The organism is Virgibacillus subterraneus (assembly GCF_900110695.1).
GTDB lineage: Bacteria > Bacillota > Bacilli > Bacillales > Amphibacillaceae > Lentibacillus > Lentibacillus subterraneus.
Genome location: NZ_FOEH01000001.1, coordinates 1,094,088 through 1,151,758, shown reverse-complemented (window position 1 = coordinate 1,151,758; position 57,671 = coordinate 1,094,088). Strand labels below are relative to the sequence as shown.

64 protein-coding genes and 1 riboswitch (2 of these 65 cut by a window edge) are annotated in these 57,671 nt (G+C 38.1%); of the genes, 7 read left to right on the top strand and 57 right to left on the bottom strand.

Annotation, left to right across the window (positions count from 1 at the left end; genetic code table 11):
• The 26 genes from BMY13_RS05360 to BMY13_RS05240 all read right to left on the bottom strand — a co-directional run.
• Nucleotides 1–131 carry the beginning of a S41 family peptidase gene (locus tag BMY13_RS05360; RefSeq protein ID WP_092503087.1) on the bottom strand. Its footprint begins 1,330 nt before the window's first position, so the window shows 131 of its 1,461 coding nt (coding positions 1–131); it begins with the start codon at nt 129–131; its stop codon lies beyond the left edge, outside the window.
• Nucleotides 132–335: 204 nt separating this feature from the next.
• Complete coding sequence (locus tag BMY13_RS05355; protein ID WP_092503085.1) at nt 336–1,646, bottom strand: murein hydrolase activator EnvC family protein; 1,311 nt, start codon at nt 1,644–1,646, stop codon at nt 336–338.
• A 46-nt stretch (nt 1,647–1,692) separates the two neighbouring features.
• Nucleotides 1,693–2,586 carry a permease-like cell division protein FtsX gene (gene ftsX / locus BMY13_RS05350; RefSeq protein WP_092491979.1) on the bottom strand — a complete coding sequence of 298 codons (894 nt, stop codon included), beginning with the start codon at nt 2,584–2,586 and terminating at the stop codon, nt 1,693–1,695.
• Nucleotides 2,576–3,262, bottom strand: a complete 687-nt coding sequence (gene ftsE, locus BMY13_RS05345; RefSeq protein ID WP_092491978.1) for a cell division ATP-binding protein FtsE — start codon at nt 3,260–3,262, stop codon at nt 2,576–2,578. The genes ftsX and ftsE overlap by 11 nt, the downstream gene beginning before the upstream one ends.
• Nucleotides 3,263–3,557: 295 nt before the next feature.
• On the bottom strand, nt 3,558–3,941 hold the full coding sequence (locus tag BMY13_RS05340) for a c-type cytochrome (protein ID WP_092503083.1): 384 nt from the start codon (nt 3,939–3,941) through the stop codon (nt 3,558–3,560).
• Between the two features lie 184 nt (nt 3,942–4,125).
• Nucleotides 4,126–5,227 (bottom strand): peptide chain release factor 2 gene (gene prfB / locus BMY13_RS05335; RefSeq protein ID WP_139184802.1). Its coding sequence is split into 2 segments (ribosomal slippage): nt 4,126–5,154 and nt 5,156–5,227, totalling 1,101 coding nucleotides; the frame shifts between segments, so codons are not numbered across the junction.
• A gap of 70 nt (nt 5,228–5,297) precedes the next feature.
• The gene (gene secA / locus BMY13_RS05330; protein WP_092503079.1) at nt 5,298–7,811 is read right to left on the bottom strand and encodes a preprotein translocase subunit SecA; all 2,514 of its coding nucleotides are present in this window, start codon (nt 7,809–7,811) and stop codon (nt 5,298–5,300) included.
• Between the two features lie 290 nt (nt 7,812–8,101).
• Complete coding sequence (locus tag BMY13_RS19425) at nt 8,102–8,257, bottom strand: hypothetical protein (RefSeq protein ID WP_175476714.1); 156 nt, start codon at nt 8,255–8,257, stop codon at nt 8,102–8,104.
• A 462-nt stretch (nt 8,258–8,719) separates the two neighbouring features.
• A complete protein-coding gene (hpf, locus tag BMY13_RS05325) occupies nt 8,720–9,271 on the bottom strand; it encodes a ribosome hibernation-promoting factor, HPF/YfiA family (RefSeq protein ID WP_092503077.1) in 552 nt (183 codons plus the stop codon).
• Between the two features lie 201 nt (nt 9,272–9,472).
• Entirely contained in the window at nt 9,473–9,826 is a 354-nt protein-coding gene (locus tag BMY13_RS05320; protein WP_092503075.1) for a flagellar protein FliT, read from the bottom strand.
• On the bottom strand, nt 9,826–10,227 hold the full coding sequence (fliS, locus tag BMY13_RS05315) for a flagellar export chaperone FliS (RefSeq protein ID WP_092491972.1): 402 nt from the start codon (nt 10,225–10,227) through the stop codon (nt 9,826–9,828). Before fliS ends, BMY13_RS05320 begins: the two co-directional genes overlap by 1 nt.
• 21 nt (nt 10,228–10,248) lie before the next feature.
• Nucleotides 10,249–11,718, bottom strand: coding sequence for a flagellar hook-associated protein 2 (locus BMY13_RS05310; protein ID WP_092503073.1), 1,470 nt, complete (start codon nt 11,716–11,718; stop codon nt 10,249–10,251).
• A gap of 14 nt (nt 11,719–11,732) precedes the next feature.
• Entirely contained in the window at nt 11,733–12,083 is a 351-nt protein-coding gene (gene flaG, locus BMY13_RS05305) for a flagellar protein FlaG (protein ID WP_092491970.1), read from the bottom strand.
• 94 nt (nt 12,084–12,177) lie between these two features.
• A complete protein-coding gene (gene csrA, locus BMY13_RS05300) occupies nt 12,178–12,408 on the bottom strand; it encodes a carbon storage regulator CsrA (RefSeq protein ID WP_092491969.1) in 231 nt (76 codons plus the stop codon).
• A gap of 2 nt (nt 12,409–12,410) precedes the next feature.
• On the bottom strand, nt 12,411–12,860 hold the full coding sequence (gene fliW / locus BMY13_RS05295) for a flagellar assembly protein FliW (protein ID WP_092503071.1): 450 nt from the start codon (nt 12,858–12,860) through the stop codon (nt 12,411–12,413).
• 21 nt (nt 12,861–12,881) lie between these two features.
• Complete coding sequence (locus BMY13_RS05290; RefSeq protein WP_092503068.1) at nt 12,882–13,454, bottom strand: DUF6470 family protein; 573 nt, start codon at nt 13,452–13,454, stop codon at nt 12,882–12,884.
• Between the two features lie 85 nt (nt 13,455–13,539).
• Nucleotides 13,540–14,445, bottom strand: coding sequence for a flagellar hook-associated protein FlgL (flgL, locus tag BMY13_RS05285; protein ID WP_092491966.1), 906 nt, complete (start codon nt 14,443–14,445; stop codon nt 13,540–13,542).
• Between the two features lie 10 nt (nt 14,446–14,455).
• On the bottom strand, nt 14,456–15,994 hold the full coding sequence (gene flgK / locus BMY13_RS05280) for a flagellar hook-associated protein FlgK (protein WP_092491965.1): 1,539 nt from the start codon (nt 15,992–15,994) through the stop codon (nt 14,456–14,458).
• Between the two features lie 33 nt (nt 15,995–16,027).
• Entirely contained in the window at nt 16,028–16,516 is a 489-nt protein-coding gene (locus BMY13_RS05275) for a flagellar protein FlgN (RefSeq protein WP_092491964.1), read from the bottom strand.
• A gap of 17 nt (nt 16,517–16,533) precedes the next feature.
• Complete coding sequence (gene flgM, locus BMY13_RS05270; RefSeq protein WP_092491963.1) at nt 16,534–16,797, bottom strand: flagellar biosynthesis anti-sigma factor FlgM; 264 nt, start codon at nt 16,795–16,797, stop codon at nt 16,534–16,536.
• Nucleotides 16,798–16,905: 108 nt separating this feature from the next.
• Entirely contained in the window at nt 16,906–17,319 is a 414-nt protein-coding gene (locus BMY13_RS05265; protein WP_092503065.1) for a TIGR03826 family flagellar region protein, read from the bottom strand.
• A 36-nt stretch (nt 17,320–17,355) separates the two neighbouring features.
• Nucleotides 17,356–18,039: a ComF family protein gene (locus BMY13_RS05260; protein ID WP_092503063.1), complete on the bottom strand. Its 684-nt coding sequence runs from the start codon at nt 18,037–18,039 to the stop codon at nt 17,356–17,358.
• Nucleotide 18,040: 1 nt separating this feature from the next.
• On the bottom strand, nt 18,041–19,153 hold the full coding sequence (locus BMY13_RS05255) for an ATP-dependent helicase ComFA (RefSeq protein ID WP_245736025.1): 1,113 nt from the start codon (nt 19,151–19,153) through the stop codon (nt 18,041–18,043).
• 347 nt (nt 19,154–19,500) lie between these two features.
• Nucleotides 19,501–20,343 (bottom strand): DegV family protein, encoded by an 843-nt coding sequence (locus BMY13_RS05250; RefSeq protein ID WP_092503059.1) that lies wholly within the window; start codon nt 20,341–20,343, stop codon nt 19,501–19,503.
• Nucleotides 20,344–20,583: 240 nt separating this feature from the next.
• Complete coding sequence (locus BMY13_RS05245; protein ID WP_092503057.1) at nt 20,584–21,276, bottom strand: response regulator; 693 nt, start codon at nt 21,274–21,276, stop codon at nt 20,584–20,586.
• Between the two features lie 138 nt (nt 21,277–21,414).
• Nucleotides 21,415–22,554: a sensor histidine kinase gene (locus tag BMY13_RS05240; RefSeq protein WP_092491957.1), complete on the bottom strand. Its 1,140-nt coding sequence runs from the start codon at nt 22,552–22,554 to the stop codon at nt 21,415–21,417.
• Between the two features lie 151 nt (nt 22,555–22,705).
• Here BMY13_RS05240 and BMY13_RS05235 point away from each other — a divergent pair, with 151 nt between their 5' ends.
• Entirely contained in the window at nt 22,706–23,338 is a 633-nt protein-coding gene (locus BMY13_RS05235; RefSeq protein WP_092503055.1) for a YigZ family protein, read from the top strand.
• Nucleotides 23,339–23,382: 44 nt separating this feature from the next.
• Here BMY13_RS05235 and nagB read toward each other — a convergent pair whose 3' ends face one another.
• The 8 genes from nagB to BMY13_RS05200 form a co-directional block, all read right to left on the bottom strand.
• Nucleotides 23,383–24,108 (bottom strand): glucosamine-6-phosphate deaminase, encoded by a 726-nt coding sequence (nagB, locus tag BMY13_RS05230; protein ID WP_092503053.1) that lies wholly within the window; start codon nt 24,106–24,108, stop codon nt 23,383–23,385.
• Nucleotides 24,109–24,113: 5 nt separating this feature from the next.
• On the bottom strand, nt 24,114–25,280 hold the full coding sequence (gene nagA, locus BMY13_RS05225) for an N-acetylglucosamine-6-phosphate deacetylase (protein ID WP_092503050.1): 1,167 nt from the start codon (nt 25,278–25,280) through the stop codon (nt 24,114–24,116).
• Between the two features lie 628 nt (nt 25,281–25,908).
• Nucleotides 25,909–26,058: a hypothetical protein gene (locus BMY13_RS19420; protein WP_175476713.1), complete on the bottom strand. Its 150-nt coding sequence runs from the start codon at nt 26,056–26,058 to the stop codon at nt 25,909–25,911.
• 111 nt (nt 26,059–26,169) lie between these two features.
• Nucleotides 26,170–26,655: a VanZ family protein gene (locus BMY13_RS05220; RefSeq protein WP_092503048.1), complete on the bottom strand. Its 486-nt coding sequence runs from the start codon at nt 26,653–26,655 to the stop codon at nt 26,170–26,172.
• A 12-nt stretch (nt 26,656–26,667) separates the two neighbouring features.
• On the bottom strand, nt 26,668–27,702 hold the full coding sequence (locus tag BMY13_RS05215; protein ID WP_092503046.1) for an anti sigma factor C-terminal domain-containing protein: 1,035 nt from the start codon (nt 27,700–27,702) through the stop codon (nt 26,668–26,670).
• Complete coding sequence (locus BMY13_RS05210) at nt 27,692–28,216, bottom strand: RNA polymerase sigma factor (protein ID WP_092503044.1); 525 nt, start codon at nt 28,214–28,216, stop codon at nt 27,692–27,694. Before BMY13_RS05210 ends, BMY13_RS05215 begins: the two co-directional genes overlap by 11 nt.
• 198 nt (nt 28,217–28,414) lie before the next feature.
• Nucleotides 28,415–28,747 carry a helix-turn-helix domain-containing protein gene (locus BMY13_RS05205; RefSeq protein ID WP_092491950.1) on the bottom strand — a complete coding sequence of 111 codons (333 nt, stop codon included), beginning with the start codon at nt 28,745–28,747 and terminating at the stop codon, nt 28,415–28,417.
• Between the two features lie 80 nt (nt 28,748–28,827).
• Nucleotides 28,828–28,956, bottom strand: coding sequence for an anti-repressor SinI family protein (locus BMY13_RS05200; RefSeq protein ID WP_092491949.1), 129 nt, complete (start codon nt 28,954–28,956; stop codon nt 28,828–28,830).
• 25 nt (nt 28,957–28,981) lie between these two features.
• Nucleotides 28,982–29,066: riboswitch (cyclic di-GMP riboswitch) on the bottom strand.
• Between the two features lie 195 nt (nt 29,067–29,261).
• On the opposite strand from BMY13_RS05200, the gene BMY13_RS05195 reads away from it, so the two are divergent.
• The 3 genes from BMY13_RS05195 to BMY13_RS05185 all read left to right on the top strand — a co-directional run bounded on the left by BMY13_RS05195 (nt 29,262) and on the right by BMY13_RS05185 (nt 33,002).
• Entirely contained in the window at nt 29,262–29,858 is a 597-nt protein-coding gene (locus BMY13_RS05195; RefSeq protein ID WP_092503042.1) for a class D sortase, read from the top strand.
• Between the two features lie 80 nt (nt 29,859–29,938).
• Nucleotides 29,939–30,883 (top strand): LCP family glycopolymer transferase, encoded by a 945-nt coding sequence (locus BMY13_RS05190; RefSeq protein WP_092503040.1) that lies wholly within the window; start codon nt 29,939–29,941, stop codon nt 30,881–30,883.
• Nucleotides 30,884–30,980: 97 nt separating this feature from the next.
• Entirely contained in the window at nt 30,981–33,002 is a 2,022-nt protein-coding gene (locus BMY13_RS05185) for a penicillin-binding transpeptidase domain-containing protein (RefSeq protein WP_092503038.1), read from the top strand.
• A gap of 36 nt (nt 33,003–33,038) precedes the next feature.
• Here BMY13_RS05185 and BMY13_RS05180 read toward each other — a convergent pair whose 3' ends face one another.
• The 15 genes from BMY13_RS05180 to BMY13_RS05115 form a co-directional block, all read right to left on the bottom strand.
• Nucleotides 33,039–33,425 (bottom strand): zinc ribbon domain-containing protein, encoded by a 387-nt coding sequence (locus tag BMY13_RS05180; protein ID WP_092491945.1) that lies wholly within the window; start codon nt 33,423–33,425, stop codon nt 33,039–33,041.
• Nucleotides 33,426–33,436: 11 nt separating this feature from the next.
• Nucleotides 33,437–34,861: a zinc ribbon domain-containing protein gene (locus tag BMY13_RS05175; RefSeq protein WP_092503036.1), complete on the bottom strand. Its 1,425-nt coding sequence runs from the start codon at nt 34,859–34,861 to the stop codon at nt 33,437–33,439.
• Nucleotides 34,862–35,233: 372 nt separating this feature from the next.
• The gene (locus BMY13_RS05170; RefSeq protein WP_139184797.1) at nt 35,234–35,575 is read right to left on the bottom strand and encodes a hypothetical protein; all 342 of its coding nucleotides are present in this window, start codon (nt 35,573–35,575) and stop codon (nt 35,234–35,236) included.
• A gap of 5 nt (nt 35,576–35,580) precedes the next feature.
• Complete coding sequence (locus BMY13_RS19895) at nt 35,581–35,706, bottom strand: hypothetical protein (protein ID WP_281243651.1); 126 nt, start codon at nt 35,704–35,706, stop codon at nt 35,581–35,583.
• Nucleotides 35,707–35,811: 105 nt separating this feature from the next.
• A complete protein-coding gene (locus BMY13_RS05165; RefSeq protein ID WP_092503032.1) occupies nt 35,812–36,339 on the bottom strand; it encodes a chromate transporter in 528 nt (175 codons plus the stop codon).
• The gene (locus tag BMY13_RS05160) at nt 36,336–36,899 is read right to left on the bottom strand and encodes a chromate transporter (RefSeq protein WP_245736023.1); all 564 of its coding nucleotides are present in this window, start codon (nt 36,897–36,899) and stop codon (nt 36,336–36,338) included. Before BMY13_RS05160 ends, BMY13_RS05165 begins: the two co-directional genes overlap by 4 nt.
• 161 nt (nt 36,900–37,060) lie before the next feature.
• Nucleotides 37,061–38,935, bottom strand: a complete 1,875-nt coding sequence (locus tag BMY13_RS05155) for an OPT family oligopeptide transporter (protein ID WP_092503028.1) — start codon at nt 38,933–38,935, stop codon at nt 37,061–37,063.
• A gap of 374 nt (nt 38,936–39,309) precedes the next feature.
• The gene (locus BMY13_RS05150) at nt 39,310–39,747 is read right to left on the bottom strand and encodes an IDEAL domain-containing protein (RefSeq protein WP_092503026.1); all 438 of its coding nucleotides are present in this window, start codon (nt 39,745–39,747) and stop codon (nt 39,310–39,312) included.
• Nucleotides 39,748–39,903: 156 nt separating this feature from the next.
• Entirely contained in the window at nt 39,904–40,911 is a 1,008-nt protein-coding gene (locus BMY13_RS05145) for a hypothetical protein (protein WP_245736022.1), read from the bottom strand.
• Nucleotides 40,912–41,000: 89 nt separating this feature from the next.
• Nucleotides 41,001–41,783: a carbon-nitrogen family hydrolase gene (locus tag BMY13_RS05140; RefSeq protein WP_092503022.1), complete on the bottom strand. Its 783-nt coding sequence runs from the start codon at nt 41,781–41,783 to the stop codon at nt 41,001–41,003.
• Between the two features lie 65 nt (nt 41,784–41,848).
• Nucleotides 41,849–42,625: an ABC transporter permease gene (locus BMY13_RS05135; RefSeq protein ID WP_092491937.1), complete on the bottom strand. Its 777-nt coding sequence runs from the start codon at nt 42,623–42,625 to the stop codon at nt 41,849–41,851.
• Nucleotides 42,622–43,575, bottom strand: a complete 954-nt coding sequence (locus tag BMY13_RS05130) for an ABC transporter ATP-binding protein (protein ID WP_092503020.1) — start codon at nt 43,573–43,575, stop codon at nt 42,622–42,624. Before BMY13_RS05130 ends, BMY13_RS05135 begins: the two co-directional genes overlap by 4 nt.
• A 236-nt stretch (nt 43,576–43,811) precedes the next feature.
• Nucleotides 43,812–44,165, bottom strand: a complete 354-nt coding sequence (locus BMY13_RS05125) for a DUF779 domain-containing protein (RefSeq protein WP_092491935.1) — start codon at nt 44,163–44,165, stop codon at nt 43,812–43,814.
• 214 nt (nt 44,166–44,379) lie between these two features.
• Nucleotides 44,380–45,900: an aldehyde dehydrogenase gene (gene adh, locus BMY13_RS05120; protein ID WP_092503018.1), complete on the bottom strand. Its 1,521-nt coding sequence runs from the start codon at nt 45,898–45,900 to the stop codon at nt 44,380–44,382.
• Nucleotides 45,901–46,248: 348 nt separating this feature from the next.
• On the bottom strand, nt 46,249–46,431 hold the full coding sequence (locus tag BMY13_RS05115; RefSeq protein ID WP_092491933.1) for a cold-shock protein: 183 nt from the start codon (nt 46,429–46,431) through the stop codon (nt 46,249–46,251).
• A 185-nt stretch (nt 46,432–46,616) separates the two neighbouring features.
• On the opposite strand from BMY13_RS05115, the gene BMY13_RS05110 reads away from it, so the two are divergent.
• Nucleotides 46,617–47,618: a YeiH family protein gene (locus tag BMY13_RS05110; RefSeq protein WP_245736020.1), complete on the top strand. Its 1,002-nt coding sequence runs from the start codon at nt 46,617–46,619 to the stop codon at nt 47,616–47,618.
• Nucleotides 47,619–47,646: 28 nt separating this feature from the next.
• Here the strand turns inward: BMY13_RS05110 and BMY13_RS05105 are convergent, their stop codons facing one another.
• From BMY13_RS05105 to BMY13_RS05080, 6 genes are all read right to left on the bottom strand, one after another.
• Nucleotides 47,647–48,378, bottom strand: coding sequence for a Cof-type HAD-IIB family hydrolase (locus tag BMY13_RS05105; protein WP_092491932.1), 732 nt, complete (start codon nt 48,376–48,378; stop codon nt 47,647–47,649).
• A gap of 48 nt (nt 48,379–48,426) precedes the next feature.
• Nucleotides 48,427–48,921 carry a DUF1648 domain-containing protein gene (locus BMY13_RS05100; RefSeq protein ID WP_175476712.1) on the bottom strand — a complete coding sequence of 165 codons (495 nt, stop codon included), beginning with the start codon at nt 48,919–48,921 and terminating at the stop codon, nt 48,427–48,429.
• A 20-nt stretch (nt 48,922–48,941) separates the two neighbouring features.
• Nucleotides 48,942–49,880: a 5-oxoprolinase subunit C family protein gene (locus BMY13_RS05095; RefSeq protein WP_092503014.1), complete on the bottom strand. Its 939-nt coding sequence runs from the start codon at nt 49,878–49,880 to the stop codon at nt 48,942–48,944.
• Nucleotides 49,881–50,022: 142 nt separating this feature from the next.
• Nucleotides 50,023–50,787, bottom strand: a complete 765-nt coding sequence (locus BMY13_RS05090; RefSeq protein ID WP_092503012.1) for a LamB/YcsF family protein — start codon at nt 50,785–50,787, stop codon at nt 50,023–50,025.
• Nucleotides 50,771–51,493, bottom strand: a complete 723-nt coding sequence (gene pxpB, locus BMY13_RS05085; RefSeq protein ID WP_092503010.1) for a 5-oxoprolinase subunit PxpB — start codon at nt 51,491–51,493, stop codon at nt 50,771–50,773. Before pxpB ends, BMY13_RS05090 begins: the two co-directional genes overlap by 17 nt.
• 50 nt (nt 51,494–51,543) lie before the next feature.
• On the bottom strand, nt 51,544–52,743 hold the full coding sequence (locus tag BMY13_RS05080) for a CynX/NimT family MFS transporter (RefSeq protein WP_092503008.1): 1,200 nt from the start codon (nt 52,741–52,743) through the stop codon (nt 51,544–51,546).
• 249 nt (nt 52,744–52,992) lie between these two features.
• On the opposite strand from BMY13_RS05080, the gene BMY13_RS05075 reads away from it, so the two are divergent.
• Nucleotides 52,993–55,032 (top strand): methyl-accepting chemotaxis protein, encoded by a 2,040-nt coding sequence (locus BMY13_RS05075; RefSeq protein ID WP_092503006.1) that lies wholly within the window; start codon nt 52,993–52,995, stop codon nt 55,030–55,032.
• A gap of 289 nt (nt 55,033–55,321) precedes the next feature.
• On the opposite strand, the gene BMY13_RS19200 is transcribed toward BMY13_RS05075, so the two are convergent.
• Together BMY13_RS19200 and fabI are read right to left on the bottom strand one after the other, a co-directional pair.
• Nucleotides 55,322–55,417 (bottom strand): putative holin-like toxin, encoded by a 96-nt coding sequence (locus BMY13_RS19200; protein WP_175476711.1) that lies wholly within the window; start codon nt 55,415–55,417, stop codon nt 55,322–55,324.
• A 338-nt stretch (nt 55,418–55,755) separates the two neighbouring features.
• Nucleotides 55,756–56,535 (bottom strand): enoyl-ACP reductase FabI, encoded by a 780-nt coding sequence (gene fabI / locus BMY13_RS05070; protein ID WP_092503003.1) that lies wholly within the window; start codon nt 56,533–56,535, stop codon nt 55,756–55,758.
• Nucleotides 56,536–56,789: 254 nt separating this feature from the next.
• On the opposite strand from fabI, the gene BMY13_RS05065 reads away from it, so the two are divergent.
• On the top strand, nt 56,790–57,671 hold the beginning of the coding sequence (locus BMY13_RS05065; protein WP_092503001.1) for a YheC/YheD family protein. 1,635 nt of this gene lie beyond the right edge of the window; only the first 882 of its 2,517 coding nucleotides appear in the window; its start codon is at nt 56,790–56,792; its stop codon lies beyond the right edge, outside the window.

The following is a 57,671-nucleotide window of genomic DNA, read 5'->3' as shown; positions in this document are numbered from 1 at the left end:
TTATTAGTCTCTTGTATCTGTTCCGGCAAAGTATCAGGCTGTGCTAATTTAACACCGAAATATGCACCTGCAAAACCTAAGAGTAAGGCGGCAAATAAAATAATTATAATATGTTGCTTACGAAGATTCATTCCTTCACCCCAACTTGTATGTATTTGATGATGGGTCTTTCCAGTAGAAATATAAGACTGCCATAAATAAATCACATTAATAGTACAGTCAATTTTTTCAATGTCGGCTTGTCCTTTTGATATCTAAAAAGGCATCACACCGTAATGTGCGATGCCTTTAATATTATAGTTTATTCAATCAAATTGCAAATACATTCATAAAAATTACTTTAGAAATGGCATTGGATTTATACCACCGTGTTGGCTCCACTCTCCATTATGGACCTCAAAGTGAAGATGAGCTCCGTATGACCTCCCAGTATTACCTATTTCTCCCAACTTCTGTCCTGCTGATACATTTTGGCCATATCCAACAGATCGACTTGACATATGCGCATAAACAGTAGACTTATTATATTGTGGATGGTAAACATACACAACATTTCCATAGCTAGTTGAATAAGCAGATCTTGTTACAACACCCGCAGCAGCAGTTTTTATGGTAGTTCCTGTCGATGCAGCAATATCCAATCCATAGTGATACCCCAGACTTCTTGAACCGTACGTGGAAGATAGTCTACCTTGTGATGGCCAACTGAAAATTCCACTTCCACCCGCGCTTAGACTTGCACCACTAGATGAAGAATTTTTATTCTTTTCTTTTGCAAGTTGTGCAAGAGCTGACTTTTTAGCTTTTTCTATAACAGCAGCTTGATCATTTAAAACTTGTTTTTGCTCAGCTAAACTCATTTTATATTCTTCCAAATGATTATGTTCTTCTTCAAGCTCAGCCATTAGTTTCTCTTTCTCTGCAGCCTGATCGTCTAATGTTGATTTTAACGACTCTAACTCACTCTTTTGGTTCACAAGTGAAGCTTTCTTCTCCTCGACTTCTGCTTTCTTTTGTTCTATTTCATCTTTCTTTTGTTCCACTTCTACTTTCTTTTCTTCCATCAATTTCTTTTCTGCCATGTGTTCTTCCATAATATTTTTGTCCTGGTCCATTATCGTGTTTACTGCTGAAGTTCTGCTGATAAAGTCACCAAAGTTTCGTGATCCTAGAATAACTTCCATATACTTCATGTTTCCACCATTTGACTGAATAGCACGAAGACGGTCTTTAAGCATCTTCTCACGTTCTTTAATCCGCTCTCTCATTGCTTTTATTTCCTCTTTTAGCTGATCAATCTTTTGGTTTATTTCTTTTATTTGTTTTTCTAGATCTTTTATTTCATTATTTGTTGCAGTTATTTCACTTTCCTTTGACTTAATTTTGTTTCTTGTTTCACTAAGCTGTTGATTGATGGCATCTATATCATTACCGACACTTTCCTGCTTATTAAGATTGTCTTCAATCTTTTCTTCTGTATTATTCTTCTTACTGTTAAGATTACTTTTCTTGTCATCCAATTCGTTTTGTTTTTCTTCTAATTCATCAATTTTTTGACTAGCTGATTCTGCAGACACTTTCTGCCAATCTACTAAACCTGAACCTATTATCAATACAGCAATAAACATGTAAACAGTTTTTTTCATTCTTTTCCTCTTCCCCCTCTGAAAATGTACACGTTGGTATAAATATTTAAACTCTAAGGAATTTACGAACACTCATGACGCTCCCCCAAATTCCGATGAAAACGCCAATAGCTAGTATAATGAGCGAAAGTTGCCATGCAAATGGATTAAACGGCAATAAATCTACAAAACTATAGGTAATCTTTTCACTAACATTATTTACAAGGTAGTAATAACCAGATAGAACTCCAGCTATTGGAATGACAGCTCCTAATGCTCCAAGCAACATTCCTTCAATGAAGAATGGCCAGCGAATAAATCCATTCGTAGCACCGACAAGCTTCATAATTCCAATTTCTTTACTGCGAGCCATTATCGTAAGTTTTATCGTATTGGAAATGAGAAATATGGCAGTAAATAGTAAACCAGCAATTAATGCTAAGCCTATATTTCGTGCATATTCATTGAACTGAAATAAACGATGGACAACGTCCCTCCCATAATTCACTTCCTGTATATTGTCCAAGGAATTAATTTTCTGTGCTAATGCCTCTGTATTGGTTGGATCTTCAGCTTTAACGATGTATGCGTGACTTAAAGGATTTTCCTGCTTATATAGTTCCCACGATTCTCCTTCTTCCCCCATACCTGATATTAATTGTTCAAGCTGTTCATCTTTTGAGGAAAACTCAACACTTTTAACTTCTTCCATTTCTTTAATGGATCCTCTGATTTCCTGGATTTGTTCTTCATTTGCAGTACGTTCAACTAATGCATCAATTTGAACTTCTTCTTCAAGACCTTCAGCCATAAAATTAAGATTAAGCATCAGCGCAAGAAAAGTTCCAACAAGTAGTAACGTTATAGTTACTGCACCAACAGAAGCTACTGTCATCCAGCCATTACGGAAAATATTCTTAATTCCTTCTCTTAAATGCCTTTTCATTGTTCTAAACTTCATAGCCGTATTCACCTCGTTGCTCGTCACGCACGATTAGCCCGTCTTCTACAGCAATAACGCGTTTTTTAATCGTGTTAACAATTTCTTTGCTATGGGTGGCCATGATAACCGTTGTACCCTTGGCATTAATTTCTTCAAAGATCCGCATAATTCCCCATGATGTCTCCGGATCCAGGTTTCCAGTGGGCTCGTCCGCAATAACAACCTTTGGATGATTAACAATAGCTCGTGCTATTGAAACACGTTGTTGTTCACCGCCTGATAATTCGTCAGGAATAAAACGTGCTTTATTCTTTAAGCCAACTAGTTCAAGAACATCCATGACACGTTTTCTAATATTTCGAGGTGATTCTTCAATAACCTCCAACGCAAATGCTATATTCTCATAGACTGATAGTTTTGGTAACAGCTTAAAGTCCTGGTAAATAACACCTATGTCCCTTCGTAAATACGGAACTTTCTTTTCCTTCATGTTATTTATATCAATTTCGTTTATAATCATGGTACCGTCCGAAGGTTTAACTTCGCGGTACATGAGTTTTACAAAAGTAGACTTGCCGGCACCACTTGGCCCGACAATATAAACAAATTCGCCTTGGTCGATATCTATATTAATGCCATTAAGTGCAGTTACACCATTCGCATATGTCTTGTATACATCTTTCATTTTAATCATTTATGTATCACCTTTAACCTTTATTTAGTCATTCTTGTTGTCGATTTTTGCTTTATTTTTTCTGTACTACACACCCTTTTTTCTATCTCTAGTATATAATTATATATATTATAACATTTTTCAGCAAAAAATTTAGAAAAAAATTATTACATTTTCATTTCAATTCATTAACTTATTAAATAACTTATCCATATAAGGTATCTTTTCTAAAGAGTTCTGTGAAATGAACGCAAAAAAAGCTTGTTCCTTAGAAACTAATCCAGAAGAACAAGCTAGCAGTAGCTAAGTAATCACATTATTTCTTTTCTGCCAACCATGAAGAAAGTGTTGTTATATCTCCTTCAGATAGCTGACCTTCAAATGCTGGCATACCGTTATTTTTACCATTCTTAAGGATACCAGCAATTTCATCAACAGAATATTTTGAACCAATTGCTGACAACTTAGGACCAGCTCCGCCAGAAAGATCGCCACCGTGGCAAGAAGCGCAATTATTTTGATATAGTTCTTCGGCAGCGGCAGTATCTACTGAGCCACCACCTTCATCCCCTGTTGATTCTTCGGTATCGGTTCCACCATTATCAGCTGGTTCCTCGTTACCGCCGTCATCTCCGCCACCGCCACAAGCACCGAGCACTAGCGCTGAACCAAATAGCATTGTGAATAACCATTTTTTCATGCATAAATCCCCCTAACATAATTTAGTATAAAGGTTATCAGCATTAGTATAACCTAATTACAAAGAATTAAAACCATTGGACATTACCACTTTTATACAAAAATTATACAAACTTCATGGCGGGCAATGACTTTGCCAAATTGTGTCAAATTCATGAAATTATAAAGACTTATCCTATTGGAAATTAGTCTAATTGAGCATGTAAGTAAGCATCTATGAATGGATCGAGATCACCATCAATCACACCTTGCGCATTACCAACTTCCTTGTTTGTTCGATGGTCTTTTACCATTGTATATGGATGAAAGACATAAGAGCGAATTTGACTTCCCCAGCCTATTTCTTTTTGTTCACCACGCAGTGCATCGACTTCCTGCTGCTGACGTTCTATTTCTTTCTGATATAACTTGGATTTTAACATTTTCATCGCTTGTTCTCGGTTTTTTATTTGTGAACGCTCAGATTGACATGTGACGACAATTTTTGTAGGTAAATGGGTTATTCGAACAGCTGAATCTGTCGTGTTAACATGCTGTCCACCAGCACCACTTGCACGATACGTATCAATTTTTATATCCTCAGTTTTAACCTCAATGTCAACATCATCTGACGTTTCTGGCAGTACGTCACAAGATGAAAAAGACGTATGTCTTCTTCCAGAAGAATCAAATGGTGAAATTCTTACTAATCGATGTACTCCTTTTTCAGCTTTCAGATACCCATAAGCATTGTAGCCTTTAATTAATAACGTAACACTCTTAACCCCTGCTTCATCACCAGGTAAATAATCGAGGGTTTCTACCGAGAAGTCCCGGCTATCAGCCCACCGTTGATACATCCGCAGCAACATACTGGCCCAATCCTGTGATTCTGTACCACCCGCACCAGGATGTAATTCCAAAATAGCATTATTTGCATCATATGGTTCGCTTAAAAGCATCTGCAACTCAAATTTATTTATATCTTCAAGTACTGTATGAATTTCCTGTTCAAGCTCAGCAAAAAGCTCGCTATCATTCTCTTCCTTCACCAGTTCAAAAGATACCTTCAGATTATCTAACTTCTCTTCTAATTCGTCAAAGCTATCGACATAGCTTTTCAAACCGTTTGTTTCAGCTATCACTTTTTGTGCAGCATTCTGGTCATCCCAAAAGTCTGGGAATGTCATCATTTGTTCCAACTCTTCAATACGTTCCCTTTTTTCATCTAAGTCAAAGAGACCCCCTGAAATCTGCAATCCTGTTTGTCATTAATTCAATTTTATTTCCAATTTCCGCTAGTTCCATATCATTCACCTCATTAATTTTATCGTGTAATGAAAACACTCCCATACTTAGGGAGTGCCTGCTTTCATTACTACTTTCCATGACAATTTTTGTACTTTTTGCCACTGCCACATGGACAAGGATCATTACGTCCAATATTTTCCGACTTTACATATGGTTTGCGACTCTTTTTCTTGTCATCCTGTCCGCCTGATACTGCTTGCGTGTTTTTGGCAACTTCCTGACGCTGCAGATTATCACGTATTTGTGCTTTCATCACGTATTTAGCAACTTCCTCTTCTATTGCAACAACCATTTGCTCAAACATATGGAAGCCTTCTGCCTGGTACTCCTGTAATGGGTCATTTTGTCCGTACGCACGCAGGTGAATCCCTTGGCGAAGCTGGTCCATTTGGTCAATATGGTCCATCCATTTCGTATCAACTGTACGGAGTAAAATAACTTTTTCAAACTCACGCATCTGCTCAGTAGTAAGCTCTTCTTCTTTTTCATCATAGCGTTTTCTCACTTTTTCCATAATGAACTCTGTTATTTCTTCAGGTTCTTTACCCTTGATGTCTTCTACGGATATATCGTCATAGTCCAATAAGTTTCCGTGGACATACTCCACAATGGAATTAAGTTCCCAATTTTCATCGAGCTCATCTTGTGTATTTGCACCAACCACGCGCTCTAGTGTTGATATGATCATTGCTTCAATAATATCGCGTAGATTTTCGTTAGCATCTATTACATCAAAACGCTGTTTGTAGATAATTTCACGTTGCTGACGTAAAACATCATCATAAGATAATACTGTCTTACGTGCATCAAAGTTGTTACCTTCAACACGTTTTTGGGCTGATTCTACAGCTCGTGAAACCATCTTACTTTCGATTGGCTGATCATCATCCATTCCAAGTCGCTCCATCATGGAACGAAGGTTATCAGAGCCGAAACGACGCATCAATTCATCTTCCATTGATAAATAAAATTGTGTCATACCAGGATCACCCTGACGCCCTGAACGTCCACGCAATTGATTATCAATACGGCGTGACTCATGACGTTCTGTACCAATAACAGCTAGACCGCCGACATCTACAACACCTTCACCAAGTTTAATATCGGTACCACGGCCTGCCATGTTTGTTGCTATTGTAACTGCACCTTTTTGACCTGCATTCTCTATGATTTCTGCCTCTCGGTAGTGATTCTTTGCATTCAGCACATTGTGTTTAACACCAGACTTCTGTAACATATTAGCGATTAGTTCTGACGTTTCAACTGCCACCGTACCAACTAAAACCGGCTGACCTTTTTCATATCTTTCTTTAATATCATTTACAACCGCGAGGAATTTACCTTCCATCGATTTATAAATCATATCTGCCTTATCATCTCTTATAATGGGCTGATTAGTAGGAATTGCAATAACATCCATATTATATATATTACGGAACTCTTCTTCTTCTGTCTTGGCTGTACCAGTCATACCAGAAAGTTTATTATACATGCGGAAGAAGTTCTGGAACGTAATAGAGGCAAGCGTCATACTCTCGTTCTGAATCTGTAATCCTTCTTTCGCCTCGATTGCCTGATGGAGTCCATCACTATAACGGCGCCCCTTCATCAAACGTCCAGTGAACTGGTCAACTATCACTACTTCGCCTTCCTGTACCACATAATCTGTATCAACATGCATCGATGCATGTGCTTTCAATGCCTGGTTAATGTGATGTGTAAGTGATACATGATCTAGGTCAAATAAGTTCTCTATATTATAATAACTCTCCGCCTTATTAATTCCTTCTTCTGTTAACTGCACACCTTTTGTTTTTTCATCATAGGTATAATCCGTTTCATGTTTAAGTGTTCGTACAAATGAATTTGCCTGTTGATACATCTGTGCAGATTTCTGTGCAGATCCTGAAATTATTAAAGGTGTTCTAGCTTCATCGATAAGAATAGAGTCAACTTCATCAATAATTGCGAAATTCAAAGGTCTCTGAACCATTTGCTCTTTGTAAAGAACCATATTATCTCGTAAATAGTCAAACCCAAATTCATTATTTGTACCATAGGTTATATCACAATAGTATGCTTCCCTTTTTTCTTCTTTGGTCAACCCGTTCCCATTCAATCCGACAGTCAAGCCAAGAAATCCATATAACTCTCCCATTTCTTCCGCATCACGATCAGCAAGATATTCATTTACTGTAATTATATGAACGCCTTTATCAGCTATCGCATTTAAATATGCAGGCATGGTTGAAGCAAGGGTTTTACCTTCACCTGTTTTCATCTCAGCTATATTACCTTCATGCAATGCAATCGCACCCATAAGCTGTACCGGGAACGGACGCATACCTAGCACCCTTTTTGATCCTTCACGTACAACGGCATATGCTTCAGCCATCATATCCTCTAATGTTTCACCATCAGCATAACGTTGTTTAAACTCATCTGTTTTGTACCTTAAATCTTCATCAGATAAAGCTTCCATTGCCGATTCCAATGCCTCTATCTGATCAACCTTCTTCTCTAATCGGGTTAGATGCTTTTTATTTCCATCACCAAAAATCTTTGTCAATAAACCAGCCATTTAAAACGCTCCTCGTATTATAAGAAAAACTTAGCCTTCAACCAACAGGATGACCATCGTTATTCTTAAACTGTACCAATAAAATTTATTTGAAATATAATTCTCTTTAATATGATAGTCCACCATTAATAATAACGTATCTAAAGTCTCATGACAACTGATTTAAAGAGCTTAATCGTTTAACAAATGATAGAGAAAAGAACAGTTCGGGGGTGAACTGTTCTTTAAAATGAGGTAAGTATGAGGCATATTAGTGGAAACTATAGTTCTCTTGCTGCTTAGAAGAAAAATTATGTAAGCGAATATGTATGCGACTGTTCATTTTGCTTCCTTTCCAATTCTGAAAGGCGTCGATTTGTAACAGCTATGATTTCCACTAGTTGCGTAATGGTTTCTTCATGCTGCTGCACTCTTCTTAGCAGTTCATCATACTTTACTCCACTCACATCAAAATCCCCTTCCTTTTCTGTGTAATTCAGTTATATCACGAAACAATGTAAAGATGCTAATTGCCATTTTTCAATTTTAGGAATCAATTCGACAATAAATTCCAAGAAAAATAAGTAGTACAGTAATTTTAACGCATAATTAGTTGAAAATGGCTTTAAATTAGGTCCCAAAATTTAATTTTGGCAAACTGTACGACAAATTTCGACAAATTGTTAGAAACCCCGGCATTCGCCAACCCTTTTTGCGTGCCTAAGTTGCATTTAGCCAGTAAGAAAGTATTTATACTTTCTTGCTGCTAAAAAAAATTTTTTTTACATGCTACTTTTTCATGTTGAGAAACGATTGTTGTTATAGAAGTACAGTTTTTTGCTTTTGCCGAAAATAGCACATCTTAACTGCTCATTTAAACTAGGAAGGACGATCTCAATATGAGACCGTCCTGTGAATATCTATTATTTTTAGCTGTTAGGTTCGATCAAACCATATCTCCCGTCCTTACGGCGGTAAACTACATTTGTGTCACCAGATAAAGCATTGGTAAACACATAAAATGCATGACCTAACATGTCCATTTGTAATACTGCTTCCTCAGAATCCATTGGTTTTAAATTAAAACGCTTTGTTCGAACAATATCAATTTCATCTGAATCAAGTTTTTCATCGTATGCTTCTTTTTCCAATTCAGCAAAAATGTGTTTCGGAGAACCTTCCTGTCTAAACTTACGATTAACTTTAGTCTTGTACTTACGAATTTGTCTTTCTAACTTATCTACTACCAGATCAATTGCTGCATACATATCAATATGCTCCTCCTCGGCACGCAGTAGCAGGTTAGTCATCGGAATCGTAACCTCAATCTTCTGTTCATCGTTATAGACACTTAAGTTTACATGTACATCGGATGTTGGGGGTGTATCAAAGTACCTCTCAAGTTTACTAATCTTTTTTTCTACGTATTCCCTTATTGCACCCGTCACCTCGATATTTTCACCACGAATGTTGTACTTCATTAAAAGTGTCCTCCTTTCATCCTTATGTATTTATTATACTACGTTACCCCGTACTTTTCCTGCTTAAACCACCAAAAAAATGTGTCATATTTTGTAACTTTTTGTCGAATGATTCCAGGATGCCCTATACACACTGAAGTACAGTCACTTTTTTCATTAAAAAAATAGTTAAAAACTCCTGGTTTTAGCAGGAGTTTTTAACTATTTTTTACTATCCATATACATACCATCCATTGTTTTCACATTTTCATATGGATTTACATATGTACGATTTGACTTCTTCTGTTTTTTCACTTGCTTCATTTCCACTTTCAAATCGTCAAACAGGTTATTCATCTTCTCTTGAATTTGTTCATTCAGTTTAACCAGTTCTTTTCCAAGTTGCTTTTCTTCTTCGGAATAAGGAGAAGTGATTTCACTTAGCAAGTCACCTCTCTGTTCAACCAAATGATTAACCTGCTCAATTACAGCATTACGGTCTTTACCATTTATATTCTCATTTAGCACTTCTTCAAGCTGCTTAGTAACTTTGTATGTTTTCTGAAGTCGATTCATTATACTTGTGCGCCCTGTGCATATTGCGTTTTTCTCGTTTGTATTATAACCTGCTTCCAAGTATCTCTAAACTCAATTACGTAATTTAAGGCTTCTTCTAAAAGATTAACATCATTCTTGACGTTGCCTTCCTTTAATTGAAACTTAATATACTCGTATAAAGGCATAATCTGTTGTGAGATTTCAACTTCTGGATCCAATGTTACCATTAATTCATGTATAATATTCTGTGCTTTTTGGATATTTGTGTTTTTTGCTTCAAAACTTTCATTTTGTAAATCTTTAATTGATTGTTTAATAAACTTGATACAACCATTATATAACATTAAAGTCAGTTCTCCACCAGACGCCGTGTTCACTGAATTATTTTGATATGCCTGGTAATGCTTGTTTGCTGCCATAAAGTAACACTCCTTAAAAGTTTAAGCGCCTCCACCAAACTGGGACATTAATTGTGCTGATTGCTGATTCATTCGTTGTATTGCTTTCTCCATTTGTGTAAATTGGCTCCAATATCGGTTTTCCACCCGTACTAAGCGATCCTCGAAATCTGAAATACGCGTATTAATTTCTTTCATTCGTTTTCCTAATGAGTAATTTTCTAATGTATCCATACCACTTCCAGCTCGTGCTTCGATTTTTCCTCTAGTCGAATCAAGTGCATCATCTAACCGATTAATAAGTCCACGGCTGCCATCTTCACTACTGTTTGAAAATAACTTTTTAACTTCCTCAGGATTGTCACTCAACGCAGCTTTCAGTTCAATTGGATCTACAATTAACTTACCACCATCTTTGTAATTACTGGAGGTGGTAATACCCACTTGCGTTAGTGAGGTTATCTCACCACCTGTATCAACATTGGAATACCAGCTGCTTCGCATGGAAAATAACCCATCAGAAATTGCTGATTCACCACTGAGAATACCGCTTTTCGCTTTTTCTTCCCAAAGCTCGATTTCATCTTCTGACATGGACTCTTTTTGTTTGTCTGTCAGTGGTTTATAATCACGGAATTTTTCTTCACGTTGCGATCCGTTCAATTTTTCAACAACTTCATTATACTTATCAACGAATTTCATGATGGAATCAAATGTAGCCTCATCATTATTTGTCACTGAAAGATTGGCAGTCCCTACACCTTTAAACTGGAAGTTGATTCCTCCAAGATCGTAAGAATTATTATGTGAAGTCATACCGACACCATTATAATTAAATTGAGCATCTTCTCCACCTGTTTCTTGTGATGCATAACCTGCCCCTAGTTTCAATGTATCATTTAAAAAGGAATCTGTAGAAAAATCAATTTCCTTATTACCATTAATATTGTATTTTCCGGTTCTTGTAGTCTCCATAATTACTTTTTCTGTATTTGAATCATAAAATGCTCGCACATTATTGTCATCGTCAGTTATTTTTTTCAGTACATCTTGTAATGTGTCATTAGAATCAACCGATATAGTATGAGTCTCGGTGTTCCCGTCTTCTGTATAAGTATTAAAGGATATTTCTCCAGGTACTATTCCTTGTTCCTCTAATGTTTTAGTTGTATCAATATCGATTTGTTCACCAATAACTGTCTCACTACTGGCTAATTTTTTCACTTCAATACTGTAGCTACCATCAGGTACTCCGGTAGATGCTGTTGCAGTAACTGAGCTTTCATCAGAGGAACTGACGGATTTCGAGTTATACGTTCTGTCCAGTTTCATATTCAGCATCATATCATCTAACTCAAGTAACTTTTTGTTAATATCCCGAAAAGCATCTCGTTTCCAGGTTAGTGTAGTGCTCTCCTGTTGCATTCGGTCCAATGGCATCCGTTCCGCTTTCATTAACTTATTAACAAGTGAATCAATATCCATTCCTGTAGCTAGACCACCAATACGCATAACATACAACTCCTTTAAATCTTTTCATCCACCAGAATTCCCATGAACTCTGCCATCGCTGCATACATATCAAGCATGTTCTTAGGTGGAATTTCCTTAATGACCTCATCTGTCAGAGGGTTTACAACCGTTACATAATATTCATTTAATTTTTCATGATATTCGAACTTTAAATCTGTTCGCAGTGACTCGGTAAATTCATTCAATTTATCAACTACTGTCTTGACTTTATCAGTATTAATGACTTCTTCATCATGTAAAGCGGTTTTCTTTTCAGCCACTTTATCCTTTGCTGCTGACATTTGCCTGCTGAATTTCTCATTTTGCAAGGGATGAGCACCTGTTAGTGCATTTTCTAACTTCATTGCCCAAGCAACTCCTCGTATTTATTCTATTTTCTATTTATATCGGAATAAAGTTATGTAATGTTAAGGTTTGAGTGAGAATTTATATATGCTATTAACTATCTTTGTTTTTACTCTCCAGCAATTTAAGAATATCCTGTGAAACATTAACTGCTTCGTTATTCTGGTTCTGAATATCCAAGTAAACTTCCTTTCGGTGGATATCTATGGACTTTGGCGCATCAATTCCTAGTTTTATCTGATCACCATCAATTGCCAACACTTTGATCTCAATATCATCGCCAATTTGGATTGACTCATTCTGCTTTCTGGTAAGTACAAGCATCGTTATTCCCCTTTCCCAGTGGAGGAAGCTGATGGAGCAATTGCAGCCTTGGATGGGTATTCATCCACATTTAAAATATATTGCTTCCCTTGTTTCGTTTGTGAATTAATAATTATTGGTGCCTTTAAGTTTATTGTACTTGTATTGAATGGATCCTTTACCGTCACAATAACCAATACAATCACATCTTTATCATCTTCAATTTGCAGATTATCAATAATACCCTCGTCCAAGTCGATTACATAGTTCTGATAAAATTGATATGGATTTGTAACAATGAACGCGATACTAGGAGTGATAATTGATTGCATGATTTGAAAGGATGCATTATCTGGCAAGTCCAGTAATACAAACTTTGTTTCATCAATAAACCCAGGTAAACCTGATGGAAATTGGATAACCCTACTATCTACTATTTCCATGTCACCTAAATATTTGGTCTCTATTTTCATATTATTTTTAAACATCCTTTCTTAAGCAGATTCGGAGAATAGGTTAATAAAATCTATTTGCAGATCCTGATATTGCTTCATACTCGTTGATACTTCCCCAGGCTGGTAATTGATAATCGGCATTTGTGGTTTATTGTTAATAATTGGTTGGTTTACTTCCGTATCAATTTTTAATTCAGATGGTTGATAATGAATTTTAACAGCAAAATGTGATGGAATAAATTTAATGCCTAATTGCTTCATTTGGTCGTGTGCATTTGTTACAGCTTGGTTCACAATTGGATTGCCATCATTCTCGATCTTCATAAGCTCTGCACCTTGTTGAACCCTCCGAGCGATACCTTCTAGCAATCCTTGGCGACCGTCATTTGCAAACTTTTCTATTCGTTTAGAAATATGCATTAGACCCATGTCCTCCCAGGCTTGTGTCTGATCAATGCTTAACTTAGAGGGTGTCGTCCTCATGGAAACTTCGGCTTTAGGCTGTTGAATCGAAATTTGAGCCTGTGGTTGCTGAATTTCCTGTTTTCCAGCTATTTGTTGAATTTGTATACGTGCCATTTGCGATTCCATTCGTATTTGTGGTAGTTCCATATCATCAATCCTTGACTAGTTTTTTAGAAACTTTCATTACTGTTAATAAAGCCCTGTACCATAAAGGCCAGGGCTTGCAAACTAATTAGCGTAAAAAATCCATTAGTGTAGGTTGAATTATTCTCGATCCAGCTGATAAGGCAGCGCGATGTATACTTTCCTGTGATGTCAGTTTAGTAATTACCTTCTCATAGTCGATATCTTCGTTTTCAGACATTGTTTGGGTAGCAATTACTTCTTGTTCGCTTAACCTATTTTCCACTAATTCCAATCTATTCATTCGTGCGCCAAGGTCTGCACGGGCATTAACGACATTATCAATGTTTGCATCAAGGGATTTAATACTATCTTCAATTGCAGATTGATCTTTACCATCAGCAAGCGCATTAATAAATGTGTCAATTTCACCAAACATATCACCAGCACTATCTGGATCCCCAGCAAATACGCTTCCTGCATCAACATTTGCTTGTAATTTAGTCCCATTTGCAACTTCAATCATAACTGGATCTGAATTAATCGCAATTTTTGTAATGTCACCATTCTCGTTAGTGGTAACTGGTTTTGTATCAGTTGATGTCCCATTAAAAATATATTTACCATTGACCTCCGTATTAGCAATATCAACAAGATGCTCTTTTAACTGTTCTGCCTCTTCCATAATGTTTTCACGTTGTCCATCGTCGTATGTATCATTACTTGCCTGAACAGCTAATTCCCGTAACTTTTGCAGTGCTTGGGTGGTTTTATCCAATGCAGCATCTGAGTTGTCCATCCAATTATGAACTTCATTCGTGTTCCGTTGATATTGTTCAACTTCCTTCAACTCTGTCCGGTAGCTCATCCCTTTCATTGCGATTACAGGATCATCAGAGGGCTTGTTGATTTTTTTACCCGTAGATAACTGATTCATATACGTATTCATTTTGGAGTAACTGTTCGACAAGTTATTAAGCATATTATTCGAAAGCATACCTTGTGTAATTCGCATCAATACTTACCTACCTTCCTACTAATCCCATATTATTAATAACACGATCAATCATTTCATCTACAGCTGTCATGCTGCGGGCAGCTGCACTATACGCATGCTGGAACTTAATCATGTTACTCATTTCTTCATCCAATGAAACAGAACTAACCGACATTCGTTGATCTTCTACTTGTGATCTTAGTATTCCAGAGTTTTCTACCATACTATTAGCTTTTTGAGCGTTTACACCCATATCACCAATAATAGATTCATAGTAACTTCTAACAGAAGCATTATCTAGATCGCCATTTTCTGCATCAAATATATCAGCTAAATCGGAAGCATTTTCGCCATTTCCAGAACCACCACCATTACTCGCAGCTATTTCATCTGGATTATTCAATATCGTTTCACTCACGGTGATATTTCCAGCTGTTATATTGGCAGCAGTTTCATCATCCGCATTTTGAAAAAATTGAGCGGTACCCTGTTCTCCATTTAAATTCGCACCATCATTATGAACATCGTTGAATTCATCAGCAAATGCTTTAGCCATTTTATCCAAATCTGCCAGCATATCAGGGTATTCACCTTTAACAACAGTATTACCTGCATTATCTACGCCATCCGTAAAACCATATGATTCAATAAACCCTTTAAGTGATCCTTGTGAAGTGAATTCTGTTGCTGTATAGGTTTCGCCATCAGCACTGATTGTTTCAACAGCGTCATCTGTTACCTTAACGTTTATTTCATTAAAACTCAGATCACCTTGTGATAAATCACCATTAACCAGAGTTGAACCCAGTGGTTTGCCACTTTCATCTGCAAGTTTAATAGTTGCCAATCCATCTGCAGTGTCAAGAGCGGCATCGCTGCTTTTTGAATAGGACACCTCGATATTAACGATTCCTGATAACTCATCAACTAAACGGTCACGCTCATCATAAAGGTCATTTGCCAAGGAACCGTGTGTCTCTATATTCTTAATTTGTTTATTCAATGAATTGATCTGGTCAGAAATAGAGTTCGCGTCTTTGACTTTAACATCAATTTGATCCTTCAAATCAGTTCGCATCGTTCCTAATGAATCAGACATATAGTTAAAGGTTTCTGCTACTGCAAGCCCTCTTTGTGCGACAACAGATCGTGCCCCAGTATTTTCGGGGTTAACCGATAAATCCTGAAGTGATTGCCAAAACTTGTCCATCGTTTTATTCAATCCATTCTCAGATGGTTCATTCAGCAGCCCTTCCATCTTACTAAGAGCATCTGCTTTTGTGTCCCAATAATGGGATTTACTATTTTCTGCACGATATTGATAATCCAGAAATTGATTTCGGACCCGTTGTACCGACCCAGCTTCCACACCTGTACCCATTTGACCAGGTATCTCCGGACGATTCCGTGAAGCAGCTGGAAATGGTGATGTCGTTTCAAAATTTACACGCTGTCTGGAATACCCTTCTGTATTTGCATTGGAGATATTGTGTCCAGTTGTATATAGTGCTGATTGCTGTGCAGATAAAGCTTGCTTAGCCATTTCTAACCCATGAAAAGTACTCATTGCTTACTCCCTCCGATCGTTATTCGCTCCTGTTTATGCTTTTGAATCGAAAACAGAACGCTCTGCAGAATCAGATGATTTGTTTCCACCGTAGTTCAGATTACGAATAGAGGGTTTCATCATGTTGAGCGATAGTTCGACAAATTGCATTGATTGCTGGATTAGCGATTGATTCAGTTGCTCCTGCTGTTTTAATTCAGTAATTGTTTTAGTTAATGTAATTGTTATTTGTTCCAATTCATTTTTGGTTTGTTCATCATTTATAACCTCAAGAATACCAGTGATAGTTGCATTTTCCAGATTAGCATTGTGCTGGGCAACCCAGTCCTCAACTTCTTTTTGACGCTTAACCTCAGCTTGTTCTAACGCTTGGACATGTTTGCGCTCTTTCAAAAGAAGGGGTTGTAGGCTCTCGACGGAACCCTCTTTCACAACTGCTGTTTTCTGCTTAGAAATCTCAAGGAGTGATTCATGCAGACCAATCAATTTTTCCAATGATTGTATTATCGGTTGAACGGACAATTTGATGTCCTCCTTTACTATTGCTTCGACCAGAAATCAACCATTTTTTGTGCTGTTTTCTCATGATTGACTTGATATTCTCCAGCATCTACTGCATCTTTAATGTTTTGAACATATGCGGCACGTTTCTCACTTGGTTTCTCATTTTGAAGCATTTCCTTAGCTTGATTCGAGATTTCGAGCTGATCTTTTTTATTGATATCTTTGGAGTAGTCCATCTGTTTTTGCAGTTGATTTTTATATGGGTTAAAATTTGTTTGGTTTGGACCATTAATTTTCATTAAATCACCTCATTTTTTCGGTTACAATTCATTATATTATCAATTCATGTATATATATATCTTACTTTTTATATCGGCAGATTTTATGTTTCTTAAAGCTATATGCGATTATTTTTTACGGTTCTCATATGTATAGTAAATATTTGCCTTTTCTTCCTTCTCGTTTGCTTGACTTTCCATTTTATCATAATACTCTAAACCACTTTTAATATCATCAGAACAATCGCCGCACAATCTTCCATGAATTATATCAACGCCACATCGTTCACATGGATAGGCTAATTTTGGAAACTGTGATGTTCGCAATCGCTTTTCTTTAATGAATTTAATAATGAGATTTTCATTCACCTCTGTAGCCTTAACAATCTCCATCATCGTTGCTTCTCTGTTTTTTCGTACACTTAAAAAACGGTATACTGTTTCAAATGCTCTTTCTTCTTCTTTATAGCATGATTGACAAACATCTCGAATAGTTTTCACAAAAACCGCCTGGCAGCGAGAGCAATTTGCTAGTTCAGCCATTGTAACTCCCCCCCTATTATATAATAACACCATCCGCTACCCACGAACTAGTGTCAGGGCATAAACTGTTGGGCATCCCTTCTCCTTTAATAGCGATGCAGCATGACGCAACGTAGACCCTGTTGTATATATATCATCGGTAAGAATGACTGGTTTGTTTATAGTTTTCATTATTTTAAATGGATTCAACGTCGAGATACGTTCTTTTCGTGTTTTTTTGGATTGTTTTTCACCATGAACACGGGTAAGCAATTCGCAAGTTTCTAGTGGTAAGAAACTTGCGAGCTGCAGTGACTGGTTAAACCCTCGTTCCTTCATACGCTCATCGCTTAAAGGGATTGGAACAGCAATTGTATCTTTTGGTAAATAAGTAAATTCCTGATCAAATGCTTTTGTATAATACCTTTTAAAAGAATTACCAATACAATAATCCCCACGATATTTCCACCTTGAGATCATATCCTGCATCTGCTCGTTATAATTAAAAACCGAGAAATTCAATACTAGTGGATCGTCATTTTCCCCATGTACGTCCCATCTTTTGCAATCTAAACAAAATGGCTCTTCACTAGTGCGGCTGCATTTTCTGCATCGCTTTCCTTCCAATATAGAGAACTTCTTCTCACAATCTGAACATAAATTCTTCGGTTTGGATAAAGTAAACAAGTTTTCCCAATTTATTTCGGGAATAATTTCAGCATCACACCATAGACAATTCATCTTAACGAAATCCTCCCCGTTTGTTCATCGTTTGAATGGAACGGACCGCTTGTACCATTGCTTCTGTTTTACCATTATGAAAAAAGACCACTTCCCCTGTCGGATCCTTAGGACTTCTGCCTGCTCTTCCTGCTATTTGAACTAGCGCTGCCTCATCAAAGACTGTATGGCCCGCATCAAATACCACCACATCAACCGCTGGAAACGTCACACCACGTTCCAAAATAGTTGTTGTAACTAATATCCTAATTTGTTTATTTCTAAATTGCCGGATTTTTTCTTCGCGATTACTGTCAGATGCATGAACAGCGACTACATTATCATCTAGTATTTGTAGCAGGTTCTTGTACAGTTTTTCTGCGAGTATAATTGTTGGTACAAAGATTAATAATTGGTGATCTGGAGTTTTCCGGTGAGCATACCATTTGAAAAAAGGTTTTGGGGGCTGGAAGCTTTTCATATCCTTTTGCAAAGAATAGCACATATGAAAAGCAGGTACTGGCAATGGATAGCCATGAAAACGACTTGGAACGAATATATGCTGGAGTTTCTTGTGGGCAATTAGAATTTGATGTTTCTGTCGTGGAGTTGCAGTTAGATAAATGGTCGTATTTGAATCTTCTCTTTTTGAACGATTAGCAGCATACGAAAGGGATTTATCGGCATGATATGGAAATGCATCAATCTCATCAATGATGATGACATCAAAGGCATTCTTAAACCGTAACAGCTGGTGTGTTGTTGCAATTACGAGTTGAGCTGCTCCATCAGTCTCACGGCTACCACCATAAAGACCTTGGACATAGGTACCTGAAAAAGCTTCACGTAGCCTTGGCAGCAATTCACGCACGACATCTGTTCGTGGTGTAGCGACACAAATACGCTTACCACGCTTTAACGACTCGGCGATTCCTGGAAAAAGCATTTCTGTCTTACCTGCACCACAAACAGCCCATACAAGTAATTCATTCTCTTTATTGCAAATTGCTTCTGTAATACGGTCAGCAGCCTTTTGCTGTACTTCTGTTAGTTCTCCTTTCCATGTACATGCATTAATATGAGCAGGCCATTTAACCTTTGGACCAGTCCATTCATATAACGGTTCACATTCCATTACACGTCCCATTTCAATGCATTTTCGGCAATATAAATGTGTTTTTTCGCAATTGTTACAGGGGATACTACCGAATAAAGACCGTTTACAGTTACCACATCGCTGACACTGATATTGATAATATTTCTTTTTTATCGAAGACCTAGGTGTGAAGAAAGAACTATGAAGAAGTTGCTTAAATGTGGCTTCATCTACAGGGATTTCTCTTCTTAATAAAAGTTTTCCTGAATAGCGGTTGATAGATTCATTGTCGGGGTTGTAAAACATGGACTAACACTCCTTCTTTAGAGGATAAAGCGGAATAAGAGCCTACCAGTCGAGGAGACTGGCAGCTATGAAATAAATTATTATTTCTTATACCAACTAACGCCAATGGCACCTTCACCAAGGTGTGTGCCGATTACAGGACCGAAGTAGCTTATCATACTATCAATATTTGGATACATAGAATCCATACTATTTTTTAAATCAATTGCGCCTTGCTCATCATTAGCGTGAATGAAAGCTACCTTTAGGTTTTTACCTTGCTTAGCATCATCCTCAAGCATACCAATAATTCGATTTAATGCCTTTTTTCGTGTGCGAATTTTTTCAAAAGGAACGATCTTTTTATCAACAAAATGAAGAACTGGTTTAACCTGCAGTAAACTTCCAACGATTGCCTGTGCGCCATTTAAACGACCACCGCGCTGCAAATGACTTAAATCATCCACCATAAAATATGCCCGAATACTTTGTTTAATTTCTTCGAGACGATGGATAATTTCTTCGGGTGCTTTTCCAGCCTCAGCCATTTCTGCCGCTTCCAGCACATAAAAACCCTGTGCCATGGCGCTGAGCTCCGAATCAAACGGATAAACTTCTATTCCTTTAGCCATCTCTCCGCCACTGACAACAGTTTGGTATGTCCCACTAATTCCACTCGATAAATGGATGGCTATAACTGCATCGTAATCCTTAGCAAGTTCTTCGAATTTATCTGCAACAGCCCCGATTGAAGGCTGTGAGGTTTTTGGCAGGCTCTCCGATTCCTTGACCTTCTGGTAAAATTCATTTGTTGTAATATCTATTGACTCACGGTACGTTGTATTTTCAAACATGACACTTAACGGGACGACATGAATATTATGCTTATCTTTCAGTGAATCAGATATATATGCCGTACTATCAGTCATTACAGCGACTTTCATTGTCTACCTTCTCCTCTTCTAACTTGTACTATAATTTATTTTACATGAAGGAAAATAAATTTGCACCAGAAATATAAAAACATTAGAAAACTTAACTTACTGCCAAAATTTAATAACGAAATTCTTATTTTACTTATACAAGTAAGAAAGCAATTATACTGTCTTTTAAGGCAAAAAAATACTCTGTTACTTAAAAAGCAACAGAGTATAGATATCTATCAAAATTTAAAGGAACAAATACTAATATTGTACTTCTACCCAACCCTTGCGAATTGCTGATACAACTGCCTGCGTTCGGTCGTTTACGCTCATTTTCTGCAGAATGTTACTGACATGGTTTTTCACCGTCTTTTCACTAATGTATAATGTTTCCGCAACAGCTCGATTACTTTTCCCATCTGCAAGAAGCTGCAATACTTCACACTCTCGTCTTGTAAGCAGATGAAGCGGTTTATGATACTCGATAGCATTTTCTGCCACATTAGAAACATTTTCCTGAGCTAGGCGACGATATTCCTGGACTAGGTTGTGGGTCACTTTCGGATGGAGGTAGGAACCCCCTTCACTAACTACTTTAATAGCTTCGATTAACGAATCTGAGTCCATTTCCTTCAGTAAATATCCTTGTGCACCTGTTTTCAATGCATGCGTAACATAGCTTTCATCATCATGAATGGAAAGTATAATAACATTCGTGTTTGGAAAATGTCTCACGAGATCTGCAGTTGCCTGCACACCATTCATTGTAGGCATATTGATATCCATCAATACAACATCAGGATTGTGTTCTTTAACTAAAGAAGAAGCAACAAGACCATCATCACCCTCTGCAACAACCTCAAATGATTGTTCAAATTCAAGGATTCGCTTTACACCTTCACGAAATAATTTGTGGTCATCAATTAATACAATTTTTGTTTGTTTCATATTCATCGATTTTGTTCCTCCTAGATTAATAGCTATTTATTTATATATACCCTATTACGTTTCAATGGTAGTCTGATTTCGTACTTTATTTTTATATCGGTTTAAATCTATTATACTTGAATAGATTGAAATTAGTAAATCTTTTCATGAAAGTTCATATGGAACTTTAATCATAATTTTTGTGCCTTCACCAATTGTAGAGTTTATTGTCAGCTTACCATTCAACATTTCGACACGTTCCCTCATGCCAATTAATCCAAACGATTTATCTCGTTTTAATGCTGGATCGAAACCTTTACCGTTATCATTAATTACCATTAGTAAATCCTTAGTTCCAACCTCTAACTTCACCTTTATCAAAGTAGCATCTGCATGCTTAATGGCATTCTGAATGGATTCCTGTACTAACCGAAAAAAAGCAATCTCGTATTTTTGATTTAATCGTTTTTGAAAGCCCATCGATGAAAACTCGATTTCTGTATCATTATAATCGGCAATTGTAGCAACATATTTTTTTATTGTAGGTATTAGTCCTAAATCATCCAACGCCATTGGGCGCAAATCATAAATAATGCGTCTTACTTCATATAAAGATGAACGAATCATTTTTCGCACACTTTTAATTTCTTTTAACGCATCGTCAACCGTTCCCTCACGAAATGTGCGATCCACTAGCTCTGAACGAAGCAAGATGTTTGCCAGCATCTGTGCGGGTCCATCGTGAATTTCCCTGGATATTTTCCGACGTTCATCTTCTTGGGCTTCAATGATTTTCAAGCCAAACTCCTGCTTTTCTTTAGCCTCTTCAATCATTTCATTAACTTGTTTAAAATCGTCATTTAGATAAGTGAGAATAACTGATATTTTACTAGCTAATCCTTCAGCACGCTCGATGGTTTGATCCAATGTAAGTAAGCGTCGCTCGAGATCATCTCGGCGATCGCGTAGCCCTTTCTCTTCTTGGCGTAACATAGCAAGCTCTGTTTGCATCATGTGTGTGTTTTCATAAACTGCTCGTATTTCACTCTCCGAATGGCGATCAAAGTACTTACTCACCTCGGAAAGCCTCTGTCTGGAATACTTTACCTTCTGTTCCAATGCGTCCCCATCATTTATATGCTCGATGACTTTTTCTTTCGTTTCTTTTAATTCTCTAAGTAAATTTTCATGCTCGTCTCGGGCTTCTTCGCTTATGTTAAAAATTTCATCTTTACTTTTTTGAACAACATCAATCATTTCATCGATAACATAATCCAATGCTTTCTCTTCCATTTTTTGAACCATCTTGTTCCACCAACCTATGATATAATTATTCGAAATGAATTATTTTTTTTATAGGGTCTTTTAGCATACTTTAAGGAAAGTTTATCCTTTAATTATAGGTCAAATTATATCCCTACTTATAATAATGGATTGTCAGGAGGTTAAAAGCAAGATGTTATCGAATTATTTTACCGTAAAAAATGAAGGAATCTATCAGCTAGTCGTTCAAAAGTCACGTTTTATTGGCTATGTAAAGCGAGTAGAAACAGAAGAAGTTGCTCAATCCTTTATTCAGGAAATTAAAAAAAAGCACCATGACGCAAACCATAATTGTTCAGCATACATGATTGGTGAGAATAATCAAATACAAAAAGCCAATGATGATGGTGAACCTAGTGGTACTGCAGGTGTACCCATGCTGGAAGTGTTAAAAAAACAGAACTTAAAAGACACTGTTATCGTTGTGACTAGATACTTTGGTGGTGTAAAACTCGGAGCTGGCGGCTTAATCCGAGCATATGGCAGTACTACATCGCAAGCAATAGCTGCTGCTGGAGTAGTGGAACGCAAACTAATGCAAGGCCTGTCCATTGTTGTTAGCTATTCCTTACTAGGCAAACTGGAAAATGTTTTACGTAACTCTGATCATGTTTTGGATTCCATTAATTATCTTGAACAAGTGGAATTTCTTGTATATGTGAGAGATGGCGAAGAAACGAACTTCCGTGAATGGATTACTGATCTCACTAGCAATCAAGCTACATTTGAATCAAAAGGAACAGCATATGTGGAGACTGATGTTTAGTACAGTTGAAATCCTCTATTTCAGGTGGAAAAAGGGGCATTGTCTCAAAGCTTTGACAGTGCCCCTTCATCTGCAATCAGTATGACATTTTCATGCTTCTGGAGTATGGATGCCGGGAATTCCTCAGAAGTTTCACCATATACCAGTCTGTAAACAGCTTCTGCCTTCTTTTCACCAGAGACTAGCAGAAGTATTTTTTTACTCTCCATAATTGTTTCAATGCCCATCGTGATGGCTCTTTCTGGCACATCATTCAATGAGTCAAAAAAGCGGGCATTAGCTTTACGGGTAGTCTCATCCAAATCTACAATATGTGTACGACTGTCAAAAGCAGTTCCAGGCTCATTAAATCCAATATGACCATTCAAGCCTAATCCCAAGACCTGTACATCGATGTACTCAGCTTTATACATTAAAGTTTCATAATCCCGACATTCCTTTTGCAGATCATCGGAATCACCGGTAGGCAAAAAAGCACGATTGTCAGGTAAGTCAATATGCTTAAACAACTTTTCATTCATGTAAAAACGATAACTATTAGGGTTGTTTCCTGCCAGACCAACATATTCATCTAAGTTAAAAGTTGTCGTTTTTGTAAAAGAAACCTTATTTTTTTGATATGAATCAATCATCTGCTGGTACATTCCCTCTGGAGTTGAACCAGTCGCAAGGCCCAATACAGGATTATCCAGTTTATTTACCTTCTCAACTATTAGATCACAAGCCTTCTCGCTCATCTCATCATAATTTCTCACTTTAACAATTTCCATTCAGTCTATTCCTCCTTGTGCGCAATTTCTCCGCGGCAAATCGTATATTTAATCTGTAAATCATCATCTACGAGTAAAAGATCTGCATCCTTTCCAACTTTAACGCTCCCTTTTTTGTCAAAAATACCCAGTTGTTTTGCCGGATTGGAAGAAGCCATTTCAATCACATTCTTAATTGATACATCCTTTAATTGAAGCATTTGCTGGGCACCTTGATACATTTTTAGTATACTCCCAGCAAGTGTCCCATCACCGAGAACAGCTCGGTCCTCTGTTACATTCACAGGTTGTCCGCCTAACTCATATGCACCAGAATGCAAGCATTTTGCGCGCATTGCATCCGTAATCAGAATTAAACGTTCACTTCCCATATTTGAATAAATGAGCTGAAGCATTTCGGGTGATACATGAATTCCATCAGCAATTAACTCAGCACGTAATTCTTCCAGTTGAAATGCAGCACCTACGACACCTATATCACGATGATGTATCCCTGTCATTGCATTACAGATGTGTGTTACCTGACGAACCCCATGATCAACCGCTGTTTTCATTCCTTCAAATCCTATCCCTGTATGCCCTGCTGAAACGTTTACACCTGACTCGTATAGGGACCTAATAAATGTGCCATCCTCATCATGTTCAGGGGCAAGTGTAATTGTTTCAATTTTATTCCCTGACAACTGTTGCCATTTTTTAAACTGCCCAATATCCGGCTTCATAATATATTCAAGTGGCTGTGCACCTTTTTTACTTTTTTCAATAAAGGGGCCTTCAAGATGAACACCCATAACTTCCGCTTGTCCACACTTAGATGTATATTCCGCTACATTTCGTAAAGCATCATCAATACTTTCAGGGGATTGTGTAATAGTTGTTGCTAAAAAACTGGTCGTACCTTCTTTTGGTAAAACTTCTGCCATCGTATCCAATGCTTCCTCAGTTGAATCCATCACGTCTGCGCCTGCCGCACCATGAATGTGTCCATCGATGAATCCGGGTATAAGATTTAATCCTTGCCCATCGATGATTTGCGCATTTTCTGGAGGTGTTGCTTTCACTTTATTATGTATTTCTTTTATTTTACTATCCTCTAAAAGTATTGAACCTTTAACAATGCCTTCTGATTCAGTAAATATAGTGGCATTTTTTATAAATAACGAACGCTTCATATATTCATCAGCCCTTTGTATTTGCTAATCTTTAAGGTAGCATACCAATAATGCACCTGTCTAGAAACCAACCACTATTAGAAAACTTGCCTTATCGAATCCTTAATATAGATAAGCTTAGTTGCACTTATGCAGTTAAGAACCAACATGGCTGCCGAGTGTGCTGCCGCCAGCTATCATGTAAATGGATTGGATTTGTAATCGAATTAGAGAGGTGTTTTCACTTCATACAGGTTTTGCGGACACCAGCGACCTTATTTGACAGAAATCTAGGAAAATGGTGATGTTTTCGGACATCAGGGACCTTATTTGTTACAAATCCCCTCTATTAACCATGATATATGTAAAATAAGGGCTTCTGTGTCCGGATAACTTCGAAATGACGATTTTTTAAAGAAATAGCGTCTCCTGTGTCCGCTAAAAATTAAAAGGCTTATTAAAAATCATTTGCGATAGCACGATGAGGATCAAGCCATGTCTGAGGAAAGCGCCAGCCTGCAACGGAAATCAACAAGCCTAGCACATTTACAAATAGATTGGTATTACTGCTTGATTTTTGAATCATGAAATTGAATCAACCCTTAAAAGAAAAACTACATTCGCTAAAATAGCAATGTAGTTTATAGATTCAATTTGACACTTTGTTCGTATTCGTTTTTCCATTTGTTAATTCTTGGATTAACGCCTGTATCAGTTCCTCGGATGATTGAAATTTAAAATTCTCCGTTTCGTCTATCATCCTTTTCAGCATATTTTTATATCGTTCCTGTTCTACCATTTTTATACCGCCTTTTGTCAAAATGCAAGACTATTATACCATGCTTAAAACAGTTATGTTGTCGAATAATGTCGGCTATTGAACTTTTTTATAAATTATTCGTCTCAGGATTTATTTTGTGGCTGTTATCCATTTAACCAACATTAAACATATAGTGGCTAATGCAGCGCCGACTCCATCCAGAACAACATCACCTATATACGGTGTTCGATTAGCTGTGAACCCTTGATGGAATTCGTCTAATCCAGCATATGTAACTGTTAAGCAAAACGATATTGTAATAAGTGAACGGAACTTCATATCACATGATCTGTTCAAAGCGATATAAAATAAACACATCAGCACAAAGAATACTCCAACATGTGCGCCTTTTCGCAGGAAGAACTCAACGAAACCCGCTGTCCCCAATACTGCGACACTTACCTCTGAATGATGATAGGTAAAAGATATCCAATCAACGAAAGGCGTTAAAAAGGATAAATCAACCATATTTGTCAAAAGCGGCTTAACATCCTGATCTTCATAAGGCTGTGCTGAGGAATAATAAATTATCCCCATCCAACTAATCGGAAGCAGCCAAAAGAAATATTTTTTCATAATAAATTCACCTTAATTCTCATACCAGTTCCACACTTCAACTCCGCCTAAGTAAAACTGATGGAATTGTTCCTCATCCAGTAATTTTTCAATCTCACGAATTGGCCCAGTCACGACAGCACCATATACCTTTATTCCATTTTCCCGTAAATACTTCAGACGCTTTTGATCAATATCTTTACCACTGTAATTCCCATTTTCAGTAAGCCACTTAATATCCTCGTAAAATTGATCAATTGATTGTTCTATCGTTACTTTATTAAGAGGACTAACAGAGGATGAATGCCTGTTCTTATCATCATAAGTAATTTGAGGCCTTAGCAATAGGGACTGGACAAATGTTAATTGACCACTTCCATGGCTAGATGTCTCAAATTCTGTTAACTCGCCACCATAAACTGGCATGCGGTAAACCTGGATGTCATATGCTTCTAGCTTATCTAATAATGCTCTGGATTTCATTGGTGTTTTTACAGAAAATTGCGCTTGGGCAACATGACCATCATCTATTTTCGTTAGCTGCTTTCTCAAATGTTCTTTACTCCCTGACTCTGCATTCGAACTTTCCCTTCCTAGTATCTTCGGTGGTATGGCAAAATTGCGGACTTTGTTCTCATTTAAATATTTTTCATCAAAATTTAACGAGTAACTCACCTTGCCAAACAAATGCTTTTCCGCTTGAACTTCACCAATAACCACATCCCACTCCCCGACATTACGGTAAAGCTTTAATGTGGTTGACTGTGTCAGGAAAGAATTAATTCCCGCATGATTACTGAACATGTGATTCACTTCCACCCCAGGATACCTTGTTTCAATAAGTGTTGTTATAATCCTATCAAATTCTCCTTGTTTGCCTGACATATCATAATACATGCCCACAGGAATCATATAAGCTATATAAATCAGAAAAATAAGCAGAATTGTTCTAATAACAGTAAATCCAATTGATAGTCTTGTTCGCCACACCATCCTTCTCGCGCTCTTTTTATCTAAATTAGCTTGGTCTTTCTCTTCCCAACCTTCCAAAACATTATCATCTTTCATCTGAGCATCCTCCCTTCAGCAGCTGATCATAATACCGAAACTTTTTCCTCGCACGGAACAGCGTTGTTTTAACCTGACTAAGTGATAGATTCATAGCCGTAGCAACTTCCTGATATGTAAAACCTTGAATTTCACGTATGTAAAGAATGGTACGCATTCGTTCAGGCAATCTGCTTAGAACCTCTTCAATATGCTCTTGTTTCGTAAGGTTCTCCAGCTGTGCCTCAGGATTACCGATACTGTCATTGTCAGTACGTTCTAGTTGAATTCGTTCCACCATACGCTGTTCTGACTTCGACTTTCTTGTCCAATCGATGTAAAGGTTACGAGCTACCTTAAAAAGCCACGCTTTTGCCTGTGCCATATTTTTCACCTCTAACGAAATCATCGCCCGATAAAACGTCTCCTGCAAAAGCTCTTCAGCAACCTGTTTATTTCGGCTCATCTGCAATAAATAACGGTACAGTGGAAGTTGATATGCCTCAAACAAATCTGTAAATATGGATTTTTTCAATCAACTCCCACCCCCTTCTATATAATTAAACGATTGAACAATCCGTTTGTTACATGAAATTTTTATATAATCTGTTGCTTACATCGACTTATCGTTAAAAGGGATTCTTATAAAAGCTCATTGTTGCACTTAAGCTGTAAAAAAGTATTTCTGTTTGCAAAATAAAAAACCGCAAGCCATTAGCTTTACGGTCAGCACTTATTTATCCTGTTCTTTTCGCCACTTAGTAAACTCAAGGTACTCTTTAAATTGCTCTTTTGAGACACCCGAATCCATTGCTTCCTGAACAATTTTCAACCACTCGCCATCTAATTGTTCCTCTGTCTCTTTCCATTTATCTTCTAATATCAACTCATTCACTGGGACTCCCAGTACTGAACTAATTTTTTCAATAAACTGGATCGATGGATTAGTTTGAAGGCTTCGTTCAATAGAGCTTAAATAGGATTTGGCTACACCAGCTTTATCTGCGAGTTCAGAAATCGACATCTTTTTTTCTTGACGTAGTTGCTTTATTTTTTCACCGATCAAGTAATACACCTTCTTTCAAAAAAATTATAACACAAAAAGGTGTATGGTTCTATATAAAGCACAAGAATTTTTTTAATTATTTATTCATTTTGTTTAATTCCTGCCAAAAACAACCTAACCTCCTCCAAAGTTAACCCGATAGTTTTCGCCTCTTTCATCAGTTCCAGCCACTCATAATCAATCTCTCTGTTCTTTTTTACATTTATCATCCCTATCCGTCCCCCATTTAAATTCCCAGGCAGTCCAGCCGCCATAGCTATAAAGCTTTAGACCCGTGACTTTGCGCCCCCATTTTTCAATAAGTTTGCTATTTTCTGAGGAACCATCATTTTATAATGACTACTATACTATATTTATGGGGGTTTTTGGGTGTCTTGTTTTGTCATAATTCAACTAGTTTTGTAATTTTCTGAAAATTTTTTATCGATATAGGTCATTTGAATCATTTCTGCTATTGAAAACTTTTCGATATAGGCTTATATTCAATATAAGTCATCTTTTAATGGAGGCAAAAATGAAGAAGCTCGCTTTAGTACTATTAGCAATAGGTTTTGTTACCATATCAATTGGAGGATACCAATGGCTCGGAACAAAACATGCACAAGAAAACAGTCTTGAAGAAGCTCAAACTATAATCGCAGAACAAAATTATGAAACATCTGACACCGCAAAAACGTCTACTACTATAGTGGAGAACATTTCTCATTCTATTGGAGAAACTGTAGGAATATTACATATACCACAACTTGATGCAGATTTGCCCATTGTAGAAGGAACCGACGAAGATGAACTTGAAAAAGGAGTTGGCCATTATGCAGGTACAGCATTTCCAACGCAAAATGATCAAATTGTCTTATCAGGTCACCGTGACACAGTGTTTCGCAGAATGGGAGAACTAGAACTTGGTGACACATTAACGTTACAATTAGAATATGGTAACTTTTCCTATGAAATTGTAAACACAGAGATTGTTGATGCAGAAGACCGCTCAATAATTGTTTCAACATCACCAGAAGAAGTATTGACCGTGACGACGTGTTATCCATTCTCATTTGTTGGCAACTCACCAGAACGCTACGTCATCACAGCTTTACCAATTATAAAAGAATAATAGACTAAAATGACTTGTTTCGATATAATTTATCTTATATTTGATTATTTTATTTCTGAAACGACAGAGGAGAATAACTTGTGGATTCAAGAATTGAAAAACGAAATGAAAAAAAGAAACGTAAATGGCCATATTGGGTAGGCGGTGTCATTGTCGCTTTACTATTAATTGTTGGTACTTATTTATTCTATATTTACGATAAGGTCGGAGATACCGTTGATGTTATGCATGAACCACTTGCACGGGATGAAAATCCGGATCGCCAAAAAGAACTTAATTCACTTTTTAATAAAAACAACTCCATAAATATTCTATTACTTGGAGTAGACGAACGGGAAAATGATAAAGGCCGTTCAGATACAATGATATTAATGTCATTAAATCCTCAAATAAATTCAATGAAAATGTTGAGTATACCACGTGATACTTACGTAGATATTCCTAATCGTGGAATGGATAAAATTAATCATGCTTATGCATTCGGAGGTGTTGGATTATCCCTACAGACTGTGGAGAAGAATTTTGATGTACCTATACACTTCTATGTAAAAGTTAATATGGAAGGTTTCAAACAAGGTATTGATGCTTTAGGTGGCGTAACGATTACAAATGATCGAGCATTTTCACAGGGTGGAGTAGACTTCCCTGCAGGTGAAATTAACCTGAACGGTGAAGAAGCACTGAAATACATTCGCATGCGTAAAGGGGATCCAAGAGGAGACATCGGGCGTAATGAACGCCAGCGTAGTGTTATTAAAGCCGCTATCGGTGAAGCTGCCAGTTTCTCAAGCATTACGAAAATTACTGACATTCTAGGAATTCTTGGGGGTAATGTAAAAACCGACCTTAACATGGATCAAATGCAAACACTGTTTTCAGATTATCGTCAAACACGAAACAACATCGATACTATGGAGATAAGTGGCAGTGGTCAAATGATTGAAAATATTTGGTACTATATTGTTCCCGATGAGGAAATGAACCGTGTTCAAACTGAAATACAAGAGCACATGAAAGCGAAGTAAGTCATCCAATGATGGCTTTTTGCTTTTATATACATGTTTTTGTATATGGAAAGTGGTATGATTAATTTAGAGTTTATAGAAGATTGAGGGGGTCATTATGAAAAAAATAATCGCTTTAATTCCTATTGTATTGTTAGTTCTTGTTGCTGCGTGTTCTAATGATAAGGTCACACCACAAGATCGCTTTGATCAATATGTGAAACATTGGAATGAGCAGGAATTTAACGAGATGTACAATATGAGTACTACTACTTCAACTGAAAAATATGCGAAAGAAGACTACGTTGAACGATATAAAAATATTTATGAAGATTTAAACATTGATAATCTAAACATTACGTATGACAAATTATCTGAAGAAAAAATGGAAACAGCAATGGAAAAAGGAACAGCTCAATTTCCTTTCACAGTCGAAATGGAAACCATTGCAGGCCCTATTACATTTGATTATAAAGCAACACTTATTGTAGAAGGAGAAGAAGAAAATGCTAATTGGTTTGTAAAATGGGACCCAGGCTTTATCTTCCCAGCAATAAAAGATGGTGGTGAAATTGGTCTATCCAATATAAAACCTGAACGGGGTGAAATACTCGATCGGAATCAATTGCCACTAGCCTTAAATGATACCGTTCATAACGTCGGCATCGTTCCAGGAAAATTAGGTTCTAATCCTGAAAAAGCAAAACAGAAGATCTCTGACTTATTGGGAATGTCTATTGAATCGATAAATAAAAACCTAGATGCTGGGTGGGTGGAACCAGATTTATTTGTTCCACTTAAAAAAGTACCTAAATCAGCAGAACAAACGCTTAATCAGTTATGGGAAGTTAGTGGCGTAACCGAGCGTAAAGTAACCGGCCGTGTTTATCCGTATGGTGAATCATTAGGCCACCTTGTCGGGTTCACAGGTCCCGTAACTGCGGAAGAGTTGGAGGAAATGGACTCTGGTGCCTACAGTGCTAACGACATCATTGGTAAACGCGGTCTTGAGTTACTATATGAAGACAAACTTCGTGGCGAAGCAGGCGTTGAAATAACTGTATCGAAAGAAAATGAAGAAGATACTATCCTGGCTGAGAAACCAGTTAAAAATGGTGAAGATGTCGTAACTACAATTGATGCTGATTTACAAATGAAAATCTATGAAAGCTATGATGGCAAAGCTGGAACAGCAGCTGCAATTCATCCAAAAACAGGAGAAACATTGGCATTAGTGAGCAGTCCTTCATTTAATTCTAATGAAATGGGATTTGGAATCTCTCAATCAAGACGAGATGAATTGCAAAATAATCCTAAGCAACCATTATTAAATCGCTTCACATCTACCTATGCACCTGGATCTACGTTTAAACCGGTAACTGCGGCTATCGGTCTAAATAATGAAAGTATTATTCCTGGTGAAGGCATCGAAATTAATGGTCTAACATGGAGCAATGGTGAAGGCTGGGGAAATTATCAAGTTCGCCGTGTATCAGAGTCTAATGGACCTGTAGATGTTACAAATGCACTGGTTCGCTCAGATAATATCTATTTTGCTAAGAAGGCAGTAGAAATGGGTAGCGAAAAATATGTGAATGGGTTACAGCAATTTGGGTTTGCTAAAGACTTTCCATTTGAATATCCGATTGAAACATCGACTATTTCATCCAATGGAAAACTTAATGATGAGGTTTTACTTGCTGATACAAGTTACGGGCAAGGAGAAATCCAGATGAGCGCACTCCATTTGGCTATGGCTTATACTCCATTTTTAAATAAAGGTAACCTGCTTAAGCCTACAATCCTTGCCGATGCAGAAAAAAGCCAGGTTTGGCAGGAAAAATTGATAACCGGTGAGCAAGCCACACTTATACAAGAAGCACTTCGTAATGTGGTTGCCGCACCAAATGGAACAGCTAAAGGTGCACATATTGACGACTTAGCGATCTCTGGTAAGACTGGAACAGCCGAACTTAAGAAATCAGGTGAGGAATCTGGTCCAGAAAATGGCTGGTTTGTGGGCTACCCGACTAAAAATCAGGACATACTAATATCGATGATGATTGAAAACACAGAAAAACAAGGTGGTAGCGCCTTTACCGTGGGAAAAGTAACTGAATTACTGAAAGCTGTGAAATAGTATATAGCCTATTCAATTTATTGAGTAGGCTTTTTACTATATTTTCACACCACAAACATTACAATATTTAGCGTTAGCTGGAACTTCATTATCACAACGGTAGCATAATGAAGTTTCTTCATAATCAATATCAGGCATATCTGTCTTTTTACCGCATTGCTGGCAGAATAAATCATCCTCTGTAAGTGCAGCACCACATGAGCATTCCATCATATCGACTGCTTCCGGTTTCTTCTGACTTATAATCGAATGAATTTTTTTATCCAGCTCTTTTAAAAGCTCACCTTTCTCATCTAAGATTGACGTAAATTTGTCACCACGTCGATAAGCTAAATAGACTTCCTGCCCCAATTCAACCAGAACTTTGGTTTTGGCAGCCGTCAGGTCTTGAACAGTTCGTTTATCTTCCACCGTATTATTCATATTATCCTCCTTCAGAAAAGCTTTCTCGAATATGCACCGATAAACCCTGTCAATCCGGCGTATAATAAACTTATGAAAAACGTTTGAATTAGTTTAAAGCCAGCAAAGAAACCCTGTGGATTATTCACCTCTTCGTGTTGAATTGAATAATTTATCGATAAATGATATGTAAAAAATGAAACAATAAAAGCAAAGAAAATACTGTACATTACAATCGTATTTATATAGTGCTTCTGCGATTTTGTTATTAAACGGCCAACAATAATAAAGAATATGGCCACAATTATAACTGATATAAACTCGTAGGATTCAAACATCTTCACAGGAATAATAAAGTCAATAAGTCCTCCCATATTTTCATTTACTGTATTGGAAATTCCAGCGTAAAACGAGTACTCCACAGCTTCCACATGTGTACCCTGGAAAATAAATGTATTAAACATTGCAAGGTTTAACAAATAGACTGCAATCTTTCCAACAAAAGATATATCAGCGTATATTGAATCACCGACAACATCCTGAAACATTCTCTTTTCAGAAATAACTGAAGTGTATTGTGTAAATTGAAATACACTTATAATCACAGCTATAATAATCACTCCTACAAAGGCTAAAGAACTATAATATAGAGCCCTCTGATACGAAATAAGCTGCAACTTTTCCTTTAAAGGCCCTTTGAAAATAAGCATTCCTACATAGCTAAAGAAGAACCCTATAAATAGCCCATTGATTAATGCACTAATAAAGTAGTAATCAATATTAAAAATGTAGAATTCACTTTCAAGTGTTTTATCACCTGTAATAATTGAAATTGTTCCCAGCAAGCCACCATATCCTATAGCAAAAAATACAGCTGCCTTCCATTCTTCGATGGTTGGATTCCGATACTTCGAATATAACCCGCCAGCGATTAATGAAATCGCTGGAATTAAGGCAAGGTATACTAACCCCGTAGAAGAAAATGCAAGCTGTTGAGAAAACTCCGCATCACCAATTCCAATCAAGAAACTGCTTAGATTAGTAATTAAAGCAAAATCCAAAATACTGAGTTTATCCAATACTTCCTCATTCAAAGGGATAAATACTTTCATGAATAAATCAATTAAACCACTGCCCTTTACCGAAGCCATAATTATAATTATTAGGAACAAAATGCCAATAGACAACAGAAACCCCGGCAGAACTTTTTTTCCAAGAACTATATCAAAATATGTATGACTTCTAGAATAATGTTTCGATTCTTTATAAGTTTCAAATGAGCTGCCACATTCCGCACAATAGCTCGCTATATGGTTATTTGCTGTACCACATAACCCGCAATATGAATTTATATTAACACGTAAACTTCTACTAACTTGAGTCTGTAGTGGATATCCATCTTCCACACAATATAATGCATGCGGGTCATTCTTTGTTCCACATTCACTGCAATACAACTAATCCCCCCCTTAGGTAATAAGTAATACAACTTTATAATATCAAATAATTGTATAGAATTGTTGTATTCTTTCGAAAAATACATGTAAACGTACTAGAAATACGAGGATAATATATCTTAAGGACTTGGTGAAGGGGTTTTTTATCCAAAATGCCGCACGGTATCATTGTGGTATGATCGTGAATTGGATCGAACTGTCACACGTTCGGCTCAAATTCACAATTAAAAATGTTCTGGTTCATTTCTGCTCACTAAACTGCCCAACAGATTACATTGCAACACTTGAAAACCCAGCTTTTGGAAAAGCTTTTGTAGCGCTTATACAGTAGCTTATTGCAAAAAAATACTACCTATTAAAAGGTAGTAAATACTAGCTCGTCTCCCAAAATGAAAATCTGCTTCCCTTTGACTCGTCGTTTATTAGGTTGGGGCGTGATTGGTGTGTTTTCTCTAGTACAAGCCGGTAATTCATATCTATCGCCTTATAAATCTTGTAAACTACTATTCCACTGAGTGCAATCTGAGCTGCTATGAGTATGAACTGGATTATACCCGTACTCTCTGGTAGAACAGTAGATAAACTTAATAGTAGCAGCACTTGTAAAGAGGTAACCAGAAAGGAACGCATCATAATTGTCAAAACTGTAGTTATTATTGCTATAATAAAAACCAATGAATATTCCTGCATGAGTAAATCTAATGATATGTTCATAATCATCACCTATCCTTTTCATTTTCCGGAAGTTCAAGTTGTGAATCGCCATATCTCTCATTTAAATATCCGCCTGCCAGACCTTCATTGACCATTCGATCTACGTCTGTGTAGTACTCGTTAATTTCCATCCCAACTCCTCCTTATCTTTATTATCATATGAATTAGTTAATAATTCCTTGATGCAGATCAATTTTTTCATAAAAAAGAAGCATTCCCATTTAAGAAATACCTCTCTATAATAAAAATGCTCCGTATACTAATGTGATTCCGATTACAATTGCTGGATGGATGCGCATTCGCTCAATTAAAAGAAAGCTTGATATCGTAATTAGCAGAACCTGCCACAATCCAATTCTTTCATATGACGTCTGAAAAAAACGCCATGCCATGACACCGAGTAAAATCGCGATAACCGGACGCACATATAATGTTAACCGCTGTACTTTTGGTGAATCTTTGTATTTATACAATACACCTAACAGTAATATCATGATAATAAGTGATGGTGCCACTGCTGCGAACACTCCAATAACAGCACCAAGCGGACCACCTTCTACATACCCGATATAGCCAGCAAGTTTAGTCGCAATTGGTCCAGGAAGTGAATTAGCAAGTGCAAGCATTTCACTAAACTCCTGAACAGACATCCATTCATATCGACGTACAACTTCATTTTCAACTAGTGGGATTGATGCAGGTCCCCCACCATAACCAAGTATACCAGGTATAAAAAAGGCCAAAAAAATGTGCCAATATTTCATTGGGTAGCACCACCCTTATCAGCAGGTGGGGTATCCTTCTTGAGAAGGGCTATTAAAATTAGGACACCGATTATTATCCCCGGATGTACATTCAGGAATTGAAATAATATAAATATGACTGCTGACATAACAAGGGTTTGCGTCCATCCCATGCCTTTTCTGGCTTTATCAAAGAACTGCAACGTGAGAACCGCCAGCATCATTGCCACAACAGGAATAACTGCTGCAGTCATACCCTGAACCCAGCCAACGTCCTTGATGCTCGATAATGACGACAGCAGGATAATCATCAGGATAATAGTGGGTATAATTGTTGCGAGAACAGCATTTATCATACCAACTAATCCAGATACACGATTCCCAATATAGCCGGCTAGTTTCGTAGCAATTGGTCCCGGGAGTGTATTGGCTAGCGCAAGCAGGTCACCAAAGTCCTTATCACTCATCCACTCATATTTATCAACGACCTCTTTATGTATTAACGGTATCGAACCAGGGCCACCACCATAGCCCAGCATCCCCACTCGAAAAAAAGCAATAAATAAATGCCACTGTTGCAATGGAATACCTCCTGTCCTGGATTGGATTTTATGTATGTAGCAGAATTCCATTCGTTATAAAAACAATCATAACAGAAGTTGCCTAAGATTAGAAAATTTGGTTATCGCATTAATAAGAGCCAGCCCTCAAACAAAAGGACTGGCTCTTAATTAGTTTAAAATTATTTATTTAATGATTTTTTGTTTGCAGTATGGAATAGATACCATGCTACAAGTGCAAACGCAATAATCGATGCAAGCGGACCGAAGAATGCTTCGCTAGGGAATACGACACCAGCAGTTACAGCTAATGCAACAATAACACCCATTAGCGCTTCACCGGCAATGTAACCAGAAGCAAGTAAAATTCCGCGTTCGTTTTTCTCCTTCAACTCGTCTTTATCTTTTGTACTACGAGAAATGATGGCGTTGATTAGCCCACCAGCCATTATTGGAGAAGTTAAATGAATTGGTAAGTATAATCCAACCGCAAATGGCAATGATCCTATACCAAACAGCTCAACAGTTGCTGCAGCTGCTGCACCAATAAAAATTAGGTTCCATGGAAGATCTCCACTCATAATACCATCAACAACCATTGACATAAGAACCGCTTGTGGTGCAGGGAGTTCAGCAGAGCCAAATCCATATGCATTATCAAGTAAAATCAGGATAAAGCCAATTACAACACTTGTAACTAAAACTCCATAAAGCTGTGCAATTTGTTGCCATTTTGGTGTTGCTCCAACAATATAGCCTGTTTTCAAGTCCTGTGAGGTATCTCCGGCAATAGCAGCCGCAATACAAACAACAGAACCGATGATAATTGCTGTAACCATACCTGCTTGTCCAGTCTGACCAACTGCAGATAATACAAGTGAAATGAAGATTAATGCTCCAATAGTCATTCCAGATACAGGATTTGAGGAACTTCCAACAATACCAACAATTCTAGATGATACTGTTACAAAGAAGAATCCAAAGATAAATAGCAGAATTGCTCCTATAAATCCTAAGTCAATTGGTGGATAGAACATGAGAATACCCATAAATACTACCACTAATACGACAATTAGCGTGATCGGCATATCTCTTTCAGTACGCAGGTCTTTGCCATCACCAGATGATGAAAATCCTTTTATTGCCCCACTAAATGAAGATGCAATAGTTGGCAATGTTTTAAGGAGCCCTACAATACCGCCAAATGCTACCGCACCGGCACCGATATACCGCAGATAATTATCCCAGATAGCATGGAAGTCCATTTCCGATATTGGGACTTCAGCAGGATAAATTGGTGCTGTTGCAAAATCACCAATATAGCTGATAAGCGGGATAATTCCTAACCAGCCCAATACACCACCAGCAAACATTATTCCTGCGATACGAGGACCAATAATGTAACCAACACCAAGTAATGCAGGTAATGTATCCATACCAATTGCTGCGTTCTTAAATTTATAAATCTCCCATTCTACTGAAGAAGGGAATGCTTTAACGGCATCCGTTAACAGTTTAAAACCAGCACCAATTCCAAGCCCTTTAAATACTAGCTTAGCACCTTTTCCGCCCTCTTCACCGGCGTGAAGTACTTCAGCACATGCTGTTCCTTCTGGATAAGGCAGTGTTTTGTGTTCATTAACAATCAATGCACGGCGTAGAGGTATCATTAGAACAACACCTAAAATACCACCAGCTAGAGCAATAATAGCGATTGTTGTCAAACTTGGCTCAAGCTGCCAAATGAATAATGCAGGTAAAGTAAAAATAACACCAGCAGCAAGCGATTCACCAGTTGATGTGATCGTCTGCACAATATTATTCTCTAAAATTGACGTTCGCTTCATAATAATACGAAGTACTGCCATTGAAATTACTGCTGCTGGAATTGACGCAGAAACGGTCATTCCAACGATAAGACCTAAATATGCATTTGCTGCACCAAATACGATTGCCAATACTGCACCAATAACCATTGCAACCCATGTAAGTTCAGGTGGTTTTTGGGATGCTGGTACGTAAGGCTTAAATTCTGGATTTGGATCCTGCTTTGACAAAGTAAACACCTTCCTTACGTAAATTCTAGCTGTTAAAATGAGCCGGGTTCAATTCTCAAAAATGTATGATAATTTTCAATATAATGATAAATTTCCACAAAAATAGAAAAACCTTACTATAAAATTATAGCAAGGAGAGAACCGATTCATTTTTTTAAAATATAACACTTGGCATTTCAATGAATTATAGCCTTTAATATAATATCACACTTTTAATATTAAGCAAATAACCTATGAAAAAAAGATGATAGTAGATTATTGAGATTATTGCCAAGCCTTAATGATCAAAGACTTCGTTACACTTATACAGTAAGAAAGTAGTTATACTCTCTTTTCTGCCCAAAAAAAGACTCCCTAAAATTGGAGGAAGTGACTTAAAGTAATTTCACTAATGATTGAAATGCCTCGTAATCGCGATTATCCAATGCTTTATCAATCAATCGTTTCATGTTTAATTGCTCTAACTCATCAATAATAGCTTCACTTTCATAATCTGGTTCACTTTTTATCTCTTTATTTAAATAATACGGATCAGCAATCGAGTGTAATTGAACTAAGAAATCAGGAAGTGATATAAGCTCGCTCATAGCCATGTAAATGATGTCTTTACCTTTTTGAAAAGCAAACCTAGCACCAAGATTTTCGACTTTTTTTGTTCTGCGATTAATACGGATTTCCTTTGATTCAATCGGCACAAATTGGTAAACCTTATTATTAATGAATACCGCAAAATATTGATATGCCAAAATTACTCGAACATAATTATCATCTGCTTTGATATAATAAGGCTTCAACATCTTCACTGTAACCACTCTTGCACCTCCCAGAGCATAATATACTCTTAATTTTCTGTAAATTAATTCTACTATATAACGCACGAAAACACAAGTTAAATTTTCGGAAAATTGAAAGTTGCATTATACCACTCAATTGCTGCAATAAAGATAGCTTGCCTGTTAACCAGCAGTTTATACGCTGTTCAGCGTATAAACAACGGCCTTCTGAACATCGGTGTTCGAAAAACCTTGTTCATTTTTGTCAAACTTGATACCAGCCAGCTGTAAGTACAGGATACCCTGCTTCATATAGGACTTATAGTTATTATTCAGTTCATTAATTTCAGCTTCATATCGTTCATCGGTTCCTGGTGTAACAAGTTCCTCATACAAATCTACAATCTCTTCCCCATCACGTTCCGGGAAAAATTCATGTGGATCAGTGCTGTCAAAAATACATACATCCAAATCACGGACTAGTACCATATCAATGCTATTCGAATCAAAACTGCAATGATACATCTCAACGTCAAACCCATGTTCTACGCATGCTTTGCTGATTTTTTTCATAAAGGTCGATTTACCTGTCCCAGCACGCCCTTTGATAAAAAATACGTTTTCGATATTCTCTTTAAGATGTGGAACAACATTGACAACTCCATCAACTGTATTGGTCCCAAAAAGCCTGTGGAAGGTATGGGCTGTGCGGTCTTTTTTCGAAACACCTGTTAGAAGTCTAGAGATAAATTCTGCTGTAAATTGATCCGCATGATTAAAATCCATTTGACTAATATAGACTTCTTCCAACTCATCGTGAATACTTAACCCTTTAGCAAAACTATCATATGCAGATTGGGTTAGAACGTTGAAATCTGTTAGATCCGGATAGTCCTTTGTTGGGACTGTTTCTTCCAGGTTAATTGCAGTCGATTCTCCGGTTACAATTGCCTCATCTAAAAATGCCAGTGATCTTTCACGAATAATGATACCGTCCAGGTACCGACTCCCTAAAGGACTATGAAGAACTTCTATCGTATTATTCTGGTAATGCTCAAGCAAATTCTGTATTACTTTCGTTTTAAGTGATGCTGAAGGATGTCTGAGCTTAATAACCTGATCGATCCCATTTAAATTACTATCCAAAAAATTTACCAAGCCATCAGCGGTATTACCAGTGACGTAATAATGTAGATTAGGCAATATAGAACACTTCCTTTTCCAAAAGTATAAGTATAGCCTATTCATTTTATGATTGCTGTGGAGGTTTGGTGATAAGGTTCGATAATATTCTAGTACTTCTCCACAATCCGATCACGGAAGACTGGTATTCGTCCTCTGACTTCATCTACTAGATCAAAGTCTACTGTTGCAGTGACAATCTCTTCGCCGCTTCCGCCTTCAGCGACAATCTCTCCCCACGGATCAACTACAAGCGACATACCGCCGAATTCATTTTTCGGATCAGCACCAACCCGGTTACAAGCAACTACATAACATTGATTCTCAATGGCACGTGCCTGCAAAAGTGCGCGCCAATGATCGATTCTTGGCTTTGGCCATTCAGCTACAACGTACATTACTTTGGCACCATTGACAGCTGACTTGCGCATCCACTCCGGAAAGCGTATGTCATAACAAATATATCCCGCAGCGGACTCTCCATCCAATGTAAACTCTGCTTCGTCCTGTCCTGCTTCCAGGTACAGATGTTCATCCATTAGTTGAAACAGATGAAGCTTGCTGTATTTGTGGATCAGCTTTCCTTTTTGATCTATTACTAGCAATGTATTCCGTACCCCATCATCACATTGTTCAGCAACGGATCCACCAATTAAAATTACATTGAACTCTTTTGCCAATTCACTTAAAAACGCAATCGATTCCTTAGCATGTTTATCCGCTATTTCATCTAACCTGGTTAAGTCATAGCCAGTCGTCCACAGTTCAGGCAATAAAATTATATCGGCACCTGTTTTCACTGCATTTACAAACTCTTCTTTTGCTCGCTTAAAGTTCTCTTTAGGTTCACCATATACAATATCCATCTGTATCATCGCAATTTTTTTCTTCAAAAGAACACCTCCTGCTTCTACTTTACCATGTAAAAAATCGTCACCTTAAGGATAACGATTTTTTCTTAATAATGTCCAAGCAAACCTTTTTTCATAGCGTACTTTTCACATGCCAGGTAAATACCGACTCCAATAATTCCATAAACAATAGAATTCCCAATCAGCCAGGCGTAATCTATCATTGTAAAATCTGCTAATGTATAGCCATTAATCATCACCTGTCTGGTCATATCCACGCCTTTCACAAATGGAGCAGCAACCATGAACGGCGCAACTGATAATGGAACAAACGTCAGTCCAGCAATGATGAACTGAAGAATCTGCAAAAATGCACTAACTTGCTTAAAAATAAGCGCCATTCCCGCTATGACAAAACTGACACCTATCATACTGGCCAACGTCAACAGAAGAATAGGAATGATAGCAAACGGGTTGAGATTTAACCATTGCCCAGCAGTCGCCATTGATACGAATAACAGAAAAATGACTAAGACAAAATGGTTGAAAATCATCCCAAACATTCTGGACAGAAATATCTTCCATGGACTTACTGGCGACATAAAAAGTTGCTCTAAAGTTCCTTTCATTGCTTCATCGGATATCGTCCACCCAATTGACTGCAGAACCATCATGGCAAAATACCAAAATATATAGTTCACAATGACAAACTGAGTGTTTGTACCAGCCTGAGCCGGATCACCAATAACCTGAATCCCAAACATCATCGCAATAAAAATAATGTAAAATGTCAAAAGAAGACTTATCGTATTAGCTTTATACCGTACTAATTCGAGATATTCCATCTTCGTATTAACGCGCAGCACGTTCCAAAAAGAAGTCATGAAGCCACCTCCTCTTTAACAAGCTTTCGAAACACCTGTTCAAAATTAATTTCGGTACGATTGATTGTTTCAATTGGCGTCTGGTTTTTTTTGAAAATTTCCATCAAATCATAAATTTCCTGTTCCTGCTCAAAACTGACTTCAAGCTTCAACCCTTCCCACCTGTGGATCGGGAATTTCAGCTCAAGAATCTCCCGCTGTTCTTCAGTCAGTTCTTCCTTCAGGTTCACCTGATATGCACTTGTTTCAAATAGTCGCAGCAACTGGTCTACTCGTTCATCTGCAATCACTTTCCCATCATTAATAATAATTGTCCGTTGGCATAAGTCCTGAACAACCGGCATGTCATGCGTACTAATGATGACCGTCTTTCCTTGGTCGTGAGCGATTTTTCGAAGTAATTCACGAACTTCATATCCAGTTTCCACGTCAAGTCCAAGTGTTGGTTCATCCAGCAGAATCACATCAGTGTCTGCAAGCATTGCCACACAAATTGCCAGCTTCTGCTGCATGCCACGTGATAAGTTATTTACCAATTCATATTTTTTATCTTGAAGGTGAAAGAGGTTCAATAGTTCATTTACCTGCGTTTTAATTTCCTTTTTCGAGGCACCCCGATTGCCTGCAAAATACTCCATATTTTCCAGCACATTCAAGCGCCAGTATAGATTTCGATTCCCTTCAAGAACTGCACTTATATGGCCCAATGCTTTATTGCGTTCTTTCACACTATCGAACCCATTTAACGTAACCGAACCATCGTCAGGAACAAGCAGTCCGCAAATTGTTTTAATCGTTGTTGTTTTACCTGCACCATTTGGCCCAAGCAAGCCAACAATCTCCCCCTTCCCAACTTCAAATGAAACACCTTTAACAGCAACAAACTCTTCCTTAGACTTACGTTTTTTATAGCTCTTTTTAATTCCATCAACCGTAACGATACTCCCCATGTTCCCAAACCCCTTCCAATCTTTGTTAACTTCATTATACCGATTTGTCAGAGAAGTACATCAGTCGTAGAGATGTTTTCACCCTCAGTCCAGGGACTGAGTTAACGTTCTGTTGATGTTCTATGCTGTTCAGTTGATGTGCTGTGCTGTCGATGTTCTCGTCCTTATATGTTACGACCCAACTCATCCCATCAAAAAAGTCATGCGGAGTCTCGCTCTCCGCATGACTTTTTTCTTCACTGTAATTCCGCTCGTTCTTCCTCGGTAAACACCCTTGATCTTGTCAAAAACCGCTTCCCCTCAGGTCCCTCCAATGAAAACATTCCACCACGACCTTTTACAGCATCAATGATCAGCTGGGTATGTTTCCAATACTCATATTGGTCCTTTGAGATATAGAAAGGTGTTTCACCAATTTCACCTAGTAACAAATCTGAATCACCAATGCGAAATTCATCCCTCGGATAACACATCGGTGAGCTTCCGTCACAGCAGCCACCTGATTGATGAAACATGAGTGGCCCATGTGTTTCAGCTAATGTGTTGATCAGACTTATCGCCTCTTCAGTTGCCGTTACACGATCAGCCATATTTTACACCCTTTCTATTTAATTTCACTCGACACGATTATTATATGTGGAAAAGGAGTTTCGTACCCCTTTTCCCACCCCCCCTGTAAGCATAACTAGTAAACAAACTTGGCTTAAAGCTAATGGGATTCTTAGAATGCGTTCTTTGCTTTCTTAGAGTCCCTTTAGCTTTGGAGTCCAAGCCTTCGTTGTATTCAGTAAGCTTTTTAACTGCTTAAAAGAATCCAGCAGCACCTTCACTATAGCTAATTAATAGATTCTTTGTCTGCTGATAATGATCAAGCATCATCAAGTGATTTTCACGTCCAATACCTGATTTTTTATAGCCACCAAAAGCAGCGTGTGCTGGATACTGATGGTAACAATTCGTCCATACTCGGCCTGCCTCAATTCCACGCCCGAAGCGATATGCCGTATTGATGTTACGTGTCCATACACCAGCACCTAAGCCGTATAATGTATCGTTAGCAATCTCCATAGCTTCTTCGTTATCTTTAAAAGTTGTTACAGAAAGTACTGGTCCAAAAATTTCTTCCTGGAAAATACGCATTTTGTTGTTTCCTTTAAATATCGTAGGTTGAACATAGTATCCATCTGTCATGTCATCATCAAGTTTGTTGACCTCACCGCCAACAAGTACTTCTGCACCTTCCTGTTTTCCGATATCAAGATACGATTTAATTTTTTCCAATTGTTCCTCAGATGCCTGTGCACCCATCATCGTATCGGTATCAAGTGGATGACCAATTTTAATTTCATTCACACGTGCGATCGCTCGTTCCATAAATTCATCATAAATCGACTCGTGAACTAACGCTCGTGAGGGACATGTACAAACTTCACCTTGGTTTAAGGCAAACATGACCAGACCCTCAATTGCTTTATCCAGGAATCCGTCATCTTCATCCATTACGTCCTTGAAGAATATGTTCGGTGATTTTCCACCAAGTTCAAGTGTAACCGGAATGATATTTTCCGAAGCGTACTGCATAATCAATCGACCTGTTGTTGTTTCACCTGTGAAGGCAATTTTAGAAATACGGCTGTTGGACGCTAGTGGCTTTCCTGCTTCTAAACCAAATCCATTCACAACATTCAATACACCATTTGGCAATAGATCCTTTATCAAATCTAGAAATATATGAATTGAGGCAGGTGTTTGCTCAGCTGGTTTCAAGACGACGCAGTTACCAGCTGCAAGTGCTGGTGCCAGCTTCCAAGTTGCCATTAATAACGGAAAGTTCCAAGGAATTATTTGCCCCACAACACCCAAAGGTTCATGGAAATGATATGCTACTGTATCATTATCAATCTGGCTTAGACCGCCTTCTTGCGCGCGTATTGCTCCAGCAAAGTAACGGAAATGATCAATTGCCAGGGGTAAGTCCGCATTCAATGTTTCCCGAACCGCTTTACCATTGTCCCAAGTTTCAGCAACCGCTAGTGTTTCCAAGTTTTCTTCCATGCGATCTGCAATCTTATTTAAAATATTTGCTCGTTCTGCTACAGCGGTTTTTCCCCAAGCATCCATGGCGGCTTCTCCCGCATCAACAGCAGCCTCCACATCTTCTTTCGTCGATCTGGACATTTCACAAAATACCTTCCCTGTAACTGGGCTTACATTCTCAAAATATTTTCCATTCGCAGGAGCCCGATACTCCCCCCCAATAAAATTGTCATAACGGTCCTTAAAGGTCACCTTGGACCCGTCAGTGTTTGGATTCGCATACTTCATTCAATCATTCCTCCTCTTATTATTGTAAACGCTTACAATTAACTTGATGAAGTAGTACCTTATGAAGCCTCTATATCACATTATACCAATAAATTTGTAATTATGACAACTATTAGAATTATCTATATAAAAAATAAGCCAACCCTAAATTAAGAGGGTTGACTTGGTGCAATGCTGAAGCATATATAGTAAAAGACGCCAGTCTCCCAGCGCCACTAATAGGAAATCCCAGGCTTATAACCAAAGTTTCCCTTATACTTTAAGAAAGTATAAAAAGATGCCTATCATGACATCTTAACGAAATATTAAATATAAATTGCTTTTACTATAGCTTCAATACCATATTAACTACTTCAATTCTGGAAGTACACGTACTTCTTGTTTCATTGAAGATTTACAGAGTGGGCATTCTGGCTCTTCTTCAAAACTGTATGATTCTCTCATCCATCCTGAGCAGTCCTCACTAGTACAAGACCATACATTTGTGTCCACTTCTGGCACTGGCTCTTTTGGCCCGCGAGAAAATGACATAACAGCAACCCCTTTCATGGTACTCTATCCATTATACTCCTTTATAGCAAAAAAAGTAAGGGAACAAGCAACATTAATTCATTATATCCGAAAATTAGTTAAAATATACCTATTGGACAACCGTAAGCTATAACGATTATACTTGAACTTATTCTGAAACTTCTACAGTAGAAAGGGAAACAGCTATGACATCAAAAACACACCCGTTCACAAAAATGATTGCCGGAATCGGATTCACTTTTTTTATTGCACTTGTCGGGTACATACTGGCGCTAGTTCCAGGGTTTAGCCGTGTCGGTCAACTAGCCAGCGCAATCATTATCGCAATCATATATAGACAATTTTTCGGCTATCCTGAATTTTTCCGTGCGGGAATACAATTCTCATCAAAATATTTATTGCGGTTCGCTATCATTTTATATGGTTTAAAACTTAATGTTGATATTATTTTGCAGGATGGTCTTGGACTGCTGGCTAAAGGTGCTATTGCAATTGTTTTTGCCATATTACTCACCGTTTATATCGGGAAAAAATTAAAAGCAAACACACAGCTTGCTTTATTGCTTGGAGTCGGCACAGGAGTTTGTGGTGCTGCAGCGATTGCCGCTGTATCCCCGATTATCAAGGCGAAAGATGAGGACACTGCAATTGGAGTAGGAATTATTGCATTAGTTGGAACTATTTTTTCTATAATTTATACCCTTATACAGCCGCTGCTGCCGATTACTGATTTGCAATATGGCATCTGGTCAGGCATTTCCTTACATGAACTTGCCCATGTCGCACTGGCAGCAGAACCAGCTGGGGAGGATGCATTGGCAATTGCTTTGCTGGCAAAACTTGGCCGTGTTTTCCTGCTTGTCCCGCTTTGTTTCATCCTGATTTTCTGGATGCGAAACCGGAATGATGACAGTAATACAAAAGTCAGCTTTCCCTGGTTTCTGATTGGATTTATTGGAATGAGTCTTTTCGGGAGCTATGTTTTAGGTGATATAGTTCCTGTATCCGATATTACTATGGACGCAGTAAGCCAGGTTACGACTTTTATTTTAACCGCTGCGATGGTGGGATTAGGATTGAATGTCAGCCTGATAGATGTAAAAAATAAAGCAATGCGACCTCTAATCGCCATGGTGACTACATCCATATTACTTTCATTTGTAATGTACTGGATTGCAGGAATCTAAAGAAGCTCCCTAATGTTAGGGAGCTTTTCTATAGCACGAACTTTTCAATTGCTTTAGCGACACCATCATTATTATTTGTATCTGTCACATGATCTGCAACATTCTTTATTGCCTCCTGCGCATTTCCCATCGCAACTCCAAGTCCAGCTTGCTGTATCATTTTTATATCATTCAAACTATCGCCAACAGCCATTACGTTATTCATTGTAATACCAATTTCATGACATACTTTCTTAAGAGCACTTGCTTTGTTAACCCCTTTAGGATTGACTTCAACGTTTGTCGGCAGCGAATTCGTAAGCTCCAGTTCATCGTAATGCGATAGTTCCTCAACAACCATATCAAGCTTTTTCGTATCAAGCGAATCACAACCGTATTTCAACCATTTATGGGCAAAAAAATCGTCAGGACGTGTTCCACGAAATACGCCATCAGTTGTTACCATCCAGCTATGTAAACCAAGCTTATCACCTAATTCCCACATCATCTGAACCCGCTCAGGGTCAAGTAAGTGCTGATCTCTCAGCTCTTTATTTACAGTCCAGATTTCGCCGCCATTACTTGTAATCAGATACGATGGCAGTTCAAGTAATTCAGCATACGGATAGCAGGAATCAAGCCAGCGACCGGTGCTCAATATAACATGCACATCTTTCACCAAGGCTTTTGCAATCACTTCTTTCGTAAATTCGGAAACCTCTTCCTCACTATTCAATAATGTTCCATCCATATCTAATGCTACTAATTTTAGTTTATCCATTTATACGCTCCTCCACTCTGTCACGCCATTATCCATCCTAGTATAAAATCATTTAACTCGATTCATTTTAATCATGAATGATATAATTGTTGCTATAGGGACTATTATTACGAAAAAAACAAAGCTTATCCCTAGCCCTGTTCCACTATTTGCAGATTGTACCATAGCCCAGGCAATATAGGAAAAAATTGCGACCATCTCTAAATTAATTGCTGCCATAAATGTTCGCGCCAACGCGTATAATCGTGGTGCATTTTCTTCAGTCACTCTTACCATATAATTGAATGTGTGTGGTACTTTCGTTACAAAATACATAATTATGAAGGAAACAAAAGCAATCCCCGGCATGAGTAGGACTGTACCCTTGTTCCCCCATGCATCCGCTTCGCCTTTTGCATTAAAATGAGTAGGAACTGATTCAGGCAAACTGTTATACGCTTGTACAACATATACAATTGAACAAATTAGTATGATTACTGATGTTAAGTTGAAAAACTTCTCCCATTTTGTTGCAGGAACTTTTATTTTCGGATGATTCTTCAAGGCTTCTCCCCCCTTCACCCTTAGTTTAGCTTGAATCTTTCTAATTTAAATAAGAACTTTTCCATTTGAATTGCTCGTTGCTGAGCCTCTTCTACTGTTATCGGGGTAAAGCGTATTTCTCCTTGAGGTACAAGCTGAGCAATCTTTGGCAGATCTGATGAAATGACAGTTCCTATCCGAGGGTATCCTCCTGTAGTCTGCCTGTCCGCCATTAGAATAATTGGCGAACCATTACTTGGAATCTGAACTCCACCGAAGGGAACAGCATCAGACCAAATTTCCATATTATCTTCATGTGTTACCGGCTCCGATTTTAGTCGATACCCCATTCGATTCGAATTCGCATTTACAGTATGAGGACTGTTGAAAAAATTATATCGTCCTTGTTTTGTGAAAAAATCCGTATGTGGTCCTTCGATAACAGCAACTTCTACCGATTTTTGATAGATTGGCGGATTGGTGATTCCAATGCCGTGTTTCGCTTCAGTCGGGTACCCATATATATAATCATCTCCTACTAGCGAGCGACCAAACCCACTCTTCACATCAGTTGACTTACTGCCAAAAAACACAGGTGCATCAAATCCTCCAGCTGTCGCGATGTATGCCCGCACCCCTGATTGATGCTTGCCAAAGCTTAAACGATCCCCTTTTTCCATTCTGAATGTTTTCCACATCTGGATAGGATTTTCATTAAGTTTTGGCTCCAGTCCCGCACCTGTAAGAGCAACCGTGATTGGATCAGGTGCAGTCACTTCAAGGTGAGGTCCAACTAGCGTCACTTCAAGACATGCAGCAGAACGTTGATTCCCAACCAGAATGTTAGCTATTTGCAGCGCAAACGTATCCATTGCACCAGAAACAGGCACACCAAATTTCTGATAGCCATTCCGACCAAGATCCTGAAAAGTCGTAAGAACACCAGGCTTTATTACACGGAATATTTTCTCACTCTGCATCCTATTCACCACTTCACTTATGTATTTGGAGATTTTGGAGCTATGCTGATGAACGATCGTGGTGGGGTATCGCTCGAGTTTGACCCTCCGTCGCTCGAGTTTGACTCTCTGTCGCTCGAGTTTGACTCCCGTTCGCTCGAATCTAATCGCCAATCGAGCTAACAACAATCCCAGCACGCTCTAACATCGCGCGTAACTTCTCAACAAACGATATAGCATGTTTACCATCACCATGAATACAAATCGTGTCTGCCTCAATATCTACAGATCCTCCGTTTACAGTGCGCACAACACCTTCATTCAACATTCGCTCTACCTGTTGAACAGCATAATCCACATCATTAATCATGGCATCCACTCTGCCTCTAGGGGTCAAGCTTCCATCAGCTTGATATGTCCGGTCAGCAAATACTTCTGATGCAACAGTTAATCCTAGTTTTCGGCCAGCCGTAAGCAGTTCACTCCCAGCTAAACCAAACAGCACCAATTCAGCGTTGATATCATACACAGCACGTGCGACAGCATCCGCTGCATCATGATTTCTAGCTGCCAAATTGTACATCGCACCGTGTGGCTTCACATGTTGCATCTGAACACCATGCACCTTGCAAAATGCCTGCAAGCTTCCAATCTGATGAACTATCATTCGGTAAATTTCATCTGGCGAAAAGTCAATCATACGACGGCCAAATCCAGCTATGTCAGGAAAGCCTGGATGTGCACCAATACTTACATTATGCTCTTTTGCCAAACGAATAGTTCTATCCATCACTGTAGGATCACCAGCATGTGCACCACATGCAATATTCGCTGATGTAACAGATTCCAGTAATTTTTCATCCGAACCAATTGTGTAGGCACCAAAGCTCTCACCCATATCACAATTCAAGTCAATCCGTTGAACCATCGTCAGCCTCCTCTACCACAAACTCCCCACTTTCTACTTGCTTATCAATTTCACTATCCGAAACTTCATAAAATTTCACACGGTCACCTGCCCGAAACAGAAAAGCATCCTCTTTCTCCCTATCAAATAATGTGAGAGGAGTTTTTCCAATAATGTTCCAGCCACCTGGCGAGTCTATCGGATAAATTCCTGTCTGTTCATGGGCAATTCCTACAGAACCTGCAACAGTCTTTGCCCGAGGTTCATCCAGTCGTGGTGTTGCAATCCGCTTATCCAGACCACCTAAGTATGGAAAGCCTGGCAAAAAACCTAACATATAAACAAGGTATTCCTGCTCGCAATGAATCCGTATAATCTCATTCTCTGATAAATTGTTCGATTCAGCAACACGTCCCAAATCTGGACCATACTTCCCACCGTAGACAATAGGAATTGAAATCAGTCGTGATTTACACTCTATTCTATCAATATTCATTCGATTTATCTGATAAATTTTGTCACAGACTTCCGTGTAGTTTAAACATTGTGGTCGATAGTAAATCGTAACCGAATCAAATGCTGGCACCCATTCCACGATACCTGGAATTGCAGCACAACCTATTTTACTGCAAAATAACTGAATCTCCCTATTTAACTCAGGCGAAACACCATCAGCAAAATCCACCTTAACTGCCGAATCACCTATAGCGTGCAAGGTAAAATGCATACCGATTGCCTCCCGGATTTTCTTTTACTAGTATGATAGCATATTCAAGCTCAGTCCAACACATAACGATTACGGCCAGCACCCATTCCGAAAACCATGACCAATAGTGCTACCCCAATTAATGTAAGTAATGGAACCGTCCAGACATGTGTTACATCATATAAATACCCGATAAACATAGGACCGACTGCCGCAAGCGTGTAACCGAGCGACTGCGCCATGCCTGACAGTTCTGCAGCCTGACGTGAATTACGTGCCCGCATTCCCAAAAAAGCTAATGCCAGAGCAAATGATCCACTCAACGTAATTCCAATTAAAATCGTACTAATAACCATGACAGCATATGACTTCCCTATTAAAAGACCACCATAGCCACCCAGTGCGCAGGTTGTCATTACGAGCACAATTCCGCGCTGTGATTTGAAACGCCCAGCAATCATCGGAACGAAGAAACTCGCAGGTAATCCTATAAATTGCATAAATGAAAGCATCCATCCAGCAGTTCCCATGCTAACACCATAATCATGCAAAATTTCTGGGAGCCACGAAATCGTTACATAAAACATAAACGATTGAAGCCCCATAAAACAGGCAACCTGCCATGCGAGTGGTGACTTCCACATGCGATTGTCACTCACAGTAACATATTGCATCTCGACATCATTGTCTGCTTTATTCTTTTTAGACAGATACATCCAGATGATAATTCCAACGATTGCGGGGACGGTCCATATGATTAGTGCAAATTGCCAGCCCATATTCAACCCACGTGCAAATGGAATACTTAATCCTGAAGCCGTCGCAGCAAAAATCCCCATTGCTGTTGAATATACACTAGTCATTAATGCTACCTTTGTCGGAAACTTTTCTTTCACGACACCAGGCAAAAGCACATTGCAAATTGCAATTCCAAGCCCGACAAATAATGTTCCAATAAATAGTAGTGCTGCAAAGGGAAACGAACGAACCGTAATACCAAATAAAAGAAGAATAAGACCTGCAATTAATGTTCGTTCATTCGAAAACCTGTTGCCAAGCTTAGGCGCAACTGGTGACATCACTGCAAACGCAACGAGAGGCAGACTAGTCAAAATCCCTGCACTCCAATTGGAAAGCCCCACATCATCGCGTATAATTCCGATTAACGGACCAACAGATGTAATTGCTGGTCGCAAGTTAAACGCCACGATTATAATACCTGCTATAAGTAAAAAACGATATAAATTTTTTTGATTATCAGTTGCTGACATTATTTGTACAATTCCCTTCCAAAAATCCTCTTCCTAACAATATAGCATAACAGAATTGCATAGTTAAAAACGACGATTCCCTGCCGAAACAGAAAAACCTTTCCTCCTACATCGTATGGTAGATAAACTTCCTCGCTGTCACTATATTCCTAATAATTTAAATGGTTAAACACCACATTTCACTACAATTTTCGACAATATTTTCCGATATAAATAATAATAATAGCAAAAGCAGAAGGGGATACATATATGGGGGAAAATAAGAAAAAGAAACTAAAGATAAAGAAAAAAGGCAGCTTCTTTAGTAAATCACTGCAGCGACAGATACTCGTACCGTTTTTATCATTAATTATTATTGCCGGGGCAGTCATAGCCATTACAAATTACACGTTAAGCAAAAACATGATAATTGATCAAAAAGCACAAAGTGTTGAAACACAAATGAGTAACCTCAACGATACATTTAATGTATTTTTTGACAATACGACAAGCATTTTAAAACGTCTAACTCAAAACGAATTATTTGTTAACTATGATGAAAAAAACCGGCGAGCTATTGTCAATTACTTAGGAGAGACTGTAGAGGCGAATCCCAATATCGCAAATATCTATACAGGTGTTGAACTTTCCAGTGAAACAACCATTTATCCAGAAACGGACCTGCCAGATGACTTTGATCCGCGTGAACGTGACTGGTATAAAGCAGCCCTTGAAGCTGACGGAGAAGTTATTTGGACAAAGCCCTACGTAGATGCTGCATCAGGAAAAACAATTGTTACCGCCGCGCAATCCTATAGCAAATATGGACAAGTCGTTGGTGTAATTGGAGCAGATGTTCTAGTTGATACGCTAATATCCATGACAAACAACATTCAAACTGGTGATTCAGGATATGCGATGATTATTGACCAGCAGGGAACATTCATTGCCCATCCTAATGATGAACTTGTTGGAAAAAGTGCTGAAGAGACTGCATTCTATAGTAAACTTAACAGCAATGGAGCTAACGGTGTTATTGAATATACCGAAAACGGCGAGGGAAAAATCCTAGGGTTCACCACGAACAGCACAACTGGATGGGTTCTTGGAGAAACAGTATTTGAAAGTGACTTTAGTGACCAGGCAAGCAGTATTTTAATTCCGATTATCGCTACATTGCTAATTATTTTGCTGCTTGCAATCGTAATTTCGTTTTTTACAACACGAAGAATCACGAAACCTATTAAGAACCTGCAAGGAACGATGAAGGAAGTTGAGAATGGGAACCTTTTAGCCAAATCTAATGTCAAAACACATAATGAAATCGGCCAGCTTTCCGAAAGTTTTGATAATATGCTCCAGCAAATGCGGATGATGATGATCAAAATTAAAGATGTTTCATTCAACGTGTCCGAAGCATCACAAACACTTGTTGCAAGTGCAGAAGAAAATACTGCTTCATCAAATGAAGTCGCAACAACTATGGAACAAATTGCAACAGGTGCTGGCGAGCAATCAGAAATTATGGAACAGAATGCATCTGCTACCGAAAAACTGTCAACATTGATTAAACAAATAGAAGAATATAATAAAAAAGTTTATGATGAAGCACGAGTCATGGATGAAGTCTCTGAAAAAGGAGCAGAAACGGTAAACGGTCTCCGTAAACAATCTGAAGAAACAGGACAAATAACCAGTGAGGTTGTCAGAGCAATCAAATCACTTGATGACAAATCAACAAATATAAACGAGATTGTCACTAAAATTGCTGATATCGCAAGCCAAACAAATCTTCTCGCATTAAACGCAGCAATCGAAGCTGCTCGAGCGGGAGAAAACGGACGCGGTTTTGCAGTTGTAGCAGATGAAGTAAGAAAGTTAGCAGAACAGTCTGAAAGCGCATTAGGGGATATATCCAAGTTAATCGAAGAAATGCAATCAGAAACAAAGCATTCGGTAACATTGATTGGTAAAACAAACGAAGTCATCCAAACCCAATCACAATCAGTTAGTGAAACAGAACAAGCATTCACAAGTATACAGCATACAATTCATACCAATAATCAATTAATTAACAAGGTAATGGATATAATGGAAACAATCATAAGTCAGGAGCAGATTATTTCCAGCAATACACAAAGCATTGCATCGATAAGCGAGGAAACTGCAGCAGGGACAGAAGAAACATCAGCGTCAATTGAACAGCAAACAGCATCAATGGAGCAATTAAACCACCTGGCAGAAGAACTTGAAACATACGCTATAGAAATGCAACAGCAAGTTAACAAGTTTAAAATAGACGATAATTAATTTTGTAGAGAGATGGGTATAACTCATCTCTCTTTTTAAAGGGTATTATTGCCCAGGAAATAATTATCGAATCATGTCGATAATACTTCCCCACATTCTAATGGTCATTAATACCTCAATCTTATTTCTTTTCATCACCAATCTTTGTGGTATAATGTAGGTAGAAATATGCATATACTAAAAAGACCACAGTTACAGCTGTGGTCATATGATAAGCGGTTCCCTTAGGGGATCAGCTATCCACAAAATAGGCCTCTCCCATTAATGCTTTGCGGCTTTACAGGGAGGTCTATTTTTTATTAATCATGTGCACAATCAGCGTCAGAAGACCGGTCATAAATGTTCCAAACCCGATCAGCAAGAAAAAGACTTCAAAAACACCCAATCGCCTCACCCCCTTTATTACACTGGGGTAACTGACCTATCCCTAAAAGGAACTTTATCTATTAAATAGTATAGCATAAAATTCGGTAAAAATACGAACAAATGTTTGGTTTTTAGTCTTGGTACAAGTTCTTGCTAAGCCTTTAGGTTATAGGTATTTAGAATTAGTTTAGAGATTGATGCCACTTTTCGGGGCCCTGGTACAATAATAGTAGTAATAGAAGGAACTCTATAGTGCGCTTGTATACTTTAGTATATGCACTGGCGTGTAGGAGTTCGTAATGCATTTGGGGGATAAAATTGAAAAACGAGCACCCTGTGTAGGATGCTCGCCTATTCTTAAGATCCAGCGATAATATGAAAACCGGAGTCCACATGCAACACATCACCAGTAACACCACGTGCCATGTCACTAAGTAAAAATGCAGTCGCATCGCCAACCTGGTCCTGATCAATCTGACGACGGAGAGGCGCTTTTTCTTCAATAACCGACATTTTATCATTGAAACCAGATACACCTTTAGCTGATAACGTGCGAATCGGACCAGCTGAAACAGCATTCACACGAATACCATACTTACCAACATCTTCAGCCAAGTAACGCACGCTAGCCTCAAGTGCTGCCTTAGCAACTCCCATCACATTATAATTAGGCACAACTCGCTCAGCACCAAGATACGTTTGCGTGACAATACCGCCACCCTCAGTCATCAGCTTTTTCGCTTCTCGCGTCACAGCAACTAGTGAATACGAGCTAATATTTTGTGCTAGAAGATAGCCGTCACGAGACGTATCCGCATATTCACCATTCAGCTCGTCACGGTTCGCAAAAGCAACCGAATGGACAAGTCCATGAATGGTGCCAACTTTCTCACCAATTTCCTGGAATGCATTAACGATGCTCTCATCATCAGCAACATCACATGACACAATTAGTGTTGGATCAATTTCATTTTGCGCGAGGAGTTTTTCCAGCTTTTGTTTCGAACGTTCCTGGCGGTTGGTGAAAATCAAGTTTGCCCCAGCATTGTGAAGAGATTTTGTAATACCCCATGCAATACTGCGGTTGTTCGCAACACCCATTACAACTATGTTTTTATTTTTCAATAGTGAATTCATTTATGTACCTCCGATTGATTGAATATGTCTTACCTATAATGTAGCACAATTAGGACCAGGTGTTAAATGGGAAGGTAATTGTTTAACTGATATATAACATTAAACAAAAACGTACATTTTTTAAAAATTATAAAGTAATGAAAAACAATTGGATTCCAAGAAACCTACTACTATCTCCTTAAATAATCATGATGATTGTCCGATAATATATATAAGTCCTTTTATTAGAAATAAGTTATACAGGAGTGTCAGATATGGAAAATACAAAAGATAAACAACTTCACCAGGCATTAAATATAATAGATACATTATTAGAAGCGTCAGATCACTTCTATAAATTAGTAAAAAATAAAGAATTAAATCAAAGTATATTCATCTTTAGTTCCATGCTTGAAGGGGCTGAGACGGTTAATAAAATCATCACTTCCTCAATGGCTGAATATACTCCACAAAAAGATAAAGTAGAGAAGCAATTACTCTTAATCGCACAGAACCTTGAAAATGGGAAGCTTACCAAGATTGCAGAAATACTACAGTTTTCATTTATACCACTGCTTAAAGATTTAAGAAATTCTTTTTCAGAAAAAGTAGGTGTTCAAGATGAAAACAGGCTTATTACAATCGGTGTTTTTGCTTCACTACGGAATCCCAGAACATTTTACACAAAAGAACGTGTTAATGCCTTAGTTCAGGAAAGTGAGAGGCAAAATACAAGGTTACTCTTTTTCTCTTCCAGTGATGTTGACTTTAACTCAGGACAAATAGAAGCGGATGAATGGCAGAATGGAAAATGGGAACGTACTGTAGCGGCTTTTCCGGATGTTATTAATAATGTTGGCGGAGGAAGAAGATCACACACCGAGCGGAAATTACGCCGACAAATTCCTTTCACCAGTTTCCATGTCGGTAATAAATTCTCCTTACCAAAGCGAATCGTACAACATAGAGATTATGCTGAATTACTTGTTCCCTTCAAGGTTTGTACCAACGAAGTAATGATACATGACTTTTTAGATGAAAATAACAGTGTTGTATTTAAGGCTCTTTCAGGAAATCGGGGAGAAAATATATACTTCATTACTAAAAAAGGTAACCGCTATTCATTATTGGACCAAAAGAAACAACAGATTTTAAAT

What these genes read in the sequence shown, in the direction of transcription:
- BMY13_RS05075 (WP_092503006.1), top strand. Translation starts at nt 52,993, where the DNA reads ATGGGGGAAAATAAGAAAAAGAAACTAAAGATAAAGAAAAAAGGCAGC.
- BMY13_RS05090 (WP_092503012.1), bottom strand. Translation starts at nt 50,787, where the DNA reads ATGGTTCAACGGATTGACTTGAATTGTGATATGGGTGAGAGCTTTGGT.
- nagA (WP_092503050.1), bottom strand. Translation starts at nt 25,280, where the DNA reads ATGAAGCGTTCGTTATTTATAAAAAATGCCACTATATTTACTGAATCA.
- BMY13_RS05250 (WP_092503059.1), bottom strand. Translation starts at nt 20,343, where the DNA reads ATGAAAGTCGCTGTAATGACTGATAGTACGGCATATATATCTGATTCA.
- BMY13_RS05105 (WP_092491932.1), bottom strand. Translation starts at nt 48,378, where the DNA reads ATGGATAAACTAAAATTAGTAGCATTAGATATGGATGGAACATTATTG.
- BMY13_RS05165 (WP_092503032.1), bottom strand. Translation starts at nt 36,339, where the DNA reads ATGAAATATTGGCACATTTTTTTGGCCTTTTTTATACCTGGTATACTT.
- csrA (WP_092491969.1), bottom strand. Translation starts at nt 12,408, where the DNA reads ATGCTTGTACTTACCAGAAAGCAGAATGAGTCAATCCAAATTGGCGAT.
- fliW (WP_092503071.1), bottom strand. Translation starts at nt 12,860, where the DNA reads ATGAAAATAGAGACCAAATATTTAGGTGACATGGAAATAGTAGATAGT.
- BMY13_RS05170 (WP_139184797.1), bottom strand. Translation starts at nt 35,575, where the DNA reads ATGAACATATCATTAGATTTACTCATGCAGGAATATTCATTGGTTTTT.
- BMY13_RS05355 (WP_092503085.1), bottom strand. Translation starts at nt 1,646, where the DNA reads ATGAAAAAAACTGTTTACATGTTTATTGCTGTATTGATAATAGGTTCA.
- BMY13_RS05290 (WP_092503068.1), bottom strand. Translation starts at nt 13,454, where the DNA reads ATGGAACTACCACAAATACGAATGGAATCGCAAATGGCACGTATACAA.
- flaG (WP_092491970.1), bottom strand. Translation starts at nt 12,083, where the DNA reads ATGAAGTTAGAAAATGCACTAACAGGTGCTCATCCCTTGCAAAATGAG.
- BMY13_RS05095 (WP_092503014.1), bottom strand. Translation starts at nt 49,880, where the DNA reads ATGCAGAGTGAGAAAATATTCCGTGTAATAAAGCCTGGTGTTCTTACG.
- BMY13_RS05215 (WP_092503046.1), bottom strand. Translation starts at nt 27,702, where the DNA reads ATGAAAGATGATAATGTTTTGGAAGGTTGGGAAGAGAAAGACCAAGCT.
- BMY13_RS05245 (WP_092503057.1), bottom strand. Translation starts at nt 21,276, where the DNA reads ATGAATATGAAACAAACAAAAATTGTATTAATTGATGACCACAAATTA.
- ftsX (WP_092491979.1), bottom strand. Translation starts at nt 2,586, where the DNA reads ATGAAGTTTAGAACAATGAAAAGGCATTTAAGAGAAGGAATTAAGAAT.
- flgM (WP_092491963.1), bottom strand. Translation starts at nt 16,797, where the DNA reads ATGAAAATTAATGGTCCAAACCAAACAAATTTTAACCCATATAAAAAT.
- BMY13_RS05340 (WP_092503083.1), bottom strand. Translation starts at nt 3,941, where the DNA reads ATGAAAAAATGGTTATTCACAATGCTATTTGGTTCAGCGCTAGTGCTC.
- hpf (WP_092503077.1), bottom strand. Translation starts at nt 9,271, where the DNA reads ATGAAGTACAACATTCGTGGTGAAAATATCGAGGTGACGGGTGCAATA.
- BMY13_RS19420 (WP_175476713.1), bottom strand. Translation starts at nt 26,058, where the DNA reads ATGGTAGAACAGGAACGATATAAAAATATGCTGAAAAGGATGATAGAC.
- flgL (WP_092491966.1), bottom strand. Translation starts at nt 14,445, where the DNA reads ATGCGAATTACACAAGGTATGCTTTCGAATAATATGCTTAATAACTTG.
- BMY13_RS05135 (WP_092491937.1), bottom strand. Translation starts at nt 42,625, where the DNA reads ATGACTTCTTTTTGGAACGTGCTGCGCGTTAATACGAAGATGGAATAT.
- BMY13_RS05130 (WP_092503020.1), bottom strand. Translation starts at nt 43,575, where the DNA reads ATGGGGAGTATCGTTACGGTTGATGGAATTAAAAAGAGCTATAAAAAA.
- BMY13_RS05265 (WP_092503065.1), bottom strand. Translation starts at nt 17,319, where the DNA reads ATGGCTGAACTAGCAAATTGCTCTCGCTGCCAGGCGGTTTTTGTGAAA.
- BMY13_RS05185 (WP_092503038.1), top strand. Translation starts at nt 30,981, where the DNA reads ATGAAAAAAATAATCGCTTTAATTCCTATTGTATTGTTAGTTCTTGTT.
- BMY13_RS05125 (WP_092491935.1), bottom strand. Translation starts at nt 44,165, where the DNA reads ATGGCTGATCGTGTAACGGCAACTGAAGAGGCGATAAGTCTGATCAAC.
- BMY13_RS05220 (WP_092503048.1), bottom strand. Translation starts at nt 26,655, where the DNA reads ATGAAAAAATATTTCTTTTGGCTGCTTCCGATTAGTTGGATGGGGATA.
- BMY13_RS05115 (WP_092491933.1), bottom strand. Translation starts at nt 46,431, where the DNA reads ATGTCATTTTCTCGCGGGCCAAAAGAGCCAGTGCCAGAAGTGGACACA.
- BMY13_RS05235 (WP_092503055.1), top strand. Translation starts at nt 22,706, where the DNA reads ATGTTATCGAATTATTTTACCGTAAAAAATGAAGGAATCTATCAGCTA.
- BMY13_RS05255 (WP_245736025.1), bottom strand. Translation starts at nt 19,153, where the DNA reads ATGGAATGTGAACCGTTATATGAATGGACTGGTCCAAAGGTTAAATGG.
- adh (WP_092503018.1), bottom strand. Translation starts at nt 45,900, where the DNA reads ATGAAGTATGCGAATCCAAACACTGACGGGTCCAAGGTGACCTTTAAG.
- pxpB (WP_092503010.1), bottom strand. Translation starts at nt 51,493, where the DNA reads ATGCATTTTACCTTGCACGCTATAGGTGATTCGGCAGTTAAGGTGGAT.
- BMY13_RS05080 (WP_092503008.1), bottom strand. Translation starts at nt 52,743, where the DNA reads ATGTCAGCAACTGATAATCAAAAAAATTTATATCGTTTTTTACTTATA.
- BMY13_RS05200 (WP_092491949.1), bottom strand. Translation starts at nt 28,956, where the DNA reads ATGATAAATGTAAAAAAGAACAGAGAGATTGATTATGAGTGGCTGGAA.
- fabI (WP_092503003.1), bottom strand. Translation starts at nt 56,535, where the DNA reads ATGAATTCACTATTGAAAAATAAAAACATAGTTGTAATGGGTGTTGCG.
- BMY13_RS05240 (WP_092491957.1), bottom strand. Translation starts at nt 22,554, where the DNA reads ATGGTTCAAAAAATGGAAGAGAAAGCATTGGATTATGTTATCGATGAA.
- ftsE (WP_092491978.1), bottom strand. Translation starts at nt 3,262, where the DNA reads ATGATTAAAATGAAAGATGTATACAAGACATATGCGAATGGTGTAACT.
- BMY13_RS05195 (WP_092503042.1), top strand. Translation starts at nt 29,262, where the DNA reads ATGAAGAAGCTCGCTTTAGTACTATTAGCAATAGGTTTTGTTACCATA.
- BMY13_RS05310 (WP_092503073.1), bottom strand. Translation starts at nt 11,718, where the DNA reads ATGCGTATTGGTGGTCTAGCTACAGGAATGGATATTGATTCACTTGTT.
- BMY13_RS19895 (WP_281243651.1), bottom strand. Translation starts at nt 35,706, where the DNA reads ATGGAAATTAACGAGTACTACACAGACGTAGATCGAATGGTCAATGAA.
- BMY13_RS05320 (WP_092503075.1), bottom strand. Translation starts at nt 9,826, where the DNA reads ATGAATCGACTTCAGAAAACATACAAAGTTACTAAGCAGCTTGAAGAA.
- BMY13_RS05260 (WP_092503063.1), bottom strand. Translation starts at nt 18,039, where the DNA reads ATGAATTGTCTATGGTGTGATGCTGAAATTATTCCCGAAATAAATTGG.
- nagB (WP_092503053.1), bottom strand. Translation starts at nt 24,108, where the DNA reads ATGGAAATTGTTAAAGTGAGAAATTATGATGAGATGAGCGAGAAGGCT.
- BMY13_RS05180 (WP_092491945.1), bottom strand. Translation starts at nt 33,425, where the DNA reads ATGAATAATACGGTGGAAGATAAACGAACTGTTCAAGACCTGACGGCT.
- BMY13_RS05110 (WP_245736020.1), top strand. Translation starts at nt 46,617, where the DNA reads ATGACATCAAAAACACACCCGTTCACAAAAATGATTGCCGGAATCGGA.
- flgK (WP_092491965.1), bottom strand. Translation starts at nt 15,994, where the DNA reads ATGAGTACTTTTCATGGGTTAGAAATGGCTAAGCAAGCTTTATCTGCA.
- fliS (WP_092491972.1), bottom strand. Translation starts at nt 10,227, where the DNA reads ATGGCAGCAAACAAGCATTACCAGGCATATCAAAATAATTCAGTGAAC.
- secA (WP_092503079.1), bottom strand. Translation starts at nt 7,811, where the DNA reads ATGGCTGGTTTATTGACAAAGATTTTTGGTGATGGAAATAAAAAGCAT.